Genomic DNA, 52,931 nt, shown 5'->3' on the forward strand with positions numbered 1-52,931 from the left:
CACCTTCATCAACGTCGACTTGCCGGCGCCGTTCTCGCCGACGATGGCGTGGATCTCGCCGGCATGGAGTTCCATGGTCATGTCATCCAGCGCCAGCGTCATGCCGAAACGCTTCGAGACCGAGCGCAGCGCGAGCACCGGGGCCGTCATGGTCAACTCCTTGCCGTTGACGGCGGGCGGCGCCGAAACGCCACTCGCCATGAAGATGCGCTACTTCGCGGCCGCTTCCACGTTGTCCTTGGTGTAGATGGTGAACGGTCCCATCAGAATGCGCTTGGCGCCGTTGCGGCCCGGATCCGCCTCGATCGTGTAGTCGCCCATGCGGCCGGCCTTGAAGCTCTCGCCGATCTCGCCCTTGAGCTGGCCGGTGGCGAGGCCGTAGGCGGTGTAGTAGGTGAGGTAACCGAGGTCGCGGAAATCCCAGAGTGCGAACTGCGGCGCGCAGCCCTTTATGGTGTAGGAAACCATCTCGGAAGGCAGGCCGAGACCCGAGACCTTCACTTTGTCGCACAGGTTCTCGTCCTGCATCGCTTTGGCGGTCGCCTGGATGCCGACGGTGGTGGGCGACATGATTAGGCCGAGATCCGGATATTTGTCGACCAGCGCCAGCGCCCGATTGTAGCTGACCTCGGACTGGTCGTCGCCGTAGACGGTGTCGACGATCTGGATGTCCTTGTACTTCTCGTCCTTGGACATGACCTCCTTGAGGCTGGCGATCCAGGCGTTCTGGTTCGCTGCGTCCGGAGAAGCGGACAGGATGGCCATCTTGCCCTTGCCGCCGAGAATCGAATGGGCCATGTCGGCCATAACCTTGCCGATCGAGCCGAAGTCGACTTGCGCCACGAACACGTCTTCGGCCGTTCCCGACGGAATAGGGCTGTCCCACGCCACGACCTTGGTGCCCGCGGCCTGCGCCGCCTTGGCGGACGGCACGATCTGGTCGCCGGCATTGTTGGAGATCATGACGGCGCCTTGCTTCTGCGTGGCGGCCGTCGTCACCATTTCGATCTGGCCGGCGACGGAGTTTTCCGGCGTCGGGCCCTCGAAGAGCAGCTTGCCGGAATTCTTCAGTTCCTTGTGCGCTTCCTCCGCTCCGTCATGGGCCTGGTCGAAAACCAGGATTCCAAGGAATTTGGGCAGAAGCACGAGGTTCGCCTCCTTGCCGGGTTCCAGTACCTTTGGCCCGGCATGAGCCATCCCGGCGGTCGCAAGCATTGTCGCTGCCGCCAGCGTCGCAAGCATCTTCCATTTCATTGTCAAATCCTCCCAGTTTGCGGTTTCGGCGCTGTTCGCGCCAGGCTTCGATTCCGGGATCGCATGCGCGATCCCGTCCTCATTGCTCCTCTCGGCCCCGAACCCGTTCGTCGTCATCCGCGGTCGGTTTTCGAAGCGAATGCCGTTGCCGCTCTCGCCCCTAGTCGGTCCGGACGGGCTTGCGGGGCGGCTCACCGTTCAAGGCCCGAGATATGTCCTGCGCCACAAGCTTCTGCAGACGGCCGATCGCCCCGTCCGAGTACCACGCGGCATGCGGCGTCAGCAGAAGGTTCGGTGCATCGCGCAGGGGTGAATCGAGGGGCAGCGGCTCGACCGCGAAGACATCCAGCGCCGCGCCGGCGAGCCTGCCTTCCTTGAGCGCCGCCGCCAGGTCGGCTTCGACGATCAATTGCCCCCGGGCGCTGTTGACGATCATCGCATGCGGTTGCATGCGCGCCAGCCGCTCCGCATTCAGGAATCCCACGGTTTCAGGCGTCGAGGGCGCATGCAGCGAAACGATGTCGGCGCGCCTCAGAAGTGTGTCGGAGTCCACCCGCTCCACATCGAGCGCGGCGGCGTCCGAGGACGACATGGCGGGATCCGCTACGATGAAGCGGAAGCCAAGACCCCTGAGCCTGGCGTGCACCGCCCGGCCGATCTGCCCCATGCCGAAAAAGCCGAAGACCGTCTCGTCGAACGGCTTCATCGGGCGGGCATGGCGCACCGCCGCCCACTCACCGGCCCGCACGGAGCGGTCCAGCGGCACGAGCTTGCGCAGCAGCGCCAGCGCGGCTGCGGCGGTATGGTCGGCAACCTCATCCGCGCAATAATCGGGAACGTAACCGACCTTGAGTCCGGCGGTGCGCGCCGCGGCCAGATCGATATTGTCGTAGCCGACGCCATAGCGGATGATCGTGGCGCCCGGCGCCACGGCGCGTGCCGCCGCCGCCGTGAAAGGGGCGAACTGCACGGCCACGACGTCGGCGCCGGCAACCGCCGCGACAACGTCCTGCGCTGTGCTGCACTGAAGCGCCTCGAAGGCGGCCCCCGCCGCGCGCGCGGCCTGTTCTTCCCGCGACACCTCGGGGAACGTGTAATCGGTGATCACCACCTTGCGTGTCATGCGCTGCCATCCAGATAGTCGTGGATGATGTCGCCGGCGACGAGCGTGAAGTCGGCGCGCCAATAGAAGCCTTCCAAGGGCTCGAGAACCGGCAGGCGGAAGACCGGCAACTGGGCGTTGGCCCGCAGCTCGACCGTGCCTGGTCCGCGCCAGACCTCGTGGATCGTCACCTCGGCAAGGCGCCGCGACGTCAGTTGCCGGATGGCGGGACGGCCGTCGATGTGGTCGATCGCCTTGAGGTTAAGGTTGGTCGCGAAATCGAAATAGGGCTTGAGGTCGCCCGGCGCGGCGGGCTTCTGCTTGTATGGCAGCGTCCCCGTGATGACGTCGATGCCGTTGCGCTCGACGCGGCCCACGATCAGGTCGCCGCGGAAGTCCACGGAGGGTTGACCGAATTTCTTCGGCTGGCCGTGCAATTCACGCCCATGCGCGACCCCTATATCCGTCGAAAGCACCAGGTAGGGAGAGTAGCCGCCCTCCGCCTTGCCGGGCAGCCTGGCGCCGAACATGACGTTCGCCTCGCAATAGGGCCCGATCCAGTCGGTATCGTTCATCCGGTAGATGTGGACGCAGGCGATATCGCCAATAGGCTGCAGCGGCGGCGGCAGCAGGAAAGCCATCGCATCGGGATCGGTGCGCCAGTAGAGCGTCAGGATCTCGGCGTTGCGGAAGCGGAATGGGAAGGGCGGGATCATCGGCGCATCCCAGGGCGTCGAAAATCCGCCGGCGCAAATATCCGCGATCGATGGGCGCTTCACGCCGTACCTGGCTTCGTTCACCATCACGCAAACCCTGTCGGCGACATGATCGGGAGCTTCGAGCCGGACGGCGACGGTCCGGGCCCGTGGGAGCCGCAATATCCGATTGCCGCTGGCTCGGCGGCCGGGGCGCTACCCATCGCCATGCTCCTCCTCCAGCGCAAATCCTTTGACAGGATTCTCTCCCTGCGCTACTCCGAATTGGTCAGGCCAATTAACTACGCTGAACGGGGAGGAGTCAAGCACCGTGTTCAATCTCTCGCCGGTTCCGGTTCCCGATCTGTCGGGCAAGATCGTCCTTGTAACGGGGGCCGGCAGAGGCATCGGCGCGGAGCTGCTGCGTGTTCTCGTGGAGCATGGGGCAAAGGTATTTGCCGGCATCCATCAGCTTGGCCGGCGCGGCAGCGAAACCCTGCCGCCGGAGACGGAGCTGGTGGACCTCGACGTCACCTCGCAGCGGGAGACCGACGCCGCCATCCGCACGATCGCGGACAAGGCCGGCCGGCTCGACGTGCTTATCAACAATGCCGGCGTCATCGATCCGATCGGCCGGCTCGCGACGCTTTCGAGCGACGATCTCCTCCCGTCCTTCGCCGTGAATGTCGCCGGCGTCCACCGCATGACGGTGGCGGCCGCGCCTCTGCTCAGGGAAAGCAAAGGGGTGATCATCAATGCGGGGACCGGGGCCGCGACGACGCCGATGGAGGGCTGGACAGCCTATTGCACGTCCAAGGCGGCCGCCCTGATGCTGACGCGGATGTTCGACCTGGAACTATCCGGAGGCGGGATCAAGAGTTTCTTTCTCGGTGTGCCGCCGACCGACACGGCCATGCAGGCCGCCATCCGCCAGTCCGGCCTCAATCCGGTGAGCCGGATCGCCCAGGCCGACCTCGTGCCGGTGCGCGTGCCGGCCACGGTGATGGCCTGGCTTTGCGGCCCGGACGCGCGGCTGCTTGAAGAGGTGGTGCTCGACGTGCGCGATGAGCGCTTCAGGCAGATGATGCGCTGATGCCGGTATGAGGCGCCGCCGGGCGGGCGGCTTCCAGCGCCATTCCGGTCATTCCGGCGCCGGGTCCCGGCTCATATCGGCAACTGGTTCGACCTCTTGATCTGCGACAGCGCGAAGCTCGATTCGATCGACGCCACCCCGTCGAGACGGGTCAGCTTCTCCTTCAGGAAGCGATCATAGGCATGCAGGTCGCGCACCACGATGCGCAGCAGGTAATCGCGCTGCCCGGTCATCAGATAGCAGTCGACGACCTCCGGCCAGCGGGAAATAGCGGTGTTGAAGCGCTCCAGTTCCTCCTCTCGCTGGCGTTCCAGCTTGATCGAAGCGAAGACCGAAATCGGCAGGTCAACCAGATCCTGGTCGATGACCGCGGTGTACCCCGTGATGACGCCGCGCTCCTCCAGCAGCCGGACGCGCCGCGCGCAGGGGGAGGAAGACAGGCCGACGCGGTCGGCAAGCTCCTGGGCCGTCATGCGCCCATCGGACTGCAGCGCGGCGATGATGCGCCGGTCGATAGGGTCCAGTTCCATTTTTGGCATAATCCACCAATTTTCGATCGATGCCTATCGATATCACCCAAATAATATCGTTTCCGTATGCAAGTTTAGCTGCGTCCGTCAAGTGAGCTGAAATAGATTGGGCGACCGGAGGGCTTCCATGAACCAAGCCGAACTGACGATACTGGCAGCGCTGGAAAGAAAGATCCTCTGGCTTGCCGCCTGGATGATCCACAATGCCAATCATCTGCGCGACAATGCCGACGGGTTGAAGGTCGGCGGGCACCAGGCCTCGTCGGCCTCAGTCGCAACCATCATGACGGCGCTCTATTTCTCGGCGCTGCGGCCACAGGATCGCGTGGCCGTCAAGCCGCATGCCTCGCCCGTCTTCCATGCCATCCAGCACCTGCTCGGCAACCAGAGCCTGGAGAGCCTCCGGAACTTCCGGGCGCTCGGCGGCGCCCAGAGCTATCCGTCGCGCACCAAGGACGGTGACGATGTCGATTTCTCCACCGGCTCGGTGGGATTGGGAGTGGCCCAGACGTTGTTCGCCTCCCTGGTGCAGGACTACCTCAAGGCGCGTGACGAGAACCTCGTCGAAGGGAGGATGATCGCGCTTGTCGGCGATGCCGAGATGGACGAGGGCAACATTTTTGAGGCGCTTCTCGAAGGCTGGAAACATGGCCTGCGGAATTGCTGGTGGGTCGTCGATTACAACCGCCAGAGCCTGGACGCGGTTGTCCGCGAGGGCCTCTGGGAGCGGTTCGAAAGCATTTTCCGAAATTTCGGCTGGGATGTGGTGATCCTGAAACACGGGTCGCTGCAGCAGGCGGCCTTCGCCGAGCACGGCGGCGAGGCGTTGCGGGCCTGGATCGACGCCTGCCCCAACCAGCTCTATTCGGCGCTGACCTTCCAGGGTGGAGCGGCTTGGCGCAAGCGGCTGGAGGCCGATCTCGGCGACGCGGTCGGGCCGCTTTTGGCGCGGCGCTCGGACGACGAGCTGGCGGCGCTGATGACCAATCTCGGCGGCCATGACCTGCCCTCCCTGCTGGACGCGTTCGAAGCGGCGCGCCGGCACGATCGGCCGACCTGTTTCATCGCCTATACGATCAAGGGGTTCGGCCTGCCGCTCGCCGGTCACAAGGACAACCATTCCGGCCTGATGACCCGCGACCAGATGGCGGCGCTGCGCGCCCTGATGGGGATCGCCGAGGGCCGCGAGTGGGAGCCGTTCGAGGGCATGGGCATCAAGACGCCGGATCTGAAGCGCTTCCTTGCCGCGGTGCCCTTCAACGCAAGCGGTCCGCGGCGCCACCACGCGCAGCGCGTGCCCGTACCCGAGCGGCTGGCGGTCGAGACCAAGGGCACGATGTCGACGCAGGCCGGCTTCGGCCGCATCCTCGACGAAGTGGCGCGCCTGGGCGGTCCGCTGGCCGACGCGATCGTCACGACATCGCCCGACGTCACCGTTTCGACCAATCTCGGCGGTTGGGTCAATCGCCGCGGTCTGTTCGCAAAGGAATCCCTTGCCGACACCTTCCGCAGCGAGCGCATCGCTTCGGCGCAGAAATGGGAATTCGGCGCGAGCGGCCAGCACGTCGAGCTTGGCATCGCCGAGAACAACCTCTTCATCCTGCTCTCGGCGCTCGGCCTGTCGCATTCGCTGTTCGGCCGCCGTCTCCTGCCGATCGGCACGCTCTACGATCCGTTCATCCAGCGCGGGCTCGATGCGCTGAACTATGCCTGCTACCAGGATGCCCGCTTCCTGCTGGCCGCGACGCCTTCCGGCATCACGCTGGCGCCGGAGGGAGGCGCGCATCAATCGATCGCGACCCAGTTGATCGGCATGGCGCAGGACGGGCTGGCGGCCTATGAGCCGGCCTTCGTCGACGAGCTGGCGGTGATCATGCGCTTCGCCTTCGACTACATGCAGCGCGACGGCGAGTCGGTGCAATCGGAGCGCACCTGGCTGCGCGAGGAAACCGGCGGCTCGGTGTATCTGCGGCTATCGACCCGCCCGGTCGAACAGATCGCCCGCACCATGACGCCGGAGCTCGAGCAGCAGGTCATCGATGGGGCCTATTGGCTGCGGCCGCCGGGGCCGAATTGCGAGGTGGTCGTCGCCTATACCGGCGCGGTCGCGCCCGAGGCGATCGAGGCGGTGGGGATGACGGCCGAGGATCGGCGCGACATCGGCCTGCTCGCGGTCACCTCGGCCGATCGGTTGAACGCCGGCTGGACGGCGGCGAGCAGGGCGCGCGAGCGCGGGCTGGTGCATGCCAGGAGCCATGTCGAGCGGCTGTTCGAGGTCTTGCCGCCACATTGCGCCATCGTCACGGTTGCGGATGGACACCCGGCCGGATTGGGCTGGCTGGGCTCGGTCTGCGGCCATCGCACCCGCAGTCTCGGCGTCGAGCATTTCGGCCAGTCGGGCACAATCGACGACCTCTACCGACATTTCGGCATCGATGCGAATTCGATCGCGGCGGCGGCGGGTAGCCTCACGAGGGGAAGGCCGATACGGTATCTGCGGGCGTTAGGGTAGGCTGGTCTAAGCTCCCGCCACGATCCCGCGGTGATGCAACGCGCCGATCTCGCTTCCGCCATAGCCGATTTCGCCGAGGATTTCGTCGGTATGCTCGCCAAGCCGCGGCGTGGGTCGTGCAGCGAGCCGGGGCGCCGACGAAAAATCCAGCGGCGAGGCCGGCGTCATCAACGTGCCGATGCCCGGATGGTCGATGCGCTGGAACATTGGATTGGCAATGGAGGCGCGTGGGTCCTCGTCGAGAAGCTGCCGGAAGGTCTGGTATGGTCCCCATGAGACGCCTGCGGCGGCGAAGAGGCGGCACACCTCGTCGAGGCCGCGGGCGCCGATCCAGGGTGCCAGCGCCTTGGCGATCGCCTCGCGGGCGGCGAAGCGGCCGCCCGCGCCGTCGAGATCCGCGCCAGTCGCGTCCGAGATCGTTTGCGGATCCAATCCCGTCGCCTTCTGCAGCGCGCGCCATTGGCGCTGCGTCAGCGCCACGACCATCACCCGGCGGCCGTCGGCGGTCGTAAAATCCTTGCCGAAAGCGCCATAGAGATAGTTGCCTTCCTTCTCGGCGGTGCCGCCCGTCTCCGCCTGCGCCAGCCGGCCGAGATGGGCGACCGTGGCAAAGGCGACGTCGGAAAGCGCGAGCTTCACCAGCGAGCCCTTGCCGGTGCGGCTACGGTGCCGGTCGGCGGCAAGCAGGCCGATGGCCGCCATCTCGCCCATTGCGATATCCCAGGCTGGCAGCACGCTGTTGACCGGTTCGGGGGCGCTGCGCGGGCCGGTGATCTCGGGGAAGCCGGTGGCGACGTTGACCGTGTAATCGACCTCGCTGGTGCCGTCCGCGTTGCCGGTAAGCTGCACCATGACCAAATCGGCGCGGCGGCTTTTCAGCGCTTCGTAGGAAAGCAGTCCGTATTGCGGCAGGTTGGTGAGGAAGAAGCCACGGTCGGCGCCTGGCCTTGCAATGAGCCGGGCGACGATCTCCTGTCCTTCGGACGATTTCACGTCGACCTGGATCGAGCGCTTGCCCTTGTTGAGCCCGGCCCAGAACAGGCTCCTTCCGTCTTCCGTCAGCGGCCAGCGGTTGCGGTCGGGACCACCGCCGATGGGATCGAAGCGAATGACGTCGGCGCCCAGTTGCGCCAGCGTCATGCCACCGAGGGGCGCAGCCACGAAGGCCGACCCCTCGACGATGCTCATGCCGGAAAGGATGCCCTCCGTCATCATTGCCAGAAGGCAAACCTCCGGTCGCCATCGGCCGAGGCGGCGCTGACATGCGACATGATCTCGCCGAGATCGGGATGCGGGGACGCCAGCACCTCCTGTGCCGCCCGTTCGACCGCATCCCGCACCTCCGCCTTGAGGGGCTCGAGGCCATCGGCAGCCAGCAGCTTTTCCTCGACCAGCTTCCTTGCGAGGATGTCGATCGGATCGCGCTTGAGCCATTGGTCGAGCTCGCCCGGCCGGCGATAGGTTGCCGGATCGGAGCGGGAATGGCCGGAATAGCGATAGGTCTTCATTTCGAGCAGCGACGGACCTTCGCCGCGGCGGGCACGGGCGACGGCGGTTTCCATGGCGGCCGCCACGGCGTCGACATCCTGACCGTCGACCATCACGCCCGGCATGTTGTAGCTCGTGGCCCGCAACGCGATGTCCTCGACCGCCGTCGTCAGATCGATCCGGGAATATTCGCCGTAGAGATTGTTCTCGCAGACGAAAACCACCGGCAGCTTGAGGATGGCGGCGAAATTCAGCGCCTCATGGAAGGCGCCGATGTTGCTCGAACCGTCGCCGAAGATCGACACCGCGATGCGGTCCTTGCCGCGCGTGCGCGCGGCAAGGCCGGCGCCGCAGGCGATGGGCAGGCCGGCGCCGATGATGGCGGCTGTCGGCAGCAGGCCGACGGCGGGCTCGACCAGATGCATCGAGCCGCCGAGCCCGCCGGCGCAGCCCACGGTGCGGCCGCAGATTTCGCCCAGCACGCCGACGGTGGTGACGCCGAGCGCCAGCGCGTGGCCGTGGCCGCGATAGGTGCAGGTGACGATGTCATCCGGATCGATCGAACGGGCGATGCCGACCGACACCGCCTCCTGGCCGTTGGCCAGATGCGTCGAGCCGCGGATGTGGCCTTCCCCGAACAGTTTCTGGATGCGCTCCTCGACCGAACGGATCTCGATCATGCGGGTGAGCTGCTCGAGCCGGCTCTCCAGCGCCTCGCGGCGGGCGAGCGGCGAATTGGAATTGGAAAGGCTGGTCATGCTGCGTTCCTCCACCAGGGCAGGGGCGGTTGGTTGGTCGAGACAAGCGCGTCGACCTGTTCGGCGATGTAGGTTGCGCTCGGCAGATAACGGGCTTCGAGCACGCCGCTGTAAGGCACCGGCGCGTCCGGCAGGGTGATACGGTGCGGCGCCGCTTTCAGCTTGCCGAAATGCTCGACCGCGATCGTGGAGACGATGTCGGCTCCCCAGCCCGCGGTGGCGGTCGATTCTTCCACCGTCACCAGCCGGCCGGTGCGGGCGACGGATTCGGCGACCGTCTTCCTGTCCCATGGCCACAGCGTCAGCAGGTCGATGACTTCGACATTGGCGCGGCTGCTGGCGGCCGCTTCCAGCGCGGTGCGGACCAGCGCGCCACACGTCACCACGGTGGCGTCCGTGCCGGGCCTGACGATCTCCGCCTGGCCGAGAGGGATACGGTAGGCTGGATCGTGCTCGAACTCCTCGCGCTCGGAATAGAGGATGCGCGGTTCGAGCACCACGACGGGGTCCGGATCGTCGATTGCCGAACGGAGCAGGCCGTAGGTGGTGCGGGCGTTGCTGGTGACGCAGACTTTCAGGCCCGGCGTGCCGCGGAACCAGTGATCCAGCATCTGCGAGTGCTGGCAGCCGAAGCCCTGGCCGGCTCCGGCGGATGCACGCACGACAAGCGGTGTCGTCAACCGTCCGCGCGACAGATAGCGCATGGTGGCGGCCTGGGTGGACAGCTGATCGAGCGCCACGCCGATGAATTCGATGAACATGATCTCGACGACCGGCTTCAGCCCGCAGACGGCTGCCCCGACAGCGGCGCCAAGAAAGCCCATTTCCGAAATCGGCGTGTCGATGACGCGGCTGGGGCCGTGTTCGGCGAGAAGGCCTTCGGTGACCTTGAACGGGCCGCCGGCGGCGGCGACATCCTCACCCATCACGATGACGTCCGGGTCCTCCTTCATCGCGTCGTCCAGTGCCCGCAGCACCGCCTGCCTTACCCAGATCTTGGCCATATCTCCTCCTCACATAAAAGCTTCGCCGCCCGGGGAAAGGGCGGCTCTATGATCACACTTCGAGCACGATGGTGGGCGCGCCGGTCTTCACGTCGTCGCCAGCCGCGATCAGGATCTCGGCTACCGTTCCGGCGAAGGGCGCGGGAACTTCCACCGTGGTCTTGTCGGTCTCGACGACAAACAGCGTCTGGCCCTCGGAGACCGCGGCGCCCTTTTGCACCTGGATCTCGCTGATCACCACCTCGTCCACCGCGTCGCCGACCTTCGGCATCTTGAGTGTCGAACGCATTGCTCTCTCCTTACGGCATCGTTTGCAAAGCTTGGACAGTGCCTGTCAGTTTTCGCCTGAGCAGCTTGCCGTTGGCGCTGCGCGGCAGGGTCGGCACGAAGAAAATCACTCTCGGGCGCTTGTAGGCGGCAAGCCGCTGCTCGGCGAAAGTGGCAATATCTTCGGCGCGCAACGCAGCATCCTCGCTTGTCACCACGAAGGCGGCAATGACGCTGACCCCGGCGCGCACTTCGTGCTCGGCCACCGCAAGCTCGGCGATACCGGGGCAGGGGGCCAATGCCGCCTCGACCTCGAGCGGGGAAACGCGGAAACCGCCGGCATTCATGATGTCGTCCGCGCGGCCGTGATGCCAGAGATAGCCGTCCGCATCGAACGAGGCGAGGTCGCCGCCGGCGAACCAGTCGCCGTGGAAGACCCGTTCCTCCTCTTCCGGCCGCCGCCAGTAGCCGAGCATCAGGCCGGGATCGCCGCGATGGACGGCAAGCAGCCCGACCTCGCCGGCCGGCGCGGGACGGCCATCGGCGGCGAGAATCGCAACGGGCCGTCCGGTCTGCGGTTTTCCGGGACTGCCGGCCCTGACCGGCATGCCGTCGCGATTGGAGACGAAGGTGGAAATCTCGCTCATGCCGAAGGCTTCCAGCAGCGGCTTGCCGGTCGTCGCCTGCCATTGCGAGAGGGTCGCCGGGCTCAGCGCCTCGCCGGCGGCAAGCGCGCGCCGCAGCGTCGGCAGGCTTTCGCGCGTCAGGCGGCAGTATTTGAGGATCTGCCGGTAAAGCGAAGGCACGGCCGCGAACAGGGTGGCCCCGAAGACATCGATCAGCTTCGGCCAGACCTCGACATCCTTGGGGCCGCTGTAGAGCACCGCCGTGGCGCCGGTCGCCCAGGGATCGAGCAGGCCCACACCCAGTGTGTAGCTCCAGTTGAACGCGCCGGCATGCAACATGATGTCGGCCGCCGTCAGCCCCATCCAGTCCGCATACATCGGCACGCGGCCGAGCGCGACGCGATGGGCATGAACCACACCTTTCGGCTTGCTGGCGGTTCCTGAGGTATAGATCATATAGGCCGGCGCCTCCCCGGGAGTGCGCGCATAGGCATCGAGCGGCACGGACGCCTTGAGCTTGTCGACAGCGGTTCTGTCGAGTGTCTTGCAGCCAGCCGGCGCGTGCAGGACGGGTTCGCTGTCGTGCACGATCGCGGCAGCTTCGGAATCCTCGAGCAGGAACGTCGTCTCGCCCTCGGTCAGCATGGCCGAGACGGGAATAGGCACCATGCCGGCGGCGATTGCGCCGTAGAACATCAGTGCATAGTCGCTGCTGTTCGGCATCCGCAGCATGATCCGGTCGCCGGGTCTCAGCCCCTCTGCGAGCAGGCCGGCCGCGACGCTGCGCACCGCCCGGTCGAGGGCGGCATAGGTCCAGCGTTCCGCTGTTTCCGGCCGGTCGGCATCGCCGACCACGATCAATGCCGTCTTGTGCGGCGTCGAGGCGGCCGCACGGGCGATGCAATGCCGCGCCAGATTGAACAGGTCGTCGCTCATGAAGCCCGGAGCCAATCGGCGACGTGCACCATGCCCTGCACCGTCCAACCTCCATCGACGACCAGGGTCTGTCCGGTGATGTAGCTCGCCTGGTCGCTTGCCAGATAGACGACCGGGTCGGCGATCTCCCGCGGTTCGGCCAGCCGGCCCATGGGAATGCGTTCGAGCTGCCATTCGCCGCGGATCGAGCCGTCCTTCAGCCCTTGCTCGATCAGCTTGGTACGGGTCGAGCCGGGTGCGACGGCATTGACCCGGATGTTGGCGGCGGCCGTCTCCGTGGCATAGACCCGTGTCAGGCCCTCGATGCCGGCCTTGGCCGCGCCGTAGGGGCCGCGCCCGGGAATTCCGACGATGCCGGCCGCCGAGGCGATGCTGACGATGGCGCCGCCCTTGCCACGCTCGCGCATGCGGCGGATGGCCTGGGCGCAGCACAGATGCATGCCGGTAAGGTGAGTGTTCAGGACCAGATGCCAATCCGCCGGCGATATGTTCTCGGCGAGCCCGACCCGCTGCACGCCGGCATTGTTGACGAGGACGTCGATCTGGCCGGCGGCATCGTCGATGCGTCCGAATGCTTCAGCGACGCTTTCGACATTCGACACGTCGGCCTTGAGGTAAGTCACGCCTTCGCGTGCGTCGTCCGGTTCGCCCAGATCGAGGGAGAACACTCTTGCCCCTTCTTCCAGGAAGCGCATGGCGATCGCATCGCCGATGCCGCGTGCCGCGCCGGTGATTACGGCGACCTTGCCAGAGAAAGATTGTGTCACGTGTCTCGTCCTCAATACATCAGCCAGCCGCCGCTGACATTGATGGTGGCGCCGGTCACATAGCTCGCATGGTCGGAAGCCAGGAACAGCACGGCGCCGGCAAGCTCCGAGGGGGCGGCCATATAGCCCAGCGGAATCTGCGCCACGGTGGCCGCGAGCGCGGCGTCGTCCATGCCGCTGCGCATCATCGCCGTATCGGCGGCGCCCGGCGAGACGGCGTTGACGGTGATCTTGTCCTTGGCGAGCGAGCGGGCGAGCCCGCGCGTCATCGACACGATGCCGCCCTTGGTCGCCGCATAGGCGACCGAGCCGCCAAAACCGCCGCTCATCCAGCCTTGCGACGTGAAATTGATGATCCGTCCGCCCTGGCCCTGGTCGCGCATGATCCTCGCCACCGACTGCGCCAGGAAGAAGGAGGCCTTGAGGTTGACGTCGTGCTGGACATCCCAGTCGGCCTCCGTCACATCGAAGACGCTGTGGCGGCGGACCAGCACGGCGGCCGTCTGCACCAGCACGTCGATCCGGCCGAAGGCGGCCAAGATCCTGTCGAGCGCTACATGCTGGTCGCCGACCGGGCGCAGGTCATGGCCGACGGCGATATGTGGCCCGCCGTCCAATTCGGCGACGACGGCATCGGCGCGCGCCTGATCGAGATCGACCACGGCGACCTGCGATCCGGCGGCAGCGAAGCCCAGGCACACCTCGCGGCCGATCCCGCCCGTGCCGCCGGTGACGACGACCTTTTTGCCTTCCAGCCCGGAGGCGAGATTGAATGCCATGGTCTCCTCCTCAACGCCCTTCCGGTGGCGCGACCGCGGTATGCTCGGTGACGAAACAGGATTGCGCCTCGCCCATGAACTTCTTGCGGTCCTCGACAAGCTGGCTGGCATAAGGCTCCGCGGCGAAGGCCCTGACCGCATCCTCCATGCTGTCGAACCAGACCTCGCCGACCCCGTCCCAGGCCGCCTCTTCCGGATTCCAGCTCTGCACCTTGCCGAACCGCAGGCCCCGCACGCCCGGCATCTGCCGCACGATGGCGGCATGCGGGCCGGTCCAGTGGGCGAAGAATTCTTCCCGGCTCATGCCGGCCTTGCGGCGAATAAGGCTCACGCGCTTGATCATGCACCGCTCCTTGCCGGCTGGAAAAGCTCCAACGTGATGCCGTCATGGATGCGAAGATAGGCGACCTTCGCACCGATGTTCGGCCCGCCGTCTATGTCGACCGGGCCGTCCGGCACGATCGGCCTGGCGCCGCAAGACACCGCGTGCCGCCAGGCCGTGTCGGCGTCCTCGACCTTCAGGCACAGATGCACGTTGCCCGCATTGGCGGTGGCGTCCGGCAGCGTCTGCTTGCCGGTCTGGTAGTCGAGCAACTCCAGCGTGCCGCCTCCCGGCAGGTCGATGAAGGCCGCTGCGATCCGAATCCCGGGATAGCCGACATGCCGGCCGAGATAGGGCCGGTCGAGCATGGTGCGCCAGCGGGCCGGCACGCCGAGGAAGGCCTCCCAGAAGGCAAGCGCATCGTCGATGCCGGCGACGCTCATGCCGATATGGTGGACCGCGGTGGCGGTGGCGGCAGCGCCGGCGACGTTCGTTTCTTCGTCCACCGGTCAAATCCTGAAAAGCTTCTCGGCGTTGCCCGAAAACATCGCCGCCCGTTCCTGATGCGGGAAGCCGGAAATGATCTCGGCATAGGCATTGATGACGTCGGGATAGGAACTGAACATGCGATCGACCGGCCAGTTGGTGCCAAAGACGACCCGGTCCGGACCAAACGCCTCGATGCTGCCAAGCACGTAGGGCCGGATCGAGTCCACCGTCCACATCGGGTCACCCATCCCGAGTCCCGAAATCTTCATCCACACATTCGGCGCCGCGGCCATGACGTCCATTGCCGCGCGCCACTGCCGGAAGCTTGCCGGATCGCGTCGCATCGGAACGGCGCAGTGGTCGATGCACATCTGGGTTTCGGGAAAGGCGCGCGCGAGATCGAGGATATCGCCGGCGAGCTCGACGCGCGTGTCAATGCAGGAAACCAGGCTGCGCGGCCCGAGTTCGGCAAAGCCGCGCCGCCAGGCTTTGTCGATCAGATAGCGGCCTTCGCCGAAATTGCGGATGCCGCGCACGTTCGGATATTTCAGGTGCCGGTCAAGCACCTGCGCGGCGTCCGGGCGCGCCAGATGGCATTCGGCGACGATGGCCTGCGGGTAGCCGGTCTTGTCGGCGAAGGCCTGCAGCCATTCGGTTTCGTCGACGGGGTCGGGCGTGTTGACCGCGGCCTGCACATGCACCGCCTTCGGCACGTTGGCGAAGCGGATTTCGGCGATGTAGTCCTTGATGAAATAATGCTGCGACTTCAACGGATCGGTGTCCGGGAGGAAGCCATGGACGGCGTCCGGCTCCAGCCAGCCGTAGCGCAGCTTTGGATGCTTCATGTCATGCAAATGGAAATGGGTGTCGACGAAGGGCAGTTCAGCCATGGCGCCGAGCCTCCAGCGGGTGAATGGACAGGGCGTCGGCGACCGCCTGTCCCAACGCGTCGGTCGAAGCAGTGCCGCCCATGTCACGGGTCAGGTTTTCGCCCGAGGCGAGCACCCTGGCAATGGCGTCGACGATGGCATTGGCCGCCTCGGGGGCGCCCAGATGCTCCAGCATCATCGCTCCCGACCAGATCTGGCCGATCGGATTGGCAATGTTCTGGCCCGCAATGTCGGGCGCCGAACCATGCACCGGCTCGAACATCGACGGGAAGCGTCGTTCGGGATTGAGATTACCGGACGGCGCGATGCCGATGGTGCCGGTGACGGCGGGACCGAGATCGGAAAGGATGTCGCCGAACAGATTGCCCGCCACGACGACGTCGAAGCTGGCGGGGCGGCGAACGAAATGGGCGGTGAGGATGTCGATGTGATACTGTTCCGTCGCGACGTCCGGAAATTCCTGGGCGATGGCGCGGAAGCGCTCGTCCCAGAAAGGCATCGTATGGATGATGCCGTTGGACTTGGTCGCGGAGGTCAGCTTCTTCTTGCGCTTGCGGGCGAGCTCGAAGGCGAAGCGCATCACCCGATCGCACCCGAAGCGCGTCAGCACGGTTTCCTGGCTGACCATTTCCTGGTCCATGCCCGGGAACATGCGTCCGCCGATCTCGGAATATTCGCCTTCGTTGTTCTCGCGCACGATGTAGAAATCTATGTTGCCCGGATTGACGAGCGGCGAGGACACGCCGTCGAAGAGACGCACAGGACGCAGATTCACATATTGCTGGAAATTGCGCCGGATCGGCATCAGCAGCGTCCACAACGACTCCACGTCAGACACGGTCGGCCAGCCGATGGCGCCAAGGAAGATCGCGTCATGGCCTGCGATCTGGTCCAGCCCGTTTTCAGGCATCATCCGGCCGGTACGGGCATGGTGGTCGCAACCCCACTCGAAATCCTCCCAGCGGATGTCGAGACCGAAAAGGCGCGCGGCTTCGTTCACGACCTTGATACCCTGCGGCACGACTTCCTTGCCGATCCCGTCTCCCTGGATCACCGCAATCTTCGTTGAGCGCATTCGCCTTGAACTCCGGGAAAGTTTGACGGGAACAGGGATAATATCGTTTCAATTATATCGGCAACCAAAGTCATTGCAAGGCTGTCTCGCATGAAGTTTCGAAATGCCGGCGCTGCTCGGTTGGATTTGCGAGGGTTGTTGCTCAGGAAAAGAGCCGGATAACCGCATATCCGGCCTTTTTCGGGTTTTTTTGCATTTGTTTCCAGGCTTCCAGCGGAGCAATGTCAGAAACGGCCGGAAAGACAGCAAGCGGCTTCCGGCGCTGGCCACCGTGCGAAAAAGTGCTTGCATTCTTCTGATAACGTTTCAATATAGCCATTACGGAAGGGCTGGGCCCCTCCGGACCAATACATTCGCGCTTATGCGTGTGCCGCAAAGGCAAGGTTGCTGTTTGTGGTGCGATCGCGTTGGGAGGCTCGAAGCGGATGAGTTCGGCAGTGCATGCGCGTCGCGCCATCGTGACGGGAGCCGGCAGCGGCATCGGTCGCGCCGTCGTGCGGCGGCTGCTGCAAGAAGGGGTCCGCGTGCTTGCCGTCGACATAGATGGGGAGAAGCTTGGCGAGGTCGCCGGCGGCGATTGCGAGCCGCTTGTCGCCGATCTTTCGGAGCCGGCCGGCCGGGCGCGCGTGGCGGAGGCAGCGGACGGCGCCGACTACCTGGTCAACTCGCACGGCGTGCTCGTGGTGAAGTCGATCTTCGACGTCACGCTCGACGACTGGCGCCGGATCCATACCATAAATGCCGAGTCCATCTTCTTCCTGTGCCAGCAGATCGGTCCGCGGCTGAAGCCGGGCGGAGCGGTCGTCAACCTGTCTTCCAGTTCGGCCAAGCTTGCGACGACGACCGAAGTCGCGGCCTACGCCGCGTCGAAGACGACGATCCTCTCCATCACCCGCTCCTTTGCCCAAGCGCTTGCCTCGCGGCCGGTGCGCGTCAATGCCATCTGCCCGGGGATCGTCGACACGCCGATGCAGGACATGGTGCTGGCCGGCATGGCCAGGCTGCGGGGCATGGAGCTTTCAGCGATGGACGAGGCGCGCAACAAGACCGTGCCGCTCGGCCGGCCGGCACGGCCGGAAGAATGCGCGGGCGCCATCTGGTTCCTGCTGTCGGACGAGGCAGGCTACATGACCGGCCAGGCGGTGAATTTCACCGGCGGACTGGTCACGTGGTAGCCGCAAGGGAGGAGAACGATGAAAAGACCGCAAGTGATACGCGCCACCGGCCTTGGCCATCCTGAGGGTCCTTATGAGCTCGACGATGGGCGTGTGATCTTCGCCAATACCTATGCGAGCGAGATCGGTTATTGGGACCCGAAGAGCGGCAAGCAGGGGCAATACGCCTATGTGGGCGGCGGACCCAATGCTTGCATGCTGGGCAGCGACGGCGCCGTCTATTCGACGCAGACGCCGAATGTCGGCCAATGGGTCGCTCCCGAGCACAGGCCGCCGTCGATCCAGAAAACCTCGCCCGGCGGCAAGGCCGAAATCCTGGTCACCGAGGCGGACGGGGTCAAGTTCGACGGTCCCAACGATCTGACGTTCGGCCCGGACGGCCGGCTCTATTTCACCGATTCCGGCGACTGGAACATGGCGGAGAAGCCGCATCCCGGCCGCATCTGCGTGATCGAGAAGAACGGCATCGCGCATATTCTCGAAGAACTCGATTACGTCTACCCCAACGGCATCGTCGCCGAGCCGGACGGATCTCTCGTTTGGGTGGAGTCCTATACGCTCAACGTCGTCCGCCGAAAGCCGGACGGCAGCAAGTCGGTGCTCTGCCGTATGCCGGAGGGCCACATTCCGGACGGACTCAAAATCGACGCGAACGGCGATCTCTGGATCACGGCGGTCGCGGCCGGCGGCGTCGACCATTTCACGAAGGACGGCAAGCTGGTCGGTTTCCTCGAAACCGGCGGCACCATCCTCAACTGCGTGTTCGGCAAGGGCGGCAAGCTGTTCTGCTGCGACATGGGGCCGTTCGACACGACGGGAGCGGCGATGACCGGCTATCTGATCGAGGTCGATCTCGGCGTCGAAGGCATGCCGCTCTATCGCGGTGCGATCGGATAGGAATCATCAGCATGAAAATCGCCAAAGTCGAAGCCATCCCGGTCAGCTATCCCGAGCCGAACGATTTCAACGCGCTGCGGCATCTTTGCCTGGCCAAGGTCACCGCCGATGACGGCCAGGTGGGCTGGGGGGAATCGATCACCCAATTCCCCGAGGCCAATTTCGCCACCAAGGCGATCATCGAGGGCATGGCGCCGAACCTGATCGGCAAGGACCCGGTGCAGACCGAGGTGCTTTGGCGACAGAACAAGCAGCAGGCCTGGTGGTACGGCTATCACGGCGGCATCGCCTCCTATGCCACCGCTGCCATCGACATCGCGCTTTGGGACCTGAAGGGCAAGGCGCTCAACAGGAGCGTGCTCGATCTGCTGGGCGGGTCGGTGCACGAGCGACTGCCGGCCATAGCCTCCTGCCATGCACATTACGAAGATATCGCCGAAATGGCCGAGGAAACGCGAGAATGGGTCTCGACCGGCCTGCAGGGCCTGAAGACCGGCTTCGGCAAGCGCGGCAATGCCCGTCTCGGCTACGATCATGATCGCGACGTCGCCTATGTGAAGGCGATGCGCGAGGTGCTGGGCGACAAGATGCTGATGATCGACAACGGCATCGCCATCAAATGGGACGTCACCGACGCCGTGCGCCGCGCCAAGGCGATGGAGGAGTACGACCTCGCCTGGATCGAGGAGCCGCTCGGCGCCTGGGACCCGGAAGGCTATGCCAACCTGCGCTCCAAGACCACGACCCGCATCGCCTATGGCGAGCGCGAATGGACGCTCGAGCAGTTCGAGCGTGTGCTGGCGACCGGCACCGTCGACGTCATCGGCGTCGATCCGGGGCGCGCCGAGGGCATCACCGGCTTCAAGAAGGTGACGGAGCGCTGCGAGTTCTACCGGCGGCAGGCCAACGCGCATGCCTGGTCGTCGGCGATCGTGACGGCCGCCAGCCTGGCGATCTCGTTCAATTCGCCCGCCTGCAAGCTTTTCGAACTGAAACCGCTGCGCAATCCGATGCAGCACGACCTCGTCAAGAAGTCTTTCGAGCACAAGGACGGCTGGATGTATCCGCCGACCGGGCCGGGCCTGGGCATCGAGGTGATCGAGGAGGTCGTCGAGGGCTTTCGCAGCGAGAAGGTGCTGGGATTGGTCTGACGAACGGCGGCATGGGAGCTGCCACAATGAAAGCAGTCAAGTCAACGCGTCATGGGAGGACTAATATGCGTAGAACATATCGTGGGGTGATGCTGGCGGCCATGGGCTGTACCGCGCTTTCAATCACCGGGACAGCGCTCGCACAGGATTTCAAGGACACGCAGATCCCGGACAAGGGCGAGAAGGTCGAGGGCGCGCCCTTCGAGGTCAAGCGCGACTGGGGCACGTTCAAGCTCGCCGACCGGATCGCCGAAAAGGTCAAAAAGGGCGAAAAGATCAACTACGTTTTCTCCTACCAGGCCTCGGGCATCCCTCTGTTCTCGCCGCAGTTCAAGGCCGGCTTCGAAATGGGCTGCAAGATGGGTAATGCCATCTATCCGATGGATTGCGCCTCGATCGCGCCGGTCCAGAACGATCCCAATCAGCAGGTCAGCCAGATCGAGGCCAAGCTCGCCGCTGGCGAAATCGATTGCATCGGTATCGAGCCGGTCAGCTCGGACGCGATGACTGCGATCACCAACAAGCTGATGGACCAGGGCATCCCGGTCTTCACGTCGGGCGTGCCGTCACGCGGTCACGAGTTCACCAACTTCACCCAGATCCCGGCCAAGGAAGGCAAATATGCCGCCGAAACCGTGCTGCAGTGGATCAAGGACAACGGCAAGAGCGACATCAAGGTCTTCGCCGTCTCCGGGGGAGATCCCACCCAGTTCTGGGCCCAGGGCCGCATGAAAGGCTTCGAGGACACCATCAAGGCCGCGATCCCGGACGCAAAGTTCGTGACCTCCGCCGCGAACGGTCTCAACACCAGCTATGAGCCGGGCAAGGCTTTCGATGTCTACCGTTCGTTCCTGACCGCCAATCCGGACGTTCAGTTTATCGAGAACGTGGACATCGGCGCCGAGCACGCCGATCGGGCCATCGAAAGCCTCGGCCTTGCCGGCAAGGTCTTCACGGTGGGCTGGAACTCTTCCAAGGGTCAGCTCGACGCGATCGAGAAGGGTATCCAGGTGGTGCAGTTCGATCAGCGCTGGCCCGACCAGGCGGCCTTTGGCGGACCGGCCTGCGCCCAGTTCCTCAAGAACGGCGAGATCCTGCCGAATACCCAGACCTTGAAGGCCGTGATGAAGGCCGACGTCAAGCAGGCCCGCGAGGAACTCGACCGGACCATGTCGCAGAAGTGATGTCGCATTGATGGCGATCGGGCCGCCCAGGCGGCCCGATCGATTCCGGCCCCGCACGATATGGGTCTGAAACATGGAGTTGAGATAAGCATGAGTTCGAGCGAGGTCGGCCAACATGCCGAGTCGAAGCGGGGGTCCTCGGCCGCCAAGGCGACGATCGATGCGGCGCTGCGCGTCGGCGGCCTGTTTCTTGCGGTCATCGTGGTGGCGATGGTGTTCGTGGCCATCAATCCCAATTTCGCCAATCCGAACCTTGCTGTCTCGGTGCTCCGGGCGATGAGCTCGGTGGCGATCATGGCCATGGGACTGACGCTGGTGATCGTCGTGGGCGAGATCGACCTTTCCTTCGGCGCGATGTACGGCCTTGCGGCCAATACGCTCGCGGTGGTCTGGATTCTGATGGGCGTGTCGGTCTATGCGGCGATCCCGATCGCGATCCTTGTCGCCATTTGCGTTGGCCTGTTCAATGGCCTGCTGGTGACGAGCATGAAGATTCCGTCCTTCATCGTCACGCTCGGCAGCTACAACCTGCTTTACGGCCTGTCGCTGTGGGTCTCCAACACCGGCACTTTCAACCCGAACTACCCGCCGCCGGACGGCAACGTCGATCCGGGCGAACTGAATTTCTTCATCGGACTGACCCAGAACGTCGGCAAGTACAGCCTCTCGGTCGAAATCTTCTGGATGCTCGGCATCGCCGCCGTCATCGGTTTCCTGCTGCATCGCTCGCTTTTCGGCTTCCGGCTGATGGCGATCGGTGGAAATCCGGAGGCCGGGCGGCTGGCACGGCTGCCGGTACGGAAATACAAGGTCCTCGCCTTCATCCTCTGTTCGGTGCTGGCGGCGATCGCCGGCATCCTCGACTTTTCCTTCATCCAGACCAGCCAGCCGGATATCGGCCTGTCGCAGACATTTCCGGTCTTCGCGGCGGTGATCATCGGTGGCGCCAGCCTTTCGGGCGGCAAGGGAACGATCGTCGGCACGCTGGGCGGCGCGCTGCTGCTCGCCGAGTTGCAGATCGGCTTGGCGCTGCTATCGCCCGGTCCGCATGTGCAGCAGATCTTCCTCGGCGCCGTCACCATCGGCGCGGTGGCGCTCGACCTGTTCCTCACCAAGCTGCGCAAGAGCAGGGCGTCATGAGCCGGCCTGACGGGGAGGCTCGGCAAGGCATCAGCATTCGTGGCGTCACCAAGCGCTATGGCAGCACGATCGCCCTGAGCGGCGTCGATCTCGAACTGTACGCCGGTGAGGTGCTCGGCATCGCCGGCCCGAACGGCGCGGGAAAGAGCACGTTGATCCGCGTGATCGCCGGCGAGGAGAGACCCGATGGCGGCGAATTGACCTTCGACGGCGCGCCGTGGTCGCCCTTCACCGACTGGCAGGCCGTGGCGGTCGTGCATCAGGAGCCGCAGCTTTTTCCCAATCTGACGGTGGCCGAAAACATGCTCGTCGGCCGCGAAGGCGCGAGCCGGTTGCGGCCAGGACTTGGCCAGGCCGATGCCAGGGTCATGGAAGCGCTGGGGATCGGCCATCTTCGCGACAGGCTGCTCTCGGATTGCTCGCTGGCCACGCAACAGCGCACCGAGATCGCCCGCGCGGTGGCGCGCGCATCGCGCGTCTTCCTGTTCGACGAGCCGAACTCGGCGCTGACGGCCGACGAATCCAACGAGCTTTTCCGCGAAATGCACAAGATTGCCGCGGATGGCCGCATCGTGCTGCTGGTCACGCATCGTCTTGAGGATCTGGTTGCCCATTGCAGCCGCGTCGCCATCGTCCGCGACGGCAGCGTGCGTGCCATACTGGAAGGCGAGGCGCTGACGGAGGAGGGCATCGCCCGGCAGATGGTGGTGGACAGCGGCGCCGTCCATGGCAAGGCCGCGAAGTCTGCGGCGCAGACCGCAGCCCAACCGGTGTTCTCCGTAAAGAACTGGACGCATGACAGAGCATTCCGGGATGTCTCGCTCGATGGAAGCGCTGGCGAGATCATCGCGCTTGTCGGCGTCGAGGGATCCGGCTCGCGCGAACTGATCCGCTCTTTCGCAGGCCTGGAGCACTGCACGGGCGCGATCACCATTGCGGGCGAGGGCGGCGAACATGCGATCGATGCGATGTCCGCCTATGTTCCCGCGACCCGCCAGCTCAGCCTCTACAGCAATTTCTCGGTCGGCGAGAATCTGCTCGCGCGGCTCGGCTCACCCCAGATTGCCGGTTTCGGCCTGACGCTCAGGACACGCCGGATGAAGGAGATGGCGGAGGTCGCGGTCAAGCACTTCCTCGTCAAGACACGGACGACGACGCAGCCCATCCGCTCGCTGTCGGGTGGCAACCAGCAGAAGGTGGCGATCGCCCAGGCGCTGCATTGCGATCCGAAGCTGCTGCTGCTGGAGGAGCCGACCCGAGGAGTCGATATTCACTCCAAGGCGGAAATCTATCGGCTGCTCAGGGACTATGCCGAGCGAGGCAATGTGGTGATCATGCTTTGCACCGAAACACTGGAAGTCTACGAAGCGGCCGATCGCGTGCATGTCGTCGCCAATGGCAAGGTTTCGCCAGGGCTTGCGGTGGGCGACTACGATCACGTCGAGCAGCTTGCGACCGATATCACCCGCTTGGAATCCGAAAGCCGCGAACGGATGCCGAAGGCGGGGTAGCGGCCGGCGAAACGGCCAACCGGCCATGAAACGTTCTGACCCCGGCGAGCCGATTTCAGGGTCACCGCGTCTTTCCGGTCCCTGCGCGGCGCGCAACGCTGCCGGACGTACTCAGTCGACCTTGTACTTCCTGATCGTTGCCTCATCCAGTTCCAGCCCGAAACCCGGCCCTTGTGGGACGTCGTAGTAGCCGTTGTCGAACTTCGAGCGATTGGCGACCAACGCGTAGAACATGGGGTCGCGGTCAGGGTGAAACGTTTCCAAAAATGTGCCGTTCGGGATGCCCGAAAGCAGGTGGGCGGCGATCTGCGGCTCTTCATGGTGGCCCATTTCGCAGGCAAAGGCCTGAGCCAGCGCTGCCACGCGCCGCCATTCCGTGGGGCCTCCGCCCCAGCTGGCGTCGAAGTTGCAGACATCGATCGAACCGGACATCATCAGGTCGCGGCAGCCGGCACGGCTGATCTCGCTCTGGCCGGCGGCCACGGGAATCCCCATCTGGCTGCGGGCGGCCGCGAGGTCGAGGCGGTCATTGTACCAGCGCACGGGCTCCTCGAACCAGCGGATGCCGAGATCGCGGGCATGTCGCGAAAATTCCACCGCCTCCCGCAAGGTCCAGCCCTGGTTGGCATCGATGCATAGAACGAAATCGTCGCCCACGGCGCTGCGCGCTGTGCGGACGCGCTCGGCATCCTCCTTTGGGGTGCGACCGCCGACCTTGAACTTGCAGCCTGCGTAGCCCGCCGCCCGGATATCCTCCATCTCGCGGCCGAAATCCGCTAAGGTCTTGTTTTCCTCGTAATATCCGGCGATGCAAATGACCGGAAGGCGATCGCGATAGCCGCCCCACAGCTTGTAGAGCGGCACGTTCAACGCCTTGCCGACCGCGTCCCAGATGGCAGAGTCGACGCAGGCCTGGGCGCACATGGCGAGTTTGCGGTCGCGCAGAATATTATAGCTCGGCGCGCGGGCTTCCTCCCAGCAACCCTCGATGTTGAACGCGTCCTTGCCGATCAGCCGTGGCTGGATTTCGTCGAGGATGATCTTGACGACCTCGGCCTGCGTTTCGAACTCGTCGCCGTTGTAGACCTCGCCGACTATGCCCCCTGACGTGTAGATACGGGTGATGATCGTGCAGCGGTGCGTCATGTGGTAGTAGCTGCCGCGGAAGGTGCGCGGCAGCGGCATGCACAGCGGGATACATTCGATGCGCTCGATTTTCAGGGGCACGACCATGAGAGGACCCAGTTCCGCATAAAATTGAAACGTTTCTAAGTTAGAGTACGCAGACCTTGCCGGTCAAGGGATAACTGGCCGCATATCCCTTGCTGACCCAATGCAAGTTGCGCTAGAATTCCCTTTCTCAATAGTTTCGGTGACTTGGCCCGAAATATGGGATGCGGCCACGAGGGGATTCGGTGTGACGAAAGTCGTGGACAAGAAAGCGACGATCCGGGATGTAGCGCGCGTTTCGGGCGTATCGGTCGGAACCGTTTCACGCAGCCTCAACGTTCCTGAGACGGTGAAGCCCGAAACGCTCAGCAAGGTACGGGCGGCGATACGGTCGCTCGACTTCCAGCCGGATGTTCGCGCGCAGAACATGCGCCGCCGCAGCACGATGACGGTCGGTTTCGTCATCGACGACATCGCCAATCCCTGGCATGCCAGCTGCTTCAAGGCGATCGACGCGGAGCTTCGCCAGAAGGGCTATTCGCTCTATCTGATGAGTACCCACGGCCAGGCCAGCGAAGAGGCGGCGGCGCTCGACATGCTGCAGCACGGTCGCGCCGACGGGATGATCATGACCATCAACAACGAGCAGGACGCTCGTACCATCAAGCGGCTGAAGGAACTTCGCATTCCGGCCGTTCTGCTCGACCGCGACATCCCGCTCGAGATCGATGCGGTGCTGACCGAGCACGCGCCCGGCCTTCGCCAGGCCACCAATTACCTGATCGAACTGGGGCACAGGCGCATAGCGATCATCACGGCCGGCAGCGATATCCGTCCGGGGCGCGAGCGTGTCCGCGGCTTCGTTGAAGCGTTCGAGCGTGCCGGCCTGCCGGTGCCGCGCGATCTGATCCGCTCGCAGAGCCTGTCGGCGGACTACGGTTTCCGCGAGGCCACCACGTTGCTGCAGATGCCGGAGCGGCCGACCGCGATCATCGCGGCCGGGAACAGGATCCTTGCCGGCGTGCTGCGCGCCATGCAGCAGCAGGGCGTTTCGGTGCCGCAGGACATATCGCTGATCGCCTGCGATCGATCGGATATCGCGATGCTCTATCCGGGTCCGATCACGCTGATCGACCGACCTGTGGAGGAAATCGGGCGAACCGCAGCGCAGTTGCTGCTCGAGCGGCTCGATGGCAGCAACGCCCGGCCGGCGCAGCGCATCTCCTTTCCCACGCACCTGATCATGGGAGGCTCCTGCCTGCCGGTGCGCCGCTAGACTGGATTTTTTCGCCAAGCGGAATCATCTGGCAGGGCATCAGCCGTGCGACGTCTCACGCAGCTTCTCGGCCCGGCGGGACCGCTGGTATTTGATCAGCCTGTCCAGCGACACCGCCAGCACGGTCACGGCGCCGGTGAAGAAGGTGCTCCAGGTCGCGTCGATGCCGAAGAAGATCAGCCCGCTGGAAATGACCTGGATGATCGTCATGCCAATGACGGCGCCGATGATGGTGCCGTGCCCGCCGGAAAGCGGCGTGCCGCCGATGATGACGGCGGCAATGACGACGAGAACGAAATCGCTGCCCTCATTCGGATCGATGGCGCCGCGGAAGCCGACATACATGGTGCCGGACAAGCCGCAGATCGCGCCCATCAGTACCAGGGTCTGCAATCTGACCAGCGCGGTGGGGATGCCGGCATGGGCCGCCGCTTCCGGATTGCTGCCGACGGCCTGCACCCGATAGCCGAACCGGGTGCGGTGGAGAAGGATATGCATTGCAACCGCCAGGAGCAGGAAGACGAGCGCCGACACTGGCAAGACACCGAACAATTTGTAGGAAATCACCCAGAAAAAACTGCTGCCGTCATCGGACGGAACGATCGCGCGTCCGCGATTGACCACGAGCGAAAGCCCTTGAAACATCGAATAGGTGCCGAGCGTCACGATGATCGCCGGCAAACGCAGGGTCACTGCGATCAGCCCGTTGACCAGCCCCAGGCAGCCGCCAAAAGCCACGCCCGCAATCGCGGCGAGCCATGGATCGAGACCCGCCACCATCAGCAGGGCGACGACGACGGCGGAGAAGTTGAACATCCAGCCGACCGACAGATCGATCTCGCGGATGGCCAGCAGGAACACCATGCCCAGCGCCAGCATGCCCAGGAACGTGGTGTTGCCCAGCAGGGAAAGAAGATTGATCGGGTTGAGGAAACGCGGCCTCGCGATGCCGATGACCGCCATCATGACGAGCAAGGCGACGATCACGCCGATCTCGTCGGGCATGCGGAAACCTTGCCGCGACGACCTCGGCAGAGGCGTTGAGGTTTTTTCGGCTTGATTGGTATCGGTCATGCGACGGTCGCTTCGTATGCGTCCGGGCCCGGCGAGCGCCCGGATCGTTCCCCGGTGTTGAGCAAATGCAGGATGGCGCGGCTGTCCATGCCGTCGCCGGCAACCTCGCCGGCCAGCCGGCCCTGGTAGATCACGAGAATGCGGTCGCAAAGACCGATCAGTTCCGGCAACTCGGTCGAAGAGAACAAGACGATCCCTCCGTCGGCCGCGATCTTGCGGATGAGCCCGTAGATCTCGCGCTTGGCGCCGACATCGACGCCGCGCGTGGGATCATCCAGCAGGAACACCTGCGGGCCGATCTCCAGCCATTTGCCGATCACTACTTTCTGCTGATTGCCGCCGGAAAGGGAATTGGCCAAGGCGTGGGGCAGCCCCTTGATGCGCAGCGCTTCGATCTGCCGGGTTGCTCGTTGCAGCGCTCCTTTCGGCGAGAACCACAGCGGGCCGTCATTCCTGGCGCCGACGACGATGTTTGAGATGTTGAACAGGATCGATTTGTCGAGCATCAGGCCATTGTGCCGCCGATCGGCCGGCACGAGGCAAACCTTGCGCCGGGACGCCTCCGTCGTGCTCTTCGGCAGGCCGCGGCCATCCGGGAAGCGGGCTGTGCCGCGGCGGGCCCGGCGCAGCCCGAAAAGGATGTTTAGGATATCCGTGACGCCCGATCCCTCCAGCCCGGCGAACCCGACCACTTCACCCGAATGCGCCTTGAAATCGATTTGCCGCAGCCGGCCGCCGGCAAGGCCGGAAACCACGAGTTCCCTGGGCGAGGCGTCCACCTTTGCGGGCAGGGGCGGCGGAAAGAGCGCCTCGCGCTGCCGGCCGATCATGCCTTCGATGACTTCCGGGATGGTCAGCGCCGCGCGTTCCTTGGTGGCCACGTCGCGGCCGTTCCGCGTGATGGTGATGCGATCGGAAATCGAGAAGACCTCTTCCAGCCGGTGCGAGACGTAGAGCATCGTGATGCCCTGGCGGCGAAGCCCATGCAGCACCGCAAACAACCTTTCGGTCTCTTGCTGGTTGAGGGCTGAATTCGGTTCGTCGAGGATCAGCAGGCGTGGCTTTTCCAGCAGCACCCGGCACAATTCGACAAGCTGCCGCTCGCCTATGCTCAGGCGGCTGACCGGCGCGCGGACATCGACATGGAGCCCGAGCTGATCGAGCAGGCGCTCGCACTGCCGCTCCATCGACGACAGCGAGACCAGCCCATGGCGGACGGGCTCGCGGTTGACGAAAAGATTGGCCAGGACCGAGCGATCCGGGAACAGGCTGAGTTCCTGGTACACCATGCCTATGCCGCGCAGGCGCGCCTCGTTCGGGCTGGCGATGGTCACCGCTTGCCCGTCGATCTCGATGGTGCCGCCATCCGGCCGCACCACACCGGCAAGAATCTTCATCAGCGTCGATTTGCCGGCGCCGTTCTCGCCCACCACGGCGTGAATGGTGCCGGGCTGCGCCGACAGGTTCATGTTCTCGAGCGCCACCACGCCGCCATAACGCTTGGCGAGATTGCGCACTGAGAGCAACGGCTTGGCCATGACATCTTATCCCTGGACGGTGAGGGGCAGCTTTCGGCCGCCCCCGACCATCAGTGGGAAATCGCTGCGCTTACTCGGACTCTGCCGAAATCGGCTTCGGCTCGCTCGAGAGCATTTGCGCCGTGAGGGTCTCGGTCCAGGGCTTGTAGTATTCGGCCGTCGCCTTCGGGTCGGCCGCAAGTTTCTGGGCCTCGTCGAAGGAAATAGGCTTCAGGCCATTCCCCATGTCGACCTTGTCCGCGGTCACGATCTGCGAGCCGGCGTTATAGAACCCCGGCGCGAGCTTCTTGCCGCCCTTGATGGCGTTGACCAGCAGGGCGACCGGCAGGTAGCCCTGCACGAAGGCGCTCTGCCCGATGGTCACATAGGCGTGGCCTTCCTTGATCGCTTTCAGGTTCAGCTCCGTCATGTCGTAGCCGCCGGCCACGAATTTGTCGCCATGGGCGGCGTTCAGCTTGCCAAGGCTGGTCACGTCGGGCGCGCACAGGCCTATCAGGGCGACGGCGTCCGGATTGGCGCTGTAGAGCTGCTCCCAGTGATTGTAGTTGTCGACGGCCGACACCTTCACGTCGAACGGGCCAAGCACTTTGATGCCTGAAGCCTTGGCAAGCGATTCCTCGACGCCCTTGGCGCGGTTCTCGAGCACGGGGAAGCCGGGAAAGCAATTGCCGAGAACGACTGTGCCCTTGGCGCTCTCCCCGCCAAGCTTTTCGAGCACCATGCGGCCGAGGACGCGTCCGCTCTCGACCGATTTTTCGCCGACATAGGGTGCCTCGACGGCCTTAGACAGCAGGTTGAACTGCACCAAGGGCACGCCGCCGGAGACGATGTCGTTCAAGCTCTTGGCCATGGATTCGCCAGGCACCGAGGTTGCGATGCCCTGGGCGCCGGAATTGACGAAATTCTGCACAAGCTTGAGCTGGCCTTCCGGCGCGCCGCCTGCCTGCTGCGCGGTCACCAGCTTGACGCCGAGATCGCTGGCGGCGGCCTGTGCGCCGTCCTGGATCTGCTGCACGAACGGATCGCCCTGGGCGTGCGCCACGAAGCCTATGGTGATGTCATCCGCAAAGGCGCCTGATCCTGCGAAGGCCAACGCCACGGCGGCGAGCATCGCGGTCGAGGTGGTTCTCCTGAATGTCATGCGAATTCCCCCTGTTGTCTTGTTTGAGTATTTATTTTGAGTATTTCTGGCCGGCTCGCGGTCAGATCGCGGTCAGTCCCCCGTCGACGAACATGAACGACCCGGTCATGTAGGACGCGTCGTCGGAGGCCAGGAACGCCACGGCTCCGGCTATTTCCTCGGGCTCGGCGCCGCGCTTCAGCGGAATGTTCTGCACCTGCCATTCATAGACCTTGGGGTCCGCGACGAGTTCGCGCACGATCGGGGTGAGCGTGAAGCCCGGGACCACGACATTGACGCGGATGCCTTCGGGCGCATGATCGACCGCCATGACGCGGGAGAGCCCGTGCACGCCACCCTTGCTCGATCCGTAAGCGATATTTGCCGGCGTACAGCCGGACATGCCGGTCGGCGAACCGGTCAGCACGACGGCGCCCTTGCCGGCTGTCGCCTTGATCGCGGCCACACCGTGTTTGCAGGACAGATACATGCCGGTCAGGTTGACGCCAACGATCTCGTCCCAGACTGCCTTGGGCAGGGCGTCGACCTTGTTGTCGCGCGCGCCGGAAAAAATGCCGGCATTGGACACGAGGATGTCGAGCCGGCCGAATTTCTCGACGATCGTCCGGAAAGCCGCTTCGACTTGGTCTTCGGAGCTGACGTCGACCTTCAGCGCAAGTGCCTCGCCATCGGCCTTTCTGATCTGATCCGCCGTCGCTTGAGCGCCGTCGCCATTCCAGTCCAAAACCGCGACCTTGCAGCCTTCTTCCGCCAGACGTTTCGCCGCGGCTTGCCCAATTCCGGAGGCGGCGCCGGTGACGGCCGCGATCTTGTCCTTGAGGCCTCTCATGGTTCGTTCCCCGCGATCTGAAGCCAAGACGCTGTTGGAAACATGATATCGTTTCCATAATCTGTGTCAATGATTCAAGAGTTTTACCGAAATATCTTATTATCTAATTGTTGGATAAGGATTTTTTTTAAAATTTAGTTATTGACTGTGGCCTGTATCGTTTCCGATTCCAGACAGGATCGATGCCTTTGTCCAAGAGCTTGCATCGTCAAGGCAGACACGTTTCGACGGGCGCGATAAGCCCGGCCTCCAGATCACGGATGGGGTTGCGGATCCGGCCGCACGTTCGGCGACGCCCAGGCTGAGAGAGTATCAGCAGCGTTGCTTGCGGCCCGTCGCCCACTGAAAAAAGTTGCGGAGGCGCGATGCGCTTAGAGCGTTTCACCGTTTCACGGAAACGGCGAACCGCTCTATTTCCTTGTGTTGGAGCAATTGCGGACGGAAGGCTACGGCGAAGGCGCCGAGCCTAACCGCTCACACTTTTCCTGGAATTGCTCTAGACGCTCTCGAGATAGGTTTCGATCTCGAAGTCGCTGACGTTCAGCGCGAAAGTATTCAACTCCTGGCGCTTGCAGGCGATGAAGGCGTCGCGCAGCACGTCCGGGAAGATCTCGGCGACGCGCGGGCCGGCCTCGAAGGCGGCGATTGCGGACGCCCAGTCGGGCGGCAGCTTGGCGAGCGCCAGGCCCTGGCCCTCGCCGCCGGTCGGCTCGCCGGGCGAAAGCTGGCGCTCGATGCCGATCAACGCCGCGCCGAGAATCGCCGCCAGGACCAGATAGGGATTGGCGTCGGCGCCGGAGACACGATGCTCGATGCGCCGCGCGGCCGACGGGCCGCCCGGAATGCGTATCGCCACCATGCGGTTTTCATAACCCCAGGCGACGGCGGTCGGCGCGTAGGATCGCGGCCGCAGCCGGCGGTAGGAATTGAAATGCGGCGCGAACACCAGCGTGCTCTCGGCCATCGCGGCAAGCAGGCCGCCAACCGCATGGCGCATGGTGTCGGAGCCCTGATCCGAGCCGTCGTCGAAGATGTTGCGGCCGTCTCTGTCGAGGACGCTGAAATGGACATGGAAACCGTTGCCGGCGCGCTCGCCATAGGGCTTGGCCATGAAGCAGGCGGCGAAGCCGTGCTTGCGGGCAATGCCCTTGACGGTGCGCTTGAACAGCACCGCGTCGTCCGCGGCGCGCAGGGCGTCGGGCACATGGTTGAGATTGATCTCGAACTGGCCGACGCCGTTCTCGGCGATCGCGGTGTCGACGGGAATGTCCTGCATGCGGCAGGCTTCGTAGATATCGTGGATGAAGGCTTCGAAATCGTCGACCTCGTCGATCGAAAGCGCTGCGTCGGAATCGAGACGCCGCCCGGTTACCGGCGAGACCGGTCCGACAGGGCGCTGCGACGTCGGGTCGACGAGGTAGAATTCGAGCTCGGTCGCGGTGACGGGCGTCAGGCCAAGTGCGGCATAGCGGTCGAGGATACGGGCCAGCGCGCGGCGCGGATCGCCGAGATAGGGGGCGCCGCTGTCGTCCGCCAGCCAGACCGGCAAGAGGGCCGTCGGGTGCGCCGTCCAGTTGACGGGCAGTATGCCGCGTCCCGTCCAATTGCAGAGTCCGTCGGCGTCACCGGTCGAAAACACCTGGGCGTTGCCTTCGATGTCCTCGCCCCATATGTCGAGCCCGATGGCCGAATAGGGCATGCGCAGCTTGCCCTCGAGCGCCTTGCGCGCCTGCTCGACCGGAATGCGCTTGCCGCGCATGATGCCGTTCAGGTCGCACACCGCCGCCCGCAGGCTCTGGATGTCCTTCCTGCTGTCCAGCCACTTCAAAACGTCCGCAATCGCATCGCTCAATTTCCAGCCCCTTTTCTAGGTGCTGTAGCCTATCGGCTACGATATCCAATTTTCAGCTTGTGAGTTCGTGAAGGCCAACGCGGCTGACGCCGGGTGGTTTTCCTTCATTTTTTCAAGTCACTAGCTGGGATATCGGGCGGCATTTCGGGTCCATATTGTGCGATCTGCGATCGCAACATAGCGACCCGATTGCCGAAAGCCAAGCCGAATTCGAAGCCTGCTGTTCCGGCCTGTCAGTGGCGCAGTTCCGGAAACTTGGCCTGGCCGAGGATGTGGGTCGCGCCCTCGGCGATATCACGCACGATCGCGGCGCGCGCCCTTTCGCCGTCGCCGGCCTCGATCGCCGCCACGACCTCCTCGTGATAGTCGATGCCGAGAATGCCGGCCAGGTCATCCTCGAAGCCGATGTGCAGGTTTCGCAGGAAGGGGCCGACCTGCATCCAGACCGTCTCGATCAGGAAGAGCATCTGCTCGTTGCCGCAATGGCGGTAGATCGAGAATTTGAAGTCATAGTTCTTGCGCAGATAGTTATCGATCCCGCCGCCGCGGGCGGCTGCGGTAAGCTCGGCGCAGTGGCGCCGGATCGCGCGCAGATTGTTGCCGTTGATGAGCTTTGTCGCGAGCTCGGTGGCCGTGCCTTCGAGGATTGTGCGCACGGCGGTCAGCTGCTGGAAGCGGTCGGCCGAAATCAGCGGCACCTCGACGCTGCCGTTCGGCATCGGGCTCAGCGCCCTCAGCGCCTGCAGCCGCATGAAGGCGCTGCGCACCGGCATGTCGCTGGTGCCGAGCTCCTTGGCGAGCTTGCGCGAGGTCAGCTTCTGGCCGGGCTGGAGCTGCCCCGACATCAAGGCGCGCACGAGCTCCAGATAGACTTTCTCATGCAGCGGAACGCTATCGACAGCGGTCAGTCCGAATTGCGATTTGTCGGCCATTGGCGATGCGTTGCTTCACTCGTCCTGAAATCTGTTTCGCCACTCCATGCGCCGCAGCGATACGTCCCGGCGGGATTGGAGGCGCACGATAGACGGTTAACGCGCGCCGCTGCAAGCCTGGCGCCGGCGCTTGTCCAAGCCGGAATCGCACGCCGGAACCATCGGGGCCGACGTCGCTGTGCCAACACTTGTTGCGGCACGGCCCGGCCGCTATCGTCCGTCGGCTTGGCGCTCGCAGAAGAGATGCCGAACGGTAAGGCAGAATGGAAGGCGGCAAGAAAAACGCGCTGCGGGCATATGGATACTGGGCCGGCATAAATCTGATCGTTTTTGCCTTGCTTTTTCCTCTTGCGGACGCGGTCGCCGAATGGAGGGGTGGGGCTTGGAAAATCTATTTTGATTTCGAGCTTCGAACAGCGCTGATGCCGCAATTCATCTTGCCGTATCATTCGATGAGTATCCTGTTTCTGCTGCCGCCCTTCCTTTTGAACGCATCTGAAATGGCGGTTTTGGGAAAGCGCGTTCTCGTTGCGACTTTGCTTGGGTGCGCGACCTTCCTGATCATGCCGGCGCAGCTTGGTTTCGTTCGGGTGATGCCCGACGGAATGCTCTACCAAAGAATGTTCGCGGGGATTTTCCTGCTCGACGGGACGCACAATCTGGTGCCGTCGCTGCATGTGGTCTATGCCTCGCTGAGCATCTACAGCTATAGCCAGGCCGTGCGCCGGTCCGGCGCAAGAGTGCTTTTGTGGCTGTGGTGGTGCCTGATCGTGAGCGCTACGCTGCTCGTGCATCAGCATCATTTGGCAGACGTGGTATCGGGCCTGGCGCTGGCATTTCTTTTGTGTTGCTGGGATCCGTCGACGCGCGTTTCTCGGAGATCCGCAAAGACGCAAAAGACGGGAATACCGGCCGACGAAACCGCGGCTTGAGCCTGACTCCTGTCGCCTGATTTGACGGCCATCGTCGTCCGACAATATGGTCGACCGTAACCCGCTAGCGCGCCTCGCGATCCTCAGATTCGCCCGGCGAGCCTTTCGGAAACATGCTTTTGAGAGGCAGTCATGGAACAATGCTGGCGCTGGTATGGCCCGAACGATCCCGTCACGCTCGACCACATCAAGCAGGCGGGTGCTTCAGGCATCGTGACGGCGCTGCACGGCATCTATGACGGCAGCGCCTGGCCGCTCGACGCAGTCCTCGAGCGCAAGCGCATCATCGAAGCGGCTGGCCTGAGCTGGTCGGTGGTGGAAAGCATCCCCGTCCACAACTCGATCAAGACCGGCACGCCGGAACGGGAGCGCTATGCCGGCTGGTACAGGGACACGATCCGGGCGCTGGCCAAAGCCGGCATCTCGACCATCTGCTACAATTTCATGCCGGTCGTCGACTGGACGCGTACCGATCTCATGTACCGACTGCCGATCACCGGCTACGCGCTGCGCTTCGACGCCCTCGACTTCGCCGCCTATGATGTCTTCGTGCTGAAGCGGCCGAATGCCGAGGCGAGCTACAGCCCGGCCCGGTTGCAGGAAGCGGAAGCGCGGCTGAAGACCTTGAGTGGCGAAGACATCGACAGGATCGAGCGCAACCTGATCGCCGGCCTGCCGGCCACGGAGCGCACCTACAATCGCGAGACGATGCGCGACGCGCTCGCCGACTATGCGGCGATCGGTTCGGCCGAACTGCGCGCCAACCTCGCCTGGTTCCTGAAGGAGATCATCCCGGCGGCCGAGGAAGTCGGCGCGCGCATGTGCATCCATCCCGACGATCCGCCGTTCTCGCTCTATGGGTTGCCGCGCGTGGTCTCGACCGCCGATGACGCGCGCTTCATCCTGGGGACGGTCGACAGCCCGTCGAACGGGCAGACCTTCTGCACCGGCTCCTACGGCGTGCGCGCCGACAACGACCTGGTCGCGATGATCGACGAGTTCGGGCCGAGAATCCATTTCGCGCATCTGCGCAATGTGACGCGCGAGAAGGACGGCTCCTTCTACGAGGCCGAGCATCTGGAAGGATCGACCGACATGGCCGAGGTCATCCTGGCGCTGATGAAGGAAGAGGCGCGCCGGCGCAAGGAAGGCCGGTCCGACTGGCGCATCCCGATGCGCCCGGACCATGGTCATCTGCTCGCCGACGATATCGGCAAGACAAAGATCAACCCCGGCTATTCGCTGATCGGGCGGCTCAAGGGTCTTGCCGAGCTGCGCGGCATCATGCGCGCCGTGGAGCGGTTCGAGCTGGCGTAAGCGGCAGCCGATCAGCCGCCACGCGCGTCGATGATCTCGACGAAGCGTGCGAAGAGGCCGGCCTGCGACTTGATCTTCAGCTTGCGGTAGATGTTGCGGCGGTGGACCTTCACCGTCCCCGGCACGATCCTGAGCGCCCTGGCGATCGATTCCGTGGAATGGCCCTGAAGCACCAGGTCGACCACCTGCTTTTCGCGCGAGGTCAGCGACAGGCTTTTCCAGATGTGGGCGCGGTCGAGCTCGTTGGGCATCGTGACGGTTTCGTCCGATGGCCGGACGGCGGCTTGGTCGGCAGGCAAAGCCGGCCAGCGCTGCTTGCAGAGGCCGACCACCGCCGGCGCCATGTCGCGCAGCAGCCGGGCGTCGGCGGTGCCGAACGGTCCGGTGGCGCGCAGCCGCATCAGCGACAGCACCATCGCGTCCTTGCCGGCCAGCGGCACGAAGAAGCCGACTTCCTCGGCAAGTTTGGTCTGGCTGTAATAGGAGCGGTAGTATTCGCTGGCATAGAAGCGGTCCGGGGCAAGCTCGCGCATGCGCCAGAAACCTTCCTTGCGCTCGACGGCGGCATGGTGGAACGGGTCGAGCAGATAAGGCCCCTCCTGGTAGAGCGCGACGAAGATGTGGCTCTCCGCCGGCGAGAAGGTCTCGAACAGGAGCGGCGGCCTCGCAGCACCCCGATAGCCGAACATCACGCAGTGGTCGAAGCGGATATGTCCGCGCAGCCAGGCGACGATCGCCTTGCCGAAATGGTCGCCGCCAGGCTCGTGCGACGCGGCGATCACGGCGGCCAAGGCATTGTAGTCGTCACTGCGGGAGGCGACCAATCCATACCCCTCTAAACGATAAAATCGGCTAAATATACCACCTGCGAGGTATATACTAGACGCTGTTGGCTCTGCTAGCGTCATGAGATTGCCTCATGCTGTCGCAGGAGCCCGTGGCTTGACTGCAGTGCCCGATATCGAATTTCGCGCGGTCACCAAGCGCTACGGCGCGGTCACCGCGGTCAGCGGCATCGACCTTGCCATTCCGCCCTCGGCCTTCGTCGCGCTGCTCGGCCCCTCCGGCTGCGGCAAGACGACGTGCCTGCGCATGATCGGCGGCTTCGAGCAGCCAAGCGAAGGCCAGGTGCTGATCCGCGGCCGCGACATGGCCGGCACGCCGCCCTACCGGCGGCCGGTCAACATGGTCTTCCAGCAATATGCGCTGTTCCCGCATCTCGATGTCGAGGACAACATCTCCTACGGGCTGCGCCAGGCGAGGCCGCGGCTGTCGTCGCGCGAGATCAGCCAGAGGGCGGGCGAGGCGCTTTCCATGGTGCAGCTCGCCGGCTATGGCCGCCGCAAGATCCATGAGCTTTCCGGCGGCCAGCAGCAGCGCGTCGCGCTCGCCCGGGCCCTGGTCAACAAGCCGGCGGTGCTTCTTCTCGACGAGCCGCTGGCGGCGCTCGACAAGAAGCTGCGCACCGATATGCAGATCGAGTTGCAGAACCTGCAGCGCGAGATCGGCATCACCTTCGTGCTGGTCACGCATGACCAGGAGGAGGCGCTGTCGATGAGCGACTTCGTCTGCGTCATGAATGGCGGCCGCGTCGTCCAGCTCGGACAGCCGAGCGAGATCTATGACGAGCCGGCGGACCTCTTCGTCGCCGATTTCGTCGGCAAGACCAATCTCGTCAGCGGCAAGGTGGCCGGGCTCTCAGGTGATCTCGTCGATGTCGCGCTCGCCGATGGCACTGTGATTTCGGCGCGCAAGCGGGTGCCGCTCAGCCGCGGCGAAGCCGTATCCGTCAGCTTGCGGCCGGAATCGCTCAGCCTCTCAGCGCCCGGAAGCGGCAGCCTGAAAGGCATCGTCCGCAACCGCATCTTCCTGGGTTCGACCGCGGAGTACGCGATCGAGGTCCCGGGCATCGGATCGCTGCTCGCCAAGGCCGACCACGTGATCGGTCAGGGCAACCTCTTCAGGCCGGGCGAACCCGTCGCCATCGGCTTTGCCGCCGGAGCGCCACTGGCGTTTCCGCACGCCAAGAACAACGGGACCAACCAGAGGGAAGACCAAAATGCCGAAATCCTATCGTGACGGACTGCCGATAACCCCCGATAAATTCGTCGACCAATTGATGCGCCTGAAGCGCGGCTCGATCAGCCGGCGCGACTTCCTCGGCCTCACCGGACTCGGCGTCGCGACCGCGGTCATGGCGCGCGAGCTCGGCATCATGCCGACGCCGGCCTTCGCCGCCGAGAATCTCGGCGACCGCATGTCGATCGCCACCTGGCCGAACTACCACGATCCGCAGACCTTCGAGAACTTCAAGGCCGATACCGGCGTCGCCGTCGAGGTCAACGTCTTCGGGTCGAATGAGGAGATGCTGGCCAAGCTGCAGGCCGGCGGCTCGGGCTGGAGCCTGTTCGTGCCGACCAACTACACGATCTCGACCTACAAGAAGCTCGGCATCATCGAAGCGCTCGACATGGCCAAGCTCGGCAATTTCGACGGCAAGTCGGAAGACGCGCGCTTCACCGCGGAAGGCACGATCGACGGCACGATCTACGCCGTGCCGAAGAACTGGGGCACGACCGGTTTTGCCGTCAACACCAAGAAGCTCGCCAAGCCGATGTCGAGTTGGAAGGAATTCTGGGATACGGCCATGGCCGAAGGCGACGGCCGCACCATGGTGCATGACTACCAGCTCACCACCATCGGCAACGCGCTGAAATATTACGGCTATTCCTTCAACTCGCTGAAGCAGGACGAACTCGCCAAGGCCGAGGAATTGCTGATCAAGGTCAAACCGCATCTGTTCGCGGTGTCGAGCGACTACCAGCCGGGCATGCGCGCCGGCGATGCCTGGATGACGATGTGCTGGACCAATGACGGGGCGCAACTCCATCGCGACATTCCCGAGATCGCCTATGTGCTCGGCAAGGAAGGTGGCGAGATCTGGACCGATTTCTACGCCATCCCGAAGGACGCGCCGAACAAGCCGGCCGGCTATGCGCTGCTCAACTATCTGATGAACCCGAAAGTGGCGGTGAAGGAGCATCTGGCCAATGGCGCGCCCTCGACCGATGCGCGCGTCAACGCGCTGCTGCCGAAGGAAGTGCTTGACAACCCGATCCTCTATCCGGCCGCCGACCTGTTGAAGCCGCTCGAGTTCGGCGCCGCCGCGACGCTCACCGATCCAGGCCGCGCCGAGCTGATGGCTCGCTTCAAGTCGGCTTGAGCGAGACCGGTCACAAACCCGATCAGGACAATGCGACCGGCGGACGAAAGTCCGCCGGCTCCCAACCGGCTTTTCCGATGCGCCGCAGTCTCTTTCGCAAAAACCTCGCGACGGCGCTGCTGCTCGCCCCGGCGGCGCTGTGGCTGGTCGTGTTCCTGGTGCTGCCCTTCGTCGCCATCGCCATCTTCAGCGTCGGCGAGCGGGCGCCGGAGGGCGGATACCAGGCGGCGCTGACTTTCGCGCAATATGCCAACTTGCCGGCGCGGGCGACCGCCTTCTGGAACACGATGGTGCTGGCGCCCGTCGGAGCGCTGGCCTGCCTGCTGGTCGCCTATCCCGTCGCCTACTACCTGGCGCTGCGCGCGCCGCAGCGCTGGCGGCTGATCCTGCTCGCGATGATCGTCATCCCGTTCTGGACCAGTCTTCTGATGCGCACCTATGCCTGGATGTACATCCTCGGCGGGCGCGGCATCCCGGCCTTGCTCGCCTATGTCGGCATCGAGGATTTGAGACTGATCAACACGCCGGGCGCGGTGCTGCTCGGCATCGTCTATGGCTATCTGCCGCTGATGATCCTGCCGATCTATGTCAGCCTGGAGCGGCTCGACCGCCGGCTGCTGGAAGCCTCCGCCGATCTCGGCGCCACGCCCCTGTCGACCTTCCTTGGCGTGACGCTCAGGCTGTCGCTGCCCGGCGTGATGACCGGCTTCTCGCTGGTGATGATCCTGCTGCTCGGCGAATATCTGATCCCGACGCTGCTCGGCGGCGGCAAGGTGTTCTTCATCGGCAACGCGCTGGTCGATCTCTTCCTGCAATCGCGCAACTGGCCGTTCGGATCGGCCATCGCCATCACGCTGGTGCTGGTCTCGGTCGTGGTGCTGATCGTCGCCAACCGCATCTCGACCCGGCTTTCGGGCGCACGCCGGGTGGACCTGATCTGATGCGTGCCTTCGTCGTCGCCGTCTTTGCCTTCCTCTACCTGCCGATCGCGCTGGTCGTGCTGTTCTCCTTCAATGCGGGCCACCATGCCAGCGAGTTCACCGGCTTCTCGGTGCAATGGTATGGCAAGGCGCTGTCCAATCCCTTCCTGGTCGAGGCGCTGAAGAACAGCCTGTTCATCGCCACGACCAGCGCGCTGCTCGCGGCCTTCTGCGGCACGGCCGCGGCGCTTGGGCTGCAGCGGGTCGGCGCGCGGACAAGGGCTCTCTTCGACGCATTGCTGGGTGCGGCGATCGTCGTTCCGGGCGTCGTCATCGGCATCTCGACGCTGGTGGCGCTGGTGCAGCTTTTCGCCGTCGTCAATCCGTTCCTCGCTTCCGTGTGGCCGACCGACCAGCCGCCACGGCTATCGCTCGGCTACGGCTCGATCATCGCCGCGCACGGCCTCTTTTCCATGGCGCTGGTGACGATGATCGTCGGCACGCGGCTCGCGAGCCTCGACCGCAACCTCGTCGAGGCCTCGAGCGATCTCTACGCCACGCCACTGACGACGTTCCACTCGATCGTGCTGCCGCAGATCATGCCGGCGGTGATCGCGGGCTTCCTGCTCGCCTTCACCTTCTCCTTCGACGATTTCATCATCGCCTTCTTCGTCGCCGGCGCGCAGACGACGCTGCCGATCTATGTCTTTGCCTCGATCCGGCGCGGCGTGACGCCGGAGATCAACGCCATCGCGACGATCGTGCTCGCCGCGTCGGTCCTGCTCGTCCTGCTCGCCCAATGGCAGCTCGGCCGGCGAAAGCCATCGCCTTGAAAGACAGATCCATGATTTTGAAGGACCGTATCGCCGTGGTGACGGGCGCCGGGTCGGGCATCGGCCGTGCCGGCGCGATGATCATGGCGCGGGAAGGGGCGCTCGTGGTCATCGCCGACCGTGATGCGGCGGCGGGCGACGCCACCGCATCCGACATCCGCGAAGCCGGCGGCCGCGCCGAGGCGATCGCCACCGATGTCGGCGATGATACGGCCGTCGAGGACTTGATCGAGGGAACGCTCGGCAGGCATGGCCGCATCGATATCCTGCATAGCCATGCCGGCATCCAGGTCGGCGGCACGCTGACGGAGGTAGGCACCGACGGCATGGACGCCTCGTGGCGCATCAATGTGCGGGCCCAGTTCCTGGCGGCGAAGATCGCCATGCCGGCGATGATCGCGCAAGGCGGCGGCGTCATCCTCAACACGGCGTCCAATTCCGGCGTGTTCTACGATCGCGAGATGATCGCCTATGCCACGTCCAAGCATGCCGTGGTGGCAATGACCCGGCAGATGTCGCTCGACTACGCCAGGCACAATGTGCGCGTCAACGCGCTCTGCCCGGGCTGGGTCGACACGCCGTTCAACGAGCCGTTCATCGCCCAGATGGGTGGGCGCGATGCGATCGAAACCTATGTCCGCACCAAGATCCCGATGGGGCGCTGGGCGAGCGCACAGGAGATCGCCGAAGCGATCCTGTTTCTCGTCTCCGACCGTTCGTCCTTCATGACCGGCCAGGCTCTGGTCGTGGACGGTGGCGAGAGCGTCGGCTGATGTGGTCCAGCAAAGCGGACTTGCGTCGGCGGCGATGATAGGTCAAACCATGGGCTTCGAAGTTTTGTTTTTACGCAATTCCGGACGGAAAACCGCTCACACTTTTCCTGGAATTGCTCTAGTGAGACCCGTCATGCAAGCTGCAAAACAGCAATACCGCGCCAGGCATTCGGTTGCCGACGGTATTTCGTTTGCGCGCGCGGGGTATCGCTGATCATGCGCTGCTGCCGCCATGAGAACCTGCAGCGCGCGGAGGACACCAAGGTCGGCTCGCATGTCGTTCGTGACGGCTGGACCGAAGGGGTGCAGGGCGCCCTGAACCCGGCCTTTCGGCCGGCCATCAGGCGGGCGTCCGTCCTCGGATAACGCAGCTTAGATAACGCCCTAACCGGAACGGACATGCCCGCCGAAGCGATTTCTCCTTCGTACGGACATGACCAATGCCTGATAATCTGAACACCTCATTCGCCGGCGCGGACACGCAAAGCTGGTTGAAGACGCACGCGATCAACGAAGTCGAGTGCTTCGTGCCCGACGTCAACGGCGTGTTGCGCGGCAAGACGCTGCCGGTCGCCAAATTCCTCAAGTCGCTCGACGACCGCGCGCTCTACCTGCCGAGCAGTGCCTTCCTGGTCGCTGTCGACGGCCGCTATTCCGGCTCAATCGACGAGGGCTTTGCCTATGCCGATCCGGACATGCGCATGGTGCCGGACACGTCCACGCTGTGCGTGGCGCCCGGCAACGCCGGCAAGGCCTATATTTTCGCCGACACGTTCCACATGGACGACCGGCCGTGGATGGCTTCACCCCGCCATGTGCTGAGGGCGGTGCTCGACCTTTATCATAAGCGCGGCTGGCGCGCGGTGATGGCGCCGGAGCTCGAATTCTATCTGACGGCGCCAAATCCCGATCCGGATCGTCCGATCACGGCGCCGGTGGGGCGCAACGGCCGGCCCGAAAACGTGCAGCATCCTTACGACATGCAGGCGATGGAGGAGTTCGAAACGGTGACGCGGCGGCTCTATGAGCATGCTGCCATCACCGGCCTGCCGCTCGACACGCTGATCCATGAATCCGGCACGGCGCAGCTCGAGATCAATCTTCTGCATGGCGATCCGCTGGCGCTCGCCGACAAGGTGCTGCTGTTCAAGCGCCTAGCCAGACAGGCGGCGCAGGCCAACGGCATGCACGCCACCTTCATGGCCAAGCCTATCGCCGCGCAGGCCGGCAGCTCGATGCACCTGCACATGTCGATCGTCGACGAGAGCGGCGAGCCCTTGTTTGCCGGCAAAGACGGTGAGGACAGCGAGATGTTCGCGCACTTCATCGGCGGCCTGCAGAAATACATCCCCGAAATCATGCCGCTGTTTGCGCCCAACGTGAATTCGTACCGGCGCATCCGGCCGAACCACAGCGCTCCGGCCAACATCGAATGGTCGCATGACAACCGCTCCTGCGGCCTGCGCGTGCCGCTGGGCGGGCGCGCCGCGCGTCGCATCGAGAACCGGCTCCCAGGCGCCGACGCCAATCCCTATCTTGCCATGGCCGGCTCCTTGATCGCCGGCTATCTCGGCATCGAGGAGCAGCTCGCGCGATCCGCCGAGGCATCCGGCAACGCCTACAAGAGCAAAAGCACGCTGCCGAAAACCATGGAGGAAGCGCTCGACCGCTTCGCCGCCTGCGAGCCCGTCCGGGCGCTGCTCGGCGAGGATTTCTTCCAGACCTATCTGCGCGTGAAGAGCGTCGAGCTCGACCTGTTCCAGAGCGTCGTGACGTCCTGGGAACGCGACCACCTGCTGCTCAAGGTGTGACCATGGCAACGCGTTACACAGGTTTCAATTCCGGTCTCGATATCGGCAAATCCTATTATGTCGCCACCGCCAATCCGGCGCCCGACCATCCCGCTTTAGCCGGCGATGTCGAAGCCGATCTGGTGGTGGTGGGCGGCGGCTGCACCGGCCTTTCGGCGGCGCTGCATGCGGCCGAGCGTGGGCTGAAGGTGGTGCTGCTCGAAGGCGGCAAGATCGGCTGGGGCGCCTCGGGGCGCAATGGCGGCCAGATGATCCCCGGCCTGCGCAAAGGCGCCAGGGGACTGGTGAAAAGCTTCGGGCCGGAACGGGCGAAGGCGCTGTTCGACCTCGCCTTCGAGGCGCGCGGGCTGGTGCTCGACATCATCGAGCGCCACGGCATCGAATGCGACTTGCGCCAGACCGGCCACCTGGTCGGCGCCGTCAACAGTTCCGACATGCGCGACTTCGAGGAAGAAGCCGAGTGCCTCGCCAAGGTGATGAAGTTTACCGATGTCGAGATCCTGTCGGCGGCCGAGGCGCGGCAGATGGTGGACACGCCCTACCAGGGCGCGGTGTTCGAGAGGCTCGGCGGCCATATGCATCCGCTCAACTACACGCTGGGGCTCGCCCGCGCCGCTACCGCCGCCGGCGTCGTCATCCATGAGAACTCGGTTGCCGCCCGGCTGGAGCGCGAACCTTCCATCCGCGTGTTCACCGACAAGGGGTCAGTTCGCGCCAGACATGTGGTGCTGGCCGGAGATGCGCTGCTCCAGGGGTTGGAGCCGCGCGTCAACAGCCGCATCATGCCGGTCGGCAACTATATCGTCGCCACCGAGCCCTTGGGCGAGCGCAATGTCATCCCGGCCAATGTCGCGGTGTCCGACACGCTGTTCGTGGTGAACTACTACCGCAAGTCGGCGGACGGCCGCCTGCTGTTTGGTGGCGGCGAGCGCTACACGCCGTCGCCGCCGGCCGACATAGCCGGCTTCGTGCGGCCGCATATGGAGAAGACCTTTCCGCAGCTCAAGGGCTGCCGCATCGATCATGCCTGGGGCGGACTTGTGTCGGTAACGACGTCGCGCCTGCCGCATGTCGGGCACTATGGCGAGGTCTATTTCGCGCATGGCTATTCCGGCAAGGGCGTCATCCTGTCGACGCTGTCGGGCAAGCTCTTGGCGGAAGCGATCACGGGCGATGCCTCGCGGCTCGATCTCTTCTCGACCTTGACGCCGCTGCCGTTCCCGGGCGGGACGGCGCTGCGCGGTCCGCTCTATGTGCTCGGCATGCTGTGGTACGCCATGCGCGATCGGCTCCGGCACTGAAGGTCTATTGATATTCGGGTGAGGCCGGCCTGCAAATGGCGGCTTCCTGCGCTTCCGGTGCTCACGTACGAAAAGTACGCTCCGCTCCGGTTCTCAGAACCCACCCAGTTGGTCGCTTCGCGCCCGTCTTCGACTCCGGCTCGGCCTGATCTGAATCTCAATAGACCCCAGGCTGGCTTTCCGGTCTTTGGCGTGGCTAATGTCTACGTCGGGACCCCGAGAAGGAAGACCGATGAACATCGAGCCGGGCCGGCTGACGAAGAAGGAACGACATGAGCTGATCCTGTCGGAGGTGCGGCGCTCGGCATCGATCCGCATCTCAAAGCTTGCGCGGCGCATCGGGGTCGCCGGCGAGACCATCCGCCGCGATCTGATCGAGCTCGGCGAGGCGGGGCTGATCAACCGCACCTATGGCGGCGCCACCATTTCGCTGGTGACGTCGGAACCGGTGATCGCCGAACGCGGCCTCACCATGGTCGAGGAGCGGGCCCGCGTCGGACGCGGCGCCGCCGGACTGATCGAGCGAGGCCGCATCGTGATGATCGATGGCGGATCGACCACCTACGAGGTCGCGCGCAGCCTGTCGCAGCTCGGCCGGGACCTGACGATCATCACCAACTCCGTCGGCGTCGCCTCGGTGGCCGGCGCCAACCCCAGCTTCCGCGTCATCCTTTGCCCCGGCACCTATGACAGCCGAGAGGCCGCCGTGCTCGGCGAGGACACGGTCGAATTCGTACGCCGCTACAATGCCGATGTCGCCATCATCGGCGCCTCGGCGCTGAACGCCGAGGGGCCGAGCGACATGATCTCGGGCGCTGCGGCGGTGAAGCGAGCGATGATGGGGCGGTCGCTGTCGACCATGCTGGTCGTCACCAACGACAAGTTCGGCCGCAGCGGCCTGGAGCGCATCTGCGCGCTCAGCGAGATTTCCGACGTCGTCACCGACAGCGAGCCGGCAGCGGAGTTGCGCATGGCGATCGACGAAGCGGGCGGCGAACTGCACGTCCTTGCTGAATAGATAATCGGCTAAGCATCCCGGTTGGTGAGCGCGATGTGGCAGCAGCCGGATCCATGGCCCGGCGTCCATGTGACATTGGCGAAGCGCACGCCGGTCGCCTCGAACAGGCCACGGTCGAAGGCGCCGGCGATGCGGCAGAGCGTGGCGAGTTTTTCCTCGCCGACGCCGGCCTCGACCCAGGCATCCTTCAGCGGGCAGCGCTTCACCTTGAAGGCGATGTGGCCGGCTCCGCGATCGACATCGGTGGGGTACATGCGCCCGCCATCCGGGCTGACGGCGAGGAACGCCTCGCCGATTGCCGGTGCGTCATTGGGGCCGAAATCGGCGAAAGCCATTGCCGCGACCTCCCGGCCGCGCTTTTCGATGGTGCGGATCATCACCGCTTCGGCCTTCTCCGCGCCGAGCTCGGCGGTCAGTTCGTCGAGGAAGAGGCGGTAGAGGTCGGCGCGGTTGCGGAAGGCGAAATCGAGCTCGCGCGACAGTTTTTCGGCTCTGGCTGCGGGGTCGGTCATGAGACGTCCTGATTTGTTGCTTGACCATGATCTTGTCTGCAAACCGGTTGCCACTTTGCGGGATCATGGTCGGTTTCTGATGAGCTTCGGCGTTGCCGCCACAAGCGCCTTGCCGATCGCCGATTGCGGGTTGGTGACGACGGCGCGGGCATCGCCGCTCTCGGCGATCCGGCCGGCATCGAGGATGATGACGCGGTGCGCCACGGCGCGGATGACGCCGAGGTCATGGGAAATGAAGAGATAGGCAATCCGTTCCCGCCGCTGCAGGTCGAGCAGCAATTCCAGGATCTGCCCACGCACCGACACATCGAGCGCCGACACGGCTTCGTCGAGCACGATCAGCGACGGCCGTGTGGCGATGGCGCGGGCGATCGCTACACGCTGGCGCTGGCCGCCGGAAATCTCGTGGATGGCGTGCGCGGCGAGGCCGGCATCGAGGCCGACGCGCTCCAGCAGCGCCGCGATCCGGCGCGGGCGCTCGGCGCGCGAGGCGATGCCGTGGATGCGCAAGGGATCGTCCAGCACGCGCGCTACGGTGGCGCGCGGATTGAAGGCCGCGAGCGGATCCTGGAACACCATCTGGATGCGAGCGCGGCGCGCGCGCAGCGCGGCGCCCGATAGAGCGAGGAAGTCGCTGTCTTCGAAGTCGATGCGGCCGGCATCGGGCTCGATCAGCCGCAGCACCAGCCTTGCGATGGTCGATTTGCCGCTGCCGGACGGTCCGGCAAGCGCCAGCGTCTCGGCCGGACCAATCTCGAAAGACACGTCGTCGACCGCCGCGAAAGGCTTGCCGCCTCGATGGTAGCGCTTGGCGAGATTGGAGACGGCAAGCACGCTCATGCCGGGGTGCCCTGCCGGTCAAGCAACGGCTTGGCATCGAGGCCGAGATGAGCGTCGAGCAGGGCGCGGGTGTAGGCATGGCGCGGCGCGTCGAGGATCTGGCCAGTCTCGCCGAGCTCAACCAGTTCGCCGTGGCGCAGCACCGCGATGCGATCGGCAAGCGTGGCGGCAAGCGCGATGTCGTGGCTGATGAAGAGCAGCGTCATGCCGTCCTCGGCGACGAGGCGCCGGATCAGGGCGACGATCTCCGCCTGGACGATGGTGTCGAGCGCGCTGGTCGCTTCATCGGCGATCAGGAGTTTTGGCGCGGCAGCGATTGCCGCGGCGATGGCGACGCGCTGCTTCTGGCCGCCGGAGAGCTGGTGCGGGTAGGCGCGGAGGGCCGAGTCCGGATCGGGCAGGCGGACGCGTTCGAGGAGGGTTTTGGCCTTGGCGTAGGCTTCAGGCCAGGTCAGTTCGAGATGGGTGCGGGCGACCTCGGCGATCTGCTTGCCGACCGGCATCACGGGGTCGAGGCTGGAAGAGGGGTCCTGGAAGACGAAGCCGATGTCGCGGCCGAGGCGAGGGTGGCTTGCTGGCAGGAACCATTCGATGCGCCCGCCAGTCTTGGCATCCCCCGCCAGCAGCCCCGCAATCGCCAGCGCCAGCGTGCTCTTTCCCGAACCGCTCTCGCCAATGATCGCCAGGCGCTCGCCAGCTTCCACATCCAGGCTCACGCCCTTCAGCGCCGTCGCCTCGACGCCGTCACGCCGATACCGCACCGAGAGATCGCGGATCGAGAGCAGGGCTGTCACGACAGGCTCCTGCGCACCGCGGTGCTTTCCACCACGCCTTCGCCTGCGAGGTATACGCCGAGCACGGTCAGCACCAGCGCGATGCCGGGCACGACCGACAGAAATGGCGCGGTGCGCAGCACTGTGCGTCCCTCGGCGATCATGCCGCCCCAGGTGACGCGGTTGGGGTCGCCGAGGCCGAGGAAGGACAGCGCTGCTTCGGTCAGGATCGCGGCCGCCACGATCACGGACGACAGCGCCAACACCGGCGGCAGGGCATTGGGCAACACCTCGTGAAAGGCGATCTCAAGCGGATGCATGCCGATGACGCGGGCGCCGGCGACATAGTCGCGTTCGCGGATCGAAAGCACTTCCGCGCGCGCCACCCGCGCCGGCCCGGTCCAGGCGCCTAGCGCGATCGCGGCGACGACGACGCCGAGCGAGGGACCGACGATGCTGACGAAGGCCAAGGCGAGAAGAAAGCTAGGCACGGTCTGGAACGCATCGGTGATGCGCATCAGCACCTCGTCGATCAATCCGCCCGCGAAGCCGGCTAAAGTGCCGACCACGGCGCCGATCAGGAGCGCCGCGGCAGCAGCCGCCAGTCCCACCGCCAGCGAGGTGCGGGCGCCGTGAAAAAGCTCGGCCAGCACATCGCGGCCGAGCCGGTCGGTGCCGAGCGGCAGCGACCAATCCTGGAACGGCGGCAGCAGCGCCGGGCCGGCGATCGCCTGCGGGTCGCCGGGAAACAGCAGCGGCGCCGCCAGCGCCATGACAATGAGCAAGGCGAGGATTGCTGCTCCGGCGATGGCTTCCGGTGTGCCAAAGAAACGACGCAGGCGGCTCATGCGCGGGCCTCGCCGGCGCCGACGCGCGGATCGAGGAAAGCGTAGGCGAGATCGACCAGAAGGTTGATGACGACGACCAGAACGGCGCTGACCAGGATGATGCCGAGGAGCAGCGGCGTGTCGCGCCCGGCGACGGCTTCCTGCGCCAGCCGGCCGAGACCGGGCACGGCGAAGACGCTTTCGATCACGACGCTGCCGCCCAGCATCTGCGCCGATTGCAGGCCGAGCATGGTGACCAATGGCAGAAGCGCGTTGCGGGCGACATGGGCAAGCACGATGCGGCGGCGCGACAGGCCTCTGGCGCGGGCTGCAAGCACAAAATCCTGCCGCCAGGCTTCGGCCATGCCGGCGCGCATCATGCGCAGATAGAGCGCCAGATAAATGAAGCCCAGCGCCGAGACCGGCAGCACGAGATGGGTGGCGATATCGGAGGCGCGGGAAAACCCGGTCTTGGCCGACGCGATGGTCTCGATGCCGCCGATCGGCAGCCAGCGCAAATCGACGGCAAAGACGACGATCAGCACGAGGCCGAGCCAGAAGCCGGGCACGGCATAGAGCGCCAGCGAGCCGATCGACAGGAAGCGATCGCGAAAGCTGCCGGGTCTGGCGCCGGCATAGATGCCGAGCGCCGAGCCGAGGCCGAAGGAAAGCGCTGTGGCGCTGCCCATCAGGACGAGCGTAGTCGGCAGGCGTTCGAGTATGACGTCGCGGATCGGCCGCGAGAAGGTGACGGACTGGCCGAGGTCGAGATGCAGCAAGGCCCAGAGATAGTTGGCGAGGCGGGTGAGTTCCGACTGGTCGAGGCCCCAGCGGTGGCGCAGCAATTCGATCATGCCTGCGTCGCCGCCGGTCGAGACAATGTAGGCGTCGACCGCGTCGCCGGGTGCGGCTTCAAGGAGCAAGAAGCGGCCGATGACGACGAGCAGGAGAACGAAGATGCTGCCGACGAGACGGCGGCGGATGAGGGTGAAGGCGCGGGTCATGCGCGCCTCGGCGCGGTGACGGTATGCTGGCAATAGGAAATGCCGAGCCCAGGCCCCCCTCTCTGTCCTGCCGGACATCTCCCCCTCAAGGGGGGAGATTGTTTGTCATCTATGGCTTCGCCAATTTTCGACGTTGCAGAACTGGCGGGACGGACAAACGGCTGATCTCCCCCCTTGCGGGGGAGATGTCCGGCAGGACAGAGGGGGGTGTGAAGGAACTCGGCCTCTGGCCAAGTAACCATTATCTCGCGAACTCTCATCCGCGCGAGTGTGTCACGATTCCAAATAGGTGTCCGCCCAGTTCGACACCGCCCAACGCGGGTTGTTGGCGATGTTGCCGACCGTATCGCGGGCGACGGAGATGAAGCTCCATTCGGCGACGTTGATCAGCGGCAAATCGGCCGCCACCTTCTTCTGGAACTCCTTGTAGAGCTCCGTGCGGGCCGATGTGTCGAGCGTCTCCGATGCCTTGACGATCAGCGCGTCGAGGTCGGCGTTCTTGTAGCCGCCCTGGTTGGAGAAGGGCACGCCGTCGGGAATGCCGCTTTGCACCAGGATGGTGGTCGAGATCGCCGGATCGCCACGGAACACCGGCGGACCGACGGCAAGGTCGAAGGCGTGGTCGGTGTAGACCGCCTTGATGTGCGCGGCGGAATCGTTGTTGACGATCGTGGCGTCGATGCCGACGGCGGCGAGCGCCTGGCGCAGATAGTCGCCGAACTGCTTCGTCTCGTTGAAATAAGGCGCCGGCAAGAGTTTCAGCGCAAAGCGCTTGCCGTCGTCGGCACGCTTGTAGCCGGCTTCGTCGAGAAGCGCATTGGCCTTGGCGACGTCGAATGGATAGGTCGGCACGTCGGCGGTGTAGAATTGCGGATCGTTCTTCGGCACCGGGCCGGTGGCGGTGGCGGCGTAGCCGAGGAAGATCGTCTTGACGACGAAATCCTTGTCGATGGCATGCGCGATCGCCTGCCGCACCTTCAGATCGGCGAGCTCCTTGCGGCGGTGGTTGATCTCGACGACGAGCTGGTAGGTCAGCCCCTCATAGCCCTTGGTGATCACCTTCAGGCCGGGCACTTTGGAAATGCGATCGAGATCGGCGAGCGGCACGGCAGAGAAGGCGGCAAGCTGGATCTCTTCGGCTTCCAGCGCCGCCGCGGCCGACGTGCGATCGGGAAGCACCTGGTAGACGATCTCGTCGAGATAGGGCTCATCCTTGCCCCAATAGGCGTCGTTCCTGGTCAGCCGGTAATATTGACCGGCCTTGTATTCGGCGAATTTGAACGGACCGGTGCCGACCGGCGCGTTGTTGGCCGGATTGTCTTCGATTTTGCCCACCTCATAGACGTGTTTCGGCACGACGCTCGACAGCGCCGGCAGCGCGTTGCGGATCAGCTGGAACGGCGTCGGCTTGGCGAACTTGAAGACCGCCGTCAGCGCATCCGGCGTGTCGACCGCTTCGAGGTCCTTGAACACGGTGCGGCCGAGATTCTGCAACGGCTTCCAGATCTGCAGCGCGGAGAAGGCGACGTCGGCCGAGGTGAAGGGCTTGCCGTCATGCCATTTGACGCCGTCACGCAATTTGAAGGCCACCGACAGGCCGTCGGCGGCACCCTCCCAGGAAAGCGCGAGCCGCGGTTCGGGCCCGTCCTTGCCGTCGAAGGAAGCCTCGGCCAGCGTCTCGACGATCTTGCTCGAGATGAAGAAGACTCCGTTGGAGGCGACGATCGCCGGGTTGAGGTTGCGCGGCTCGGAATCGGCGGCAAGGATCAGCCGGCCGCCCTTCTTCGGCGTCTGCGCGAAGCCGATGGTCGGCAATGCGGTCGAGGCCAGAAGCAGCGCCGAGCCGGCCAGCAGGCCGCGGCGTGAAATCGTCAATTCGGACATCGCTCAAACTCCCCTCTTCGCACGGTGACAGGCGCGGCAATTGCGTGATTATGGCTCTCGGCGAAGGTTTCGCCAGAGACGGATTTGGCGCATCATGGCTTGGCTTTGAAATTTCCGTCCGCTGGACCAGCCGGCCGAAAGAGGCTTTCTGCTCCTATCTGGTAAGACCAGTTTATAGAGAAGCAGGATCAGGATTCGGATAGAAACCGCCTTTAGCGTGAAAGTGATCAATTCTGGCTGGACCAGAGTGGCCAAAATGATGCAGATTTGACCGACAGCCATACATCATGACGTTCGGCGCTTCTGCGGCCGATGAAAAACAGGGAGAGGCAGATGAACATCGCTCCGGGTAAAACCGAGGTCAGCAGTGTCCCGTTCGACCAGGCGCGGGTGGACCGGCTGATGGAAGAGGCCGGCATCGACGTGCTCTTCGCCACGTCCAAGCACAACACACAATATCTGCTCGGCGGCTACAAGTTCATCTTCTTCGCGGCGATGGATGCGATCGGCCACAGCCGCTATCTGCCGATCGTCCTTTACGAGAAGGGCGGACCGGAGCACGCGGCCTATATCGGCAACAAGATGGAAGGCGGCGAGCACCAGAACCATCCCTTCTGGACGCCGACGCTGCATGCGGCCTGCTGGGGCACGCTCGACGCCGCCAATCTCGCGGTGGAGCATCTGCGCCAAATCGGCAAGTCGGCGGCGCGCATCGGCATCGAGCCGGGCTTTCTGCCGTCGGATGCCTATGCGCTGGTCCGCAAGGCGCTGCCGGATGCCAAGCTGATCGACGCGACCGACATGCTGGAGCGCATGCGCGCCATCAAGACCGAGGCGGAGCTGGAACAGCTGCGCATCGCCTCCGAGCTGATCACCGATTCCATGCTGGCGACTATTCGTTGGGCGCGCGAGGGCAAGAGCAAGACCGACATCATCGAGCAGCTCAGGCGCGAGGAGACCAATCGCGGCGCGCATTTCGAATATTGCCTGCTGACGCTGGGCTCCAGCCACAACCGCGCGGCGTCCAGCCAGGCGTGGAAGAAGGGCGAGGTGATGTCGATCGATTCCGGCGGCAACTATCACGGCTATATCGGCGATCTCTGCCGCATGGGCGTGCTCGGCGAACCGGACGCCGAGCTGGAGGATCTGCTGGCCGAAGTCGAGACCGTGCAGCAGGCGGCCTTTTCCAAGGTCAAGGCAGGAATACTGGGCGGCGACATGATCGCGCATGCGGAGAGCGTGCTGAAAGCGTCGAAGGTGGCGGCCTATACCGATTTCTTCGCCCACGGCATGGGGCTGATCACCCATGAGGCGCCGTTCCTGATGACCAATCATCCGGTCGCCTATGAGGGCACCTATGCGGCAAAGCCGCTGGAAAAGAACATGGTGCTTTCGGTCGAGACGACCATGCTTCACCCGACGCGCGGCTTCATCAAGCTGGAGGACACGGTGGCCGTCACCGACGCCGGCTATGTGATGTTCGGCGATCGGGGACGGGGGTGGAAC

51 protein-coding genes are annotated in these 52,931 nt (G+C 64.6%); 20 read left to right on the plus strand and 31 right to left on the minus strand.

The features are described from left to right. The 4 genes from FJ471_RS15850 to FJ471_RS15865 all read right to left on the minus strand — a co-directional run. Window positions 1–150, minus strand: a 150-nt coding sequence (locus FJ471_RS15850) for an ATP-binding cassette domain-containing protein (protein WP_140804643.1), incomplete at its 3' end; no start/stop codon positions are given. A 60-nt stretch (window positions 151–210) separates the two neighbouring features. Beyond that, window positions 211–1,254 carry a rhamnose ABC transporter substrate-binding protein gene (locus FJ471_RS15855; RefSeq protein WP_140804556.1) on the minus strand — a complete coding sequence of 348 codons (1,044 nt, stop codon included), beginning with the start codon at window positions 1,252–1,254 and terminating at the stop codon, window positions 211–213. 160 nt (window positions 1,255–1,414) lie between these two features. Further along, on the minus strand, window positions 1,415–2,377 hold the full coding sequence (locus tag FJ471_RS15860; RefSeq protein WP_140804558.1) for a C-terminal binding protein: 963 nt from the start codon (window positions 2,375–2,377) through the stop codon (window positions 1,415–1,417). Further along, a complete protein-coding gene (locus FJ471_RS15865) occupies window positions 2,374–3,159 on the minus strand; it encodes an acetoacetate decarboxylase family protein (RefSeq protein WP_140804560.1) in 786 nt (261 codons plus the stop codon). The genes FJ471_RS15860 and FJ471_RS15865 overlap by 4 nt, the downstream gene beginning before the upstream one ends. A gap of 223 nt (window positions 3,160–3,382) precedes the next feature. Here FJ471_RS15865 and FJ471_RS15870 point away from each other — a divergent pair, with 223 nt between their 5' ends. Then, window positions 3,383–4,144 (plus strand): SDR family oxidoreductase, encoded by a 762-nt coding sequence (locus FJ471_RS15870; RefSeq protein WP_181179427.1) that lies wholly within the window; start codon window positions 3,383–3,385, stop codon window positions 4,142–4,144. Window positions 4,145–4,215: 71 nt separating this feature from the next. Here the strand turns inward: FJ471_RS15870 and FJ471_RS15875 are convergent, their stop codons facing one another. Further along, entirely contained in the window at window positions 4,216–4,683 is a 468-nt protein-coding gene (locus tag FJ471_RS15875; RefSeq protein WP_140804564.1) for an Lrp/AsnC family transcriptional regulator, read from the minus strand. Between the two features lie 118 nt (window positions 4,684–4,801). Between FJ471_RS15875 and FJ471_RS15880 the strand changes: the two genes are divergently transcribed. Further along, entirely contained in the window at window positions 4,802–7,186 is a 2,385-nt protein-coding gene (locus FJ471_RS15880) for a transketolase (RefSeq protein ID WP_140804566.1), read from the plus strand. A 6-nt stretch (window positions 7,187–7,192) separates the two neighbouring features. Here FJ471_RS15880 and FJ471_RS15885 read toward each other — a convergent pair whose 3' ends face one another. The 12 genes from FJ471_RS15885 to FJ471_RS34820 all read right to left on the minus strand — a co-directional run bounded on the left by FJ471_RS15885 (window position 7,193) and on the right by FJ471_RS34820 (window position 16,906). Next, a complete protein-coding gene (locus tag FJ471_RS15885; protein ID WP_210242029.1) occupies window positions 7,193–8,401 on the minus strand; it encodes a CoA transferase in 1,209 nt (402 codons plus the stop codon). Further along, on the minus strand, window positions 8,398–9,432 hold the full coding sequence (locus FJ471_RS15890; protein WP_140804568.1) for a thiamine pyrophosphate-dependent dehydrogenase E1 component subunit alpha: 1,035 nt from the start codon (window positions 9,430–9,432) through the stop codon (window positions 8,398–8,400). Before FJ471_RS15890 ends, FJ471_RS15885 begins: the two co-directional genes overlap by 4 nt. Continuing rightward, window positions 9,429–10,436, minus strand: coding sequence for a transketolase C-terminal domain-containing protein (locus FJ471_RS15895; RefSeq protein WP_140804570.1), 1,008 nt, complete (start codon window positions 10,434–10,436; stop codon window positions 9,429–9,431). Before FJ471_RS15895 ends, FJ471_RS15890 begins: the two co-directional genes overlap by 4 nt. 52 nt (window positions 10,437–10,488) lie before the next feature. Beyond that, entirely contained in the window at window positions 10,489–10,725 is a 237-nt protein-coding gene (locus FJ471_RS15900; protein WP_073988804.1) for a biotin/lipoyl-containing protein, read from the minus strand. 10 nt (window positions 10,726–10,735) lie between these two features. Beyond that, window positions 10,736–12,265: an acyl-CoA synthetase gene (locus FJ471_RS15905; protein ID WP_140804572.1), complete on the minus strand. Its 1,530-nt coding sequence runs from the start codon at window positions 12,263–12,265 to the stop codon at window positions 10,736–10,738. Further along, window positions 12,262–13,032 (minus strand): SDR family NAD(P)-dependent oxidoreductase, encoded by a 771-nt coding sequence (locus FJ471_RS15910; RefSeq protein ID WP_181179431.1) that lies wholly within the window; start codon window positions 13,030–13,032, stop codon window positions 12,262–12,264. The genes FJ471_RS15905 and FJ471_RS15910 overlap by 4 nt, the downstream gene beginning before the upstream one ends. An 11-nt stretch (window positions 13,033–13,043) precedes the next feature. Continuing rightward, window positions 13,044–13,811, minus strand: coding sequence for an SDR family NAD(P)-dependent oxidoreductase (locus tag FJ471_RS15915; protein WP_181179434.1), 768 nt, complete (start codon window positions 13,809–13,811; stop codon window positions 13,044–13,046). A 10-nt stretch (window positions 13,812–13,821) separates the two neighbouring features. Further along, window positions 13,822–14,154 (minus strand): EthD domain-containing protein, encoded by a 333-nt coding sequence (locus FJ471_RS15920; protein WP_140804578.1) that lies wholly within the window; start codon window positions 14,152–14,154, stop codon window positions 13,822–13,824. Beyond that, window positions 14,151–14,639 carry a VOC family protein gene (locus FJ471_RS15925; RefSeq protein WP_140804580.1) on the minus strand — a complete coding sequence of 163 codons (489 nt, stop codon included), beginning with the start codon at window positions 14,637–14,639 and terminating at the stop codon, window positions 14,151–14,153. Before FJ471_RS15925 ends, FJ471_RS15920 begins: the two co-directional genes overlap by 4 nt. A gap of 3 nt (window positions 14,640–14,642) precedes the next feature. Next, window positions 14,643–15,512, minus strand: coding sequence for an amidohydrolase family protein (locus FJ471_RS15930; protein WP_140804582.1), 870 nt, complete (start codon window positions 15,510–15,512; stop codon window positions 14,643–14,645). After that, entirely contained in the window at window positions 15,505–16,587 is a 1,083-nt protein-coding gene (locus FJ471_RS15935; protein WP_140804584.1) for a tartrate dehydrogenase, read from the minus strand. Before FJ471_RS15935 ends, FJ471_RS15930 begins: the two co-directional genes overlap by 8 nt. A 142-nt stretch (window positions 16,588–16,729) precedes the next feature. After that, window positions 16,730–16,906: a hypothetical protein gene (locus tag FJ471_RS34820; RefSeq protein ID WP_181179437.1), complete on the minus strand. Its 177-nt coding sequence runs from the start codon at window positions 16,904–16,906 to the stop codon at window positions 16,730–16,732. 106 nt (window positions 16,907–17,012) lie between these two features. Here FJ471_RS34820 and FJ471_RS15940 point away from each other — a divergent pair, with 106 nt between their 5' ends. The 6 genes from FJ471_RS15940 to FJ471_RS15965 all read left to right on the plus strand — a co-directional run bounded on the left by FJ471_RS15940 (window position 17,013) and on the right by FJ471_RS15965 (window position 23,645). After that, a complete protein-coding gene (locus FJ471_RS15940) occupies window positions 17,013–17,762 on the plus strand; it encodes an SDR family oxidoreductase (protein WP_140804586.1) in 750 nt (249 codons plus the stop codon). Window positions 17,763–17,780: 18 nt separating this feature from the next. Next, complete coding sequence (locus FJ471_RS15945) at window positions 17,781–18,659, plus strand: SMP-30/gluconolactonase/LRE family protein (RefSeq protein WP_140804588.1); 879 nt, start codon at window positions 17,781–17,783, stop codon at window positions 18,657–18,659. An 11-nt stretch (window positions 18,660–18,670) separates the two neighbouring features. Then, the gene (locus tag FJ471_RS15950; RefSeq protein WP_140804590.1) at window positions 18,671–19,810 is read left to right on the plus strand and encodes a mandelate racemase/muconate lactonizing enzyme family protein; all 1,140 of its coding nucleotides are present in this window, start codon (window positions 18,671–18,673) and stop codon (window positions 19,808–19,810) included. 65 nt (window positions 19,811–19,875) lie between these two features. Next, a complete protein-coding gene (locus tag FJ471_RS15955) occupies window positions 19,876–20,994 on the plus strand; it encodes a sugar ABC transporter substrate-binding protein (protein WP_181179440.1) in 1,119 nt (372 codons plus the stop codon). A gap of 90 nt (window positions 20,995–21,084) precedes the next feature. Then, on the plus strand, window positions 21,085–22,134 hold the full coding sequence (locus FJ471_RS15960) for an ABC transporter permease (RefSeq protein WP_181179443.1): 1,050 nt from the start codon (window positions 21,085–21,087) through the stop codon (window positions 22,132–22,134). Next, window positions 22,131–23,645 carry a sugar ABC transporter ATP-binding protein gene (locus FJ471_RS15965; RefSeq protein ID WP_140804596.1) on the plus strand — a complete coding sequence of 505 codons (1,515 nt, stop codon included), beginning with the start codon at window positions 22,131–22,133 and terminating at the stop codon, window positions 23,643–23,645. The genes FJ471_RS15960 and FJ471_RS15965 overlap by 4 nt, the downstream gene beginning before the upstream one ends. Window positions 23,646–23,756: 111 nt before the next feature. Here FJ471_RS15965 and FJ471_RS15970 read toward each other — a convergent pair whose 3' ends face one another. Beyond that, window positions 23,757–24,878 (minus strand): mandelate racemase/muconate lactonizing enzyme family protein, encoded by a 1,122-nt coding sequence (locus tag FJ471_RS15970; protein ID WP_140804598.1) that lies wholly within the window; start codon window positions 24,876–24,878, stop codon window positions 23,757–23,759. Window positions 24,879–25,062: 184 nt separating this feature from the next. Between FJ471_RS15970 and FJ471_RS15975 the strand changes: the two genes are divergently transcribed. Beyond that, the gene (locus FJ471_RS15975) at window positions 25,063–26,091 is read left to right on the plus strand and encodes a substrate-binding domain-containing protein (RefSeq protein ID WP_181179447.1); all 1,029 of its coding nucleotides are present in this window, start codon (window positions 25,063–25,065) and stop codon (window positions 26,089–26,091) included. A gap of 39 nt (window positions 26,092–26,130) precedes the next feature. Here FJ471_RS15975 and FJ471_RS15980 read toward each other — a convergent pair whose 3' ends face one another. The 6 genes from FJ471_RS15980 to FJ471_RS16005 form a co-directional block, all read right to left on the minus strand. Then, entirely contained in the window at window positions 26,131–27,096 is a 966-nt protein-coding gene (locus FJ471_RS15980) for an ABC transporter permease (protein WP_181179449.1), read from the minus strand. A 65-nt stretch (window positions 27,097–27,161) separates the two neighbouring features. Continuing rightward, window positions 27,162–28,703: a sugar ABC transporter ATP-binding protein gene (locus FJ471_RS15985; protein ID WP_140804603.1), complete on the minus strand. Its 1,542-nt coding sequence runs from the start codon at window positions 28,701–28,703 to the stop codon at window positions 27,162–27,164. Window positions 28,704–28,773: 70 nt separating this feature from the next. Beyond that, the gene (locus FJ471_RS15990; RefSeq protein ID WP_140804605.1) at window positions 28,774–29,844 is read right to left on the minus strand and encodes a sugar ABC transporter substrate-binding protein; all 1,071 of its coding nucleotides are present in this window, start codon (window positions 29,842–29,844) and stop codon (window positions 28,774–28,776) included. A 61-nt stretch (window positions 29,845–29,905) separates the two neighbouring features. Further along, window positions 29,906–30,673, minus strand: a complete 768-nt coding sequence (locus tag FJ471_RS15995; RefSeq protein WP_140804607.1) for an SDR family NAD(P)-dependent oxidoreductase — start codon at window positions 30,671–30,673, stop codon at window positions 29,906–29,908. 496 nt (window positions 30,674–31,169) lie between these two features. Then, window positions 31,170–32,525, minus strand: coding sequence for a glutamine synthetase family protein (locus FJ471_RS16000; protein WP_140804608.1), 1,356 nt, complete (start codon window positions 32,523–32,525; stop codon window positions 31,170–31,172). Between the two features lie 233 nt (window positions 32,526–32,758). Beyond that, window positions 32,759–33,457: a GntR family transcriptional regulator gene (locus FJ471_RS16005; RefSeq protein ID WP_140804610.1), complete on the minus strand. Its 699-nt coding sequence runs from the start codon at window positions 33,455–33,457 to the stop codon at window positions 32,759–32,761. A gap of 263 nt (window positions 33,458–33,720) precedes the next feature. On the opposite strand from FJ471_RS16005, the gene FJ471_RS16010 reads away from it, so the two are divergent. Continuing rightward, entirely contained in the window at window positions 33,721–34,389 is a 669-nt protein-coding gene (locus tag FJ471_RS16010) for a phosphatase PAP2 family protein (RefSeq protein ID WP_140804612.1), read from the plus strand. A gap of 132 nt (window positions 34,390–34,521) precedes the next feature. Next, window positions 34,522–35,706: a mannonate dehydratase gene (uxuA, locus tag FJ471_RS16015; RefSeq protein ID WP_140804614.1), complete on the plus strand. Its 1,185-nt coding sequence runs from the start codon at window positions 34,522–34,524 to the stop codon at window positions 35,704–35,706. Between the two features lie 11 nt (window positions 35,707–35,717). Here the strand turns inward: uxuA and FJ471_RS16020 are convergent, their stop codons facing one another. After that, window positions 35,718–36,530: a LuxR C-terminal-related transcriptional regulator gene (locus tag FJ471_RS16020; protein WP_224668123.1), complete on the minus strand. Its 813-nt coding sequence runs from the start codon at window positions 36,528–36,530 to the stop codon at window positions 35,718–35,720. Window positions 36,531–36,612: 82 nt separating this feature from the next. On the opposite strand from FJ471_RS16020, the gene FJ471_RS16025 reads away from it, so the two are divergent. From FJ471_RS16025 to FJ471_RS16065, 8 genes are all read left to right on the plus strand, one after another. Beyond that, window positions 36,613–37,785, plus strand: a complete 1,173-nt coding sequence (locus tag FJ471_RS16025; protein ID WP_181179451.1) for an ABC transporter ATP-binding protein — start codon at window positions 36,613–36,615, stop codon at window positions 37,783–37,785. After that, window positions 37,766–38,929, plus strand: a complete 1,164-nt coding sequence (locus FJ471_RS16030; RefSeq protein WP_140804620.1) for a spermidine/putrescine ABC transporter substrate-binding protein — start codon at window positions 37,766–37,768, stop codon at window positions 38,927–38,929. Before FJ471_RS16025 ends, FJ471_RS16030 begins: the two co-directional genes overlap by 20 nt. A 77-nt stretch (window positions 38,930–39,006) precedes the next feature. Further along, window positions 39,007–39,870 carry an ABC transporter permease gene (locus tag FJ471_RS16035; protein ID WP_140804622.1) on the plus strand — a complete coding sequence of 288 codons (864 nt, stop codon included), beginning with the start codon at window positions 39,007–39,009 and terminating at the stop codon, window positions 39,868–39,870. Then, window positions 39,870–40,682: an ABC transporter permease gene (locus tag FJ471_RS16040; protein ID WP_140804624.1), complete on the plus strand. Its 813-nt coding sequence runs from the start codon at window positions 39,870–39,872 to the stop codon at window positions 40,680–40,682. The genes FJ471_RS16035 and FJ471_RS16040 overlap by 1 nt, the downstream gene beginning before the upstream one ends. Before the next feature lie 11 nt (window positions 40,683–40,693). Continuing rightward, entirely contained in the window at window positions 40,694–41,455 is a 762-nt protein-coding gene (locus FJ471_RS16045; protein ID WP_140804625.1) for a glucose 1-dehydrogenase, read from the plus strand. 440 nt (window positions 41,456–41,895) lie between these two features. Next, window positions 41,896–43,266: a glutamine synthetase family protein gene (locus FJ471_RS16050; protein ID WP_140804627.1), complete on the plus strand. Its 1,371-nt coding sequence runs from the start codon at window positions 41,896–41,898 to the stop codon at window positions 43,264–43,266. Window positions 43,267–43,268: 2 nt separating this feature from the next. Next, window positions 43,269–44,567, plus strand: a complete 1,299-nt coding sequence (locus FJ471_RS16055; RefSeq protein ID WP_140804628.1) for an FAD-binding oxidoreductase — start codon at window positions 43,269–43,271, stop codon at window positions 44,565–44,567. A gap of 232 nt (window positions 44,568–44,799) precedes the next feature. Then, window positions 44,800–45,585, plus strand: a complete 786-nt coding sequence (locus FJ471_RS16065) for a DeoR/GlpR family DNA-binding transcription regulator (protein ID WP_246684740.1) — start codon at window positions 44,800–44,802, stop codon at window positions 45,583–45,585. Window positions 45,586–45,593: 8 nt separating this feature from the next. On the opposite strand, the gene FJ471_RS16070 is transcribed toward FJ471_RS16065, so the two are convergent. From FJ471_RS16070 to FJ471_RS16100, 6 genes are all read right to left on the minus strand, one after another. Next, entirely contained in the window at window positions 45,594–46,097 is a 504-nt protein-coding gene (locus FJ471_RS16070; protein WP_140804632.1) for an L-2-amino-thiazoline-4-carboxylic acid hydrolase, read from the minus strand. 63 nt (window positions 46,098–46,160) lie between these two features. Further along, the gene (locus FJ471_RS16075; RefSeq protein ID WP_140804634.1) at window positions 46,161–46,937 is read right to left on the minus strand and encodes an ATP-binding cassette domain-containing protein; all 777 of its coding nucleotides are present in this window, start codon (window positions 46,935–46,937) and stop codon (window positions 46,161–46,163) included. Next, complete coding sequence (locus tag FJ471_RS16080) at window positions 46,934–47,731, minus strand: ABC transporter ATP-binding protein (protein ID WP_181179453.1); 798 nt, start codon at window positions 47,729–47,731, stop codon at window positions 46,934–46,936. The genes FJ471_RS16075 and FJ471_RS16080 overlap by 4 nt, the downstream gene beginning before the upstream one ends. After that, window positions 47,728–48,558 (minus strand): ABC transporter permease, encoded by an 831-nt coding sequence (locus tag FJ471_RS16085; protein WP_140804636.1) that lies wholly within the window; start codon window positions 48,556–48,558, stop codon window positions 47,728–47,730. The genes FJ471_RS16080 and FJ471_RS16085 overlap by 4 nt, the downstream gene beginning before the upstream one ends. After that, a complete protein-coding gene (locus FJ471_RS16090; protein ID WP_140804638.1) occupies window positions 48,555–49,541 on the minus strand; it encodes an ABC transporter permease in 987 nt (328 codons plus the stop codon). Before FJ471_RS16090 ends, FJ471_RS16085 begins: the two co-directional genes overlap by 4 nt. A 273-nt stretch (window positions 49,542–49,814) precedes the next feature. Continuing rightward, on the minus strand, window positions 49,815–51,425 hold the full coding sequence (locus tag FJ471_RS16100) for an ABC transporter substrate-binding protein (RefSeq protein ID WP_140804640.1): 1,611 nt from the start codon (window positions 51,423–51,425) through the stop codon (window positions 49,815–49,817). A 333-nt stretch (window positions 51,426–51,758) separates the two neighbouring features. Here FJ471_RS16100 and FJ471_RS16105 point away from each other — a divergent pair. Next, on the plus strand, window positions 51,759–52,931 hold a 1,173-nt coding region (locus FJ471_RS16105; RefSeq protein WP_140804642.1), incomplete at its 3' end, for a Xaa-Pro peptidase family protein.

This window comes from Mesorhizobium sp. B2-7-1, from assembly GCF_006440735.1.
GTDB lineage: Bacteria > Pseudomonadota > Alphaproteobacteria > Rhizobiales > Rhizobiaceae > Mesorhizobium.

Bases quoted from the DNA above. Each gene is read 5' to 3' on its own strand.
- FJ471_RS16055 (WP_140804628.1), top strand. From the start codon at position 43,269: ATGGCAACGCGTTACACAGGTTTCAATTCCGGTCTCGATATCGGCAAA.
- FJ471_RS15960 (WP_181179443.1), top strand. From the start codon at position 21,085: ATGAGTTCGAGCGAGGTCGGCCAACATGCCGAGTCGAAGCGGGGGTCC.
- FJ471_RS15970 (WP_140804598.1), bottom strand. From the start codon at position 24,878: ATGGTCGTGCCCCTGAAAATCGAGCGCATCGAATGTATCCCGCTGTGC.
- FJ471_RS16045 (WP_140804625.1), top strand. From the start codon at position 40,694: ATGATTTTGAAGGACCGTATCGCCGTGGTGACGGGCGCCGGGTCGGGC.
- FJ471_RS15880 (WP_140804566.1), top strand. From the start codon at position 4,802: ATGAACCAAGCCGAACTGACGATACTGGCAGCGCTGGAAAGAAAGATC.
- FJ471_RS16050 (WP_140804627.1), top strand. From the start codon at position 41,896: ATGCCTGATAATCTGAACACCTCATTCGCCGGCGCGGACACGCAAAGC.
- FJ471_RS15980 (WP_181179449.1), bottom strand. From the start codon at position 27,096: ATGCCCGACGAGATCGGCGTGATCGTCGCCTTGCTCGTCATGATGGCG.
- FJ471_RS16035 (WP_140804622.1), top strand. From the start codon at position 39,007: ATGCGCCGCAGTCTCTTTCGCAAAAACCTCGCGACGGCGCTGCTGCTC.
- FJ471_RS15890 (WP_140804568.1), bottom strand. From the start codon at position 9,432: ATGACCAGCCTTTCCAATTCCAATTCGCCGCTCGCCCGCCGCGAGGCG.
- uxuA (WP_140804614.1), top strand. From the start codon at position 34,522: ATGGAACAATGCTGGCGCTGGTATGGCCCGAACGATCCCGTCACGCTC.
- FJ471_RS15855 (WP_140804556.1), bottom strand. From the start codon at position 1,254: ATGAAATGGAAGATGCTTGCGACGCTGGCGGCAGCGACAATGCTTGCG.
- FJ471_RS15940 (WP_140804586.1), top strand. From the start codon at position 17,013: ATGAGTTCGGCAGTGCATGCGCGTCGCGCCATCGTGACGGGAGCCGGC.
- FJ471_RS15920 (WP_140804578.1), bottom strand. From the start codon at position 14,154: ATGATCAAGCGCGTGAGCCTTATTCGCCGCAAGGCCGGCATGAGCCGG.
- FJ471_RS15895 (WP_140804570.1), bottom strand. From the start codon at position 10,436: ATGGCCAAGATCTGGGTAAGGCAGGCGGTGCTGCGGGCACTGGACGAC.
- FJ471_RS15905 (WP_140804572.1), bottom strand. From the start codon at position 12,265: ATGAGCGACGACCTGTTCAATCTGGCGCGGCATTGCATCGCCCGTGCG.
- FJ471_RS15885 (WP_210242029.1), bottom strand. From the start codon at position 8,401: ATGATGACGGAGGGCATCCTTTCCGGCATGAGCATCGTCGAGGGGTCG.
- FJ471_RS15930 (WP_140804582.1), bottom strand. From the start codon at position 15,512: ATGGCTGAACTGCCCTTCGTCGACACCCATTTCCATTTGCATGACATG.
- FJ471_RS16085 (WP_140804636.1), bottom strand. From the start codon at position 48,558: ATGAGCCGCCTGCGTCGTTTCTTTGGCACACCGGAAGCCATCGCCGGA.
- FJ471_RS15900 (WP_073988804.1), bottom strand. From the start codon at position 10,725: ATGCGTTCGACACTCAAGATGCCGAAGGTCGGCGACGCGGTGGACGAG.
- FJ471_RS16075 (WP_140804634.1), bottom strand. From the start codon at position 46,937: ATGAGCGTGCTTGCCGTCTCCAATCTCGCCAAGCGCTACCATCGAGGC.
- FJ471_RS16100 (WP_140804640.1), bottom strand. From the start codon at position 51,425: ATGTCCGAATTGACGATTTCACGCCGCGGCCTGCTGGCCGGCTCGGCG.
- FJ471_RS15865 (WP_140804560.1), bottom strand. From the start codon at position 3,159: ATGGTGAACGAAGCCAGGTACGGCGTGAAGCGCCCATCGATCGCGGAT.
- FJ471_RS16040 (WP_140804624.1), top strand. From the start codon at position 39,870: ATGCGTGCCTTCGTCGTCGCCGTCTTTGCCTTCCTCTACCTGCCGATC.
- FJ471_RS16030 (WP_140804620.1), top strand. From the start codon at position 37,766: ATGCCGAAATCCTATCGTGACGGACTGCCGATAACCCCCGATAAATTC.
- FJ471_RS15915 (WP_181179434.1), bottom strand. From the start codon at position 13,811: ATGGCATTCAATCTCGCCTCCGGGCTGGAAGGCAAAAAGGTCGTCGTC.
- FJ471_RS15990 (WP_140804605.1), bottom strand. From the start codon at position 29,844: ATGACATTCAGGAGAACCACCTCGACCGCGATGCTCGCCGCCGTGGCG.
- FJ471_RS15860 (WP_140804558.1), bottom strand. From the start codon at position 2,377: ATGACACGCAAGGTGGTGATCACCGATTACACGTTCCCCGAGGTGTCG.
- FJ471_RS15955 (WP_181179440.1), top strand. From the start codon at position 19,876: ATGCGTAGAACATATCGTGGGGTGATGCTGGCGGCCATGGGCTGTACC.
- FJ471_RS15950 (WP_140804590.1), top strand. From the start codon at position 18,671: ATGAAAATCGCCAAAGTCGAAGCCATCCCGGTCAGCTATCCCGAGCCG.
- FJ471_RS16070 (WP_140804632.1), bottom strand. From the start codon at position 46,097: ATGACCGACCCCGCAGCCAGAGCCGAAAAACTGTCGCGCGAGCTCGAT.
- FJ471_RS16025 (WP_181179451.1), top strand. From the start codon at position 36,613: ATGAGATTGCCTCATGCTGTCGCAGGAGCCCGTGGCTTGACTGCAGTG.
- FJ471_RS15875 (WP_140804564.1), bottom strand. From the start codon at position 4,683: ATGCCAAAAATGGAACTGGACCCTATCGACCGGCGCATCATCGCCGCG.
- FJ471_RS16065 (WP_246684740.1), top strand. From the start codon at position 44,800: ATGAACATCGAGCCGGGCCGGCTGACGAAGAAGGAACGACATGAGCTG.
- FJ471_RS16090 (WP_140804638.1), bottom strand. From the start codon at position 49,541: ATGACCCGCGCCTTCACCCTCATCCGCCGCCGTCTCGTCGGCAGCATC.
- FJ471_RS15995 (WP_140804607.1), bottom strand. From the start codon at position 30,673: ATGAGAGGCCTCAAGGACAAGATCGCGGCCGTCACCGGCGCCGCCTCC.
- FJ471_RS34820 (WP_181179437.1), bottom strand. From the start codon at position 16,906: ATGGCTATATTGAAACGTTATCAGAAGAATGCAAGCACTTTTTCGCAC.
- FJ471_RS15935 (WP_140804584.1), bottom strand. From the start codon at position 16,587: ATGCGCTCAACGAAGATTGCGGTGATCCAGGGAGACGGGATCGGCAAG.
- FJ471_RS15965 (WP_140804596.1), top strand. From the start codon at position 22,131: ATGAGCCGGCCTGACGGGGAGGCTCGGCAAGGCATCAGCATTCGTGGC.
- FJ471_RS15985 (WP_140804603.1), bottom strand. From the start codon at position 28,703: ATGGCCAAGCCGTTGCTCTCAGTGCGCAATCTCGCCAAGCGTTATGGC.
- FJ471_RS15945 (WP_140804588.1), top strand. From the start codon at position 17,781: ATGAAAAGACCGCAAGTGATACGCGCCACCGGCCTTGGCCATCCTGAG.
- FJ471_RS16010 (WP_140804612.1), top strand. From the start codon at position 33,721: ATGGAAGGCGGCAAGAAAAACGCGCTGCGGGCATATGGATACTGGGCC.
- FJ471_RS16005 (WP_140804610.1), bottom strand. From the start codon at position 33,457: ATGGCCGACAAATCGCAATTCGGACTGACCGCTGTCGATAGCGTTCCG.